General features: G+C 50.1%; 43 protein-coding genes (1 of these 43 running past the window's edge). 23 read left to right on the top strand and 20 right to left on the bottom strand.

Annotated elements, in window-relative coordinates; all coding sequences use genetic code 11:
• Positions 1 to 1,511, top strand: the 3' portion of a protein-coding gene (locus NT073_RS17295) for a GMC family oxidoreductase (protein ID WP_297375843.1). It extends 202 nt beyond the left edge of the window; the window shows 1,511 of its 1,713 coding nt (coding positions 203–1,713); its start codon lies off the left edge, out of view; it ends in the stop codon at positions 1,509 to 1,511.
• Between the two features lie 158 nt (positions 1,512 to 1,669).
• Positions 1,670 to 2,560: a sugar phosphate isomerase/epimerase gene (locus tag NT073_RS17300; RefSeq protein WP_297375845.1), complete on the top strand. Its 891-nt coding sequence runs from the start codon at positions 1,670 to 1,672 to the stop codon at positions 2,558 to 2,560.
• A 100-nt stretch (positions 2,561 to 2,660) separates the two neighbouring features.
• Here NT073_RS17300 and NT073_RS17305 read toward each other — a convergent pair whose 3' ends face one another.
• The 3 genes from NT073_RS17305 to NT073_RS17315 form a co-directional block, all read right to left on the bottom strand.
• The gene (locus NT073_RS17305) at positions 2,661 to 4,595 is read right to left on the bottom strand and encodes an ATP-binding protein (protein ID WP_297375847.1); all 1,935 of its coding nucleotides are present in this window, start codon (positions 4,593 to 4,595) and stop codon (positions 2,661 to 2,663) included.
• 275 nt (positions 4,596 to 4,870) lie between these two features.
• Entirely contained in the window at positions 4,871 to 6,157 is a 1,287-nt protein-coding gene (locus NT073_RS17310; RefSeq protein WP_297375849.1) for an acetyl-CoA hydrolase/transferase C-terminal domain-containing protein, read from the bottom strand.
• 132 nt (positions 6,158 to 6,289) lie between these two features.
• Positions 6,290 to 7,654, bottom strand: a complete 1,365-nt coding sequence (locus NT073_RS17315) for a GH1 family beta-glucosidase (protein ID WP_297375851.1) — start codon at positions 7,652 to 7,654, stop codon at positions 6,290 to 6,292.
• Positions 7,655 to 7,777: 123 nt separating this feature from the next.
• Here NT073_RS17315 and NT073_RS17320 point away from each other — a divergent pair, with 123 nt between their 5' ends.
• Positions 7,778 to 8,800, top strand: a complete 1,023-nt coding sequence (locus tag NT073_RS17320) for a hypothetical protein (RefSeq protein WP_297375853.1) — start codon at positions 7,778 to 7,780, stop codon at positions 8,798 to 8,800.
• A gap of 80 nt (positions 8,801 to 8,880) precedes the next feature.
• On the opposite strand, the gene NT073_RS17325 is transcribed toward NT073_RS17320, so the two are convergent.
• Entirely contained in the window at positions 8,881 to 9,276 is a 396-nt protein-coding gene (locus NT073_RS17325) for a hypothetical protein (RefSeq protein ID WP_297375855.1), read from the bottom strand.
• 121 nt (positions 9,277 to 9,397) lie between these two features.
• Entirely contained in the window at positions 9,398 to 10,414 is a 1,017-nt protein-coding gene (locus NT073_RS17330) for a bile acid:sodium symporter family protein (RefSeq protein WP_297375856.1), read from the bottom strand.
• 125 nt (positions 10,415 to 10,539) lie between these two features.
• On the opposite strand from NT073_RS17330, the gene NT073_RS17335 reads away from it, so the two are divergent.
• Entirely contained in the window at positions 10,540 to 11,133 is a 594-nt protein-coding gene (locus NT073_RS17335) for a sugar O-acetyltransferase (RefSeq protein ID WP_297375858.1), read from the top strand.
• A 69-nt stretch (positions 11,134 to 11,202) separates the two neighbouring features.
• Here the strand turns inward: NT073_RS17335 and NT073_RS17340 are convergent, their stop codons facing one another.
• A complete protein-coding gene (locus NT073_RS17340) occupies positions 11,203 to 11,574 on the bottom strand; it encodes a hypothetical protein (protein WP_297375860.1) in 372 nt (123 codons plus the stop codon).
• 182 nt (positions 11,575 to 11,756) lie between these two features.
• Between NT073_RS17340 and NT073_RS17345 the strand changes: the two genes are divergently transcribed.
• The 3 genes from NT073_RS17345 to NT073_RS17355 all read left to right on the top strand — a co-directional run bounded on the left by NT073_RS17345 (position 11,757) and on the right by NT073_RS17355 (position 18,459).
• A complete protein-coding gene (locus NT073_RS17345) occupies positions 11,757 to 14,150 on the top strand; it encodes a gliding motility-associated C-terminal domain-containing protein (RefSeq protein ID WP_297375862.1) in 2,394 nt (797 codons plus the stop codon).
• A gap of 144 nt (positions 14,151 to 14,294) precedes the next feature.
• Positions 14,295 to 17,051, top strand: coding sequence for a PQQ-dependent sugar dehydrogenase (locus tag NT073_RS17350; protein ID WP_297375864.1), 2,757 nt, complete (start codon positions 14,295 to 14,297; stop codon positions 17,049 to 17,051).
• Positions 17,052 to 17,145: 94 nt separating this feature from the next.
• Positions 17,146 to 18,459 (top strand): PQQ-dependent sugar dehydrogenase, encoded by a 1,314-nt coding sequence (locus NT073_RS17355; protein WP_297375866.1) that lies wholly within the window; start codon positions 17,146 to 17,148, stop codon positions 18,457 to 18,459.
• Between the two features lie 134 nt (positions 18,460 to 18,593).
• Here NT073_RS17355 and NT073_RS17360 read toward each other — a convergent pair whose 3' ends face one another.
• The 6 genes from NT073_RS17360 to NT073_RS17385 all read right to left on the bottom strand — a co-directional run bounded on the left by NT073_RS17360 (position 18,594) and on the right by NT073_RS17385 (position 28,110).
• Complete coding sequence (locus NT073_RS17360) at positions 18,594 to 19,022, bottom strand: response regulator (RefSeq protein ID WP_366107572.1); 429 nt, start codon at positions 19,020 to 19,022, stop codon at positions 18,594 to 18,596.
• A gap of 108 nt (positions 19,023 to 19,130) precedes the next feature.
• A complete protein-coding gene (locus NT073_RS17365) occupies positions 19,131 to 21,323 on the bottom strand; it encodes an alpha-galactosidase (protein WP_297375868.1) in 2,193 nt (730 codons plus the stop codon).
• A gap of 50 nt (positions 21,324 to 21,373) precedes the next feature.
• A complete protein-coding gene (locus NT073_RS17370) occupies positions 21,374 to 21,991 on the bottom strand; it encodes an isochorismatase family cysteine hydrolase (RefSeq protein ID WP_297375870.1) in 618 nt (205 codons plus the stop codon).
• Between the two features lie 88 nt (positions 21,992 to 22,079).
• Positions 22,080 to 22,910, bottom strand: a complete 831-nt coding sequence (locus NT073_RS17375; protein ID WP_297375872.1) for a hypothetical protein — start codon at positions 22,908 to 22,910, stop codon at positions 22,080 to 22,082.
• Between the two features lie 187 nt (positions 22,911 to 23,097).
• Entirely contained in the window at positions 23,098 to 24,882 is a 1,785-nt protein-coding gene (locus NT073_RS17380) for a RagB/SusD family nutrient uptake outer membrane protein (protein WP_297375874.1), read from the bottom strand.
• 33 nt (positions 24,883 to 24,915) lie between these two features.
• Positions 24,916 to 28,110: a TonB-dependent receptor gene (locus NT073_RS17385; protein WP_297375876.1), complete on the bottom strand. Its 3,195-nt coding sequence runs from the start codon at positions 28,108 to 28,110 to the stop codon at positions 24,916 to 24,918.
• Between the two features lie 699 nt (positions 28,111 to 28,809).
• On the opposite strand from NT073_RS17385, the gene NT073_RS17390 reads away from it, so the two are divergent.
• The 3 genes from NT073_RS17390 to NT073_RS17400 all read left to right on the top strand — a co-directional run bounded on the left by NT073_RS17390 (position 28,810) and on the right by NT073_RS17400 (position 32,765).
• The gene (locus NT073_RS17390) at positions 28,810 to 30,348 is read left to right on the top strand and encodes a biopolymer transporter TolR (RefSeq protein WP_297375878.1); all 1,539 of its coding nucleotides are present in this window, start codon (positions 28,810 to 28,812) and stop codon (positions 30,346 to 30,348) included.
• Between the two features lie 120 nt (positions 30,349 to 30,468).
• On the top strand, positions 30,469 to 31,680 hold the full coding sequence (locus NT073_RS17395) for a pyridoxal phosphate-dependent aminotransferase (RefSeq protein ID WP_297377061.1): 1,212 nt from the start codon (positions 30,469 to 30,471) through the stop codon (positions 31,678 to 31,680).
• A 284-nt stretch (positions 31,681 to 31,964) separates the two neighbouring features.
• Positions 31,965 to 32,765 (top strand): TIGR00730 family Rossman fold protein, encoded by an 801-nt coding sequence (locus NT073_RS17400; protein ID WP_297375880.1) that lies wholly within the window; start codon positions 31,965 to 31,967, stop codon positions 32,763 to 32,765.
• Between the two features lie 36 nt (positions 32,766 to 32,801).
• Here the strand turns inward: NT073_RS17400 and dnaB are convergent, their stop codons facing one another.
• On the bottom strand, positions 32,802 to 34,391 hold the full coding sequence (dnaB, locus tag NT073_RS17405; RefSeq protein WP_297375882.1) for a replicative DNA helicase: 1,590 nt from the start codon (positions 34,389 to 34,391) through the stop codon (positions 32,802 to 32,804).
• A gap of 357 nt (positions 34,392 to 34,748) precedes the next feature.
• On the opposite strand from dnaB, the gene NT073_RS17410 reads away from it, so the two are divergent.
• From NT073_RS17410 to NT073_RS17425, 4 genes are read left to right on the top strand one after another with little or no spacing between them, the layout of a single operon-like run.
• Entirely contained in the window at positions 34,749 to 35,714 is a 966-nt protein-coding gene (locus NT073_RS17410; protein WP_012926512.1) for a PhoH family protein, read from the top strand.
• Complete coding sequence (locus NT073_RS17415; RefSeq protein ID WP_297375885.1) at positions 35,695 to 37,062, top strand: M43 family zinc metalloprotease; 1,368 nt, start codon at positions 35,695 to 35,697, stop codon at positions 37,060 to 37,062. Before NT073_RS17410 ends, NT073_RS17415 begins: the two co-directional genes overlap by 20 nt.
• Before the next feature lie 17 nt (positions 37,063 to 37,079).
• The gene (locus NT073_RS17420; protein ID WP_012926514.1) at positions 37,080 to 37,532 is read left to right on the top strand and encodes a GNAT family N-acetyltransferase; all 453 of its coding nucleotides are present in this window, start codon (positions 37,080 to 37,082) and stop codon (positions 37,530 to 37,532) included.
• Complete coding sequence (locus tag NT073_RS17425) at positions 37,529 to 39,655, top strand: ComEC/Rec2 family competence protein (RefSeq protein ID WP_297375889.1); 2,127 nt, start codon at positions 37,529 to 37,531, stop codon at positions 39,653 to 39,655. The genes NT073_RS17420 and NT073_RS17425 overlap by 4 nt, the downstream gene beginning before the upstream one ends.
• A gap of 85 nt (positions 39,656 to 39,740) precedes the next feature.
• Here NT073_RS17425 and NT073_RS17430 read toward each other — a convergent pair whose 3' ends face one another.
• Together NT073_RS17430 and NT073_RS17435 are read right to left on the bottom strand one after the other, a co-directional pair.
• Positions 39,741 to 41,186, bottom strand: coding sequence for a tetratricopeptide repeat protein (locus tag NT073_RS17430; protein WP_297375892.1), 1,446 nt, complete (start codon positions 41,184 to 41,186; stop codon positions 39,741 to 39,743).
• A gap of 135 nt (positions 41,187 to 41,321) precedes the next feature.
• Positions 41,322 to 41,846 carry a hypothetical protein gene (locus tag NT073_RS17435; protein WP_297375894.1) on the bottom strand — a complete coding sequence of 175 codons (525 nt, stop codon included), beginning with the start codon at positions 41,844 to 41,846 and terminating at the stop codon, positions 41,322 to 41,324.
• Between the two features lie 145 nt (positions 41,847 to 41,991).
• Here NT073_RS17435 and NT073_RS17440 point away from each other — a divergent pair, with 145 nt between their 5' ends.
• Positions 41,992 to 42,648, top strand: coding sequence for a TetR family transcriptional regulator C-terminal domain-containing protein (locus NT073_RS17440; RefSeq protein WP_297375896.1), 657 nt, complete (start codon positions 41,992 to 41,994; stop codon positions 42,646 to 42,648).
• A gap of 93 nt (positions 42,649 to 42,741) precedes the next feature.
• Complete coding sequence (locus NT073_RS17445; protein WP_297375898.1) at positions 42,742 to 44,067, top strand: AarF/ABC1/UbiB kinase family protein; 1,326 nt, start codon at positions 42,742 to 42,744, stop codon at positions 44,065 to 44,067.
• 76 nt (positions 44,068 to 44,143) lie between these two features.
• On the opposite strand, the gene NT073_RS17450 is transcribed toward NT073_RS17445, so the two are convergent.
• Positions 44,144 to 45,166: a Gfo/Idh/MocA family oxidoreductase gene (locus tag NT073_RS17450; protein WP_297375900.1), complete on the bottom strand. Its 1,023-nt coding sequence runs from the start codon at positions 45,164 to 45,166 to the stop codon at positions 44,144 to 44,146.
• A 72-nt stretch (positions 45,167 to 45,238) separates the two neighbouring features.
• Here NT073_RS17450 and NT073_RS17455 point away from each other — a divergent pair, with 72 nt between their 5' ends.
• The 5 genes from NT073_RS17455 to NT073_RS17475 all read left to right on the top strand — a co-directional run bounded on the left by NT073_RS17455 (position 45,239) and on the right by NT073_RS17475 (position 49,018).
• Positions 45,239 to 46,354 carry a glycerate kinase gene (locus NT073_RS17455; protein WP_297375902.1) on the top strand — a complete coding sequence of 372 codons (1,116 nt, stop codon included), beginning with the start codon at positions 45,239 to 45,241 and terminating at the stop codon, positions 46,352 to 46,354.
• A gap of 139 nt (positions 46,355 to 46,493) precedes the next feature.
• Positions 46,494 to 46,970, top strand: coding sequence for a dCMP deaminase family protein (locus NT073_RS17460; RefSeq protein ID WP_297377063.1), 477 nt, complete (start codon positions 46,494 to 46,496; stop codon positions 46,968 to 46,970).
• A complete protein-coding gene (locus tag NT073_RS17465) occupies positions 46,967 to 47,587 on the top strand; it encodes an acyl carrier protein phosphodiesterase (protein WP_297375904.1) in 621 nt (206 codons plus the stop codon). The genes NT073_RS17460 and NT073_RS17465 overlap by 4 nt, the downstream gene beginning before the upstream one ends.
• A complete protein-coding gene (locus NT073_RS17470) occupies positions 47,584 to 48,033 on the top strand; it encodes a rhodanese-like domain-containing protein (protein WP_297375906.1) in 450 nt (149 codons plus the stop codon). The genes NT073_RS17465 and NT073_RS17470 overlap by 4 nt, the downstream gene beginning before the upstream one ends.
• A gap of 301 nt (positions 48,034 to 48,334) precedes the next feature.
• Positions 48,335 to 49,018 (top strand): hypothetical protein, encoded by a 684-nt coding sequence (locus NT073_RS17475; protein WP_297375908.1) that lies wholly within the window; start codon positions 48,335 to 48,337, stop codon positions 49,016 to 49,018.
• Between the two features lie 225 nt (positions 49,019 to 49,243).
• Here NT073_RS17475 and NT073_RS17480 read toward each other — a convergent pair whose 3' ends face one another.
• The 4 genes from NT073_RS17480 to NT073_RS17495 all read right to left on the bottom strand — a co-directional run bounded on the left by NT073_RS17480 (position 49,244) and on the right by NT073_RS17495 (position 53,785).
• The gene (locus NT073_RS17480; RefSeq protein WP_297375910.1) at positions 49,244 to 50,629 is read right to left on the bottom strand and encodes an amino acid permease; all 1,386 of its coding nucleotides are present in this window, start codon (positions 50,627 to 50,629) and stop codon (positions 49,244 to 49,246) included.
• Between the two features lie 19 nt (positions 50,630 to 50,648).
• Positions 50,649 to 51,596, bottom strand: a complete 948-nt coding sequence (locus NT073_RS17485; RefSeq protein ID WP_297375912.1) for a DUF3445 domain-containing protein — start codon at positions 51,594 to 51,596, stop codon at positions 50,649 to 50,651.
• A 67-nt stretch (positions 51,597 to 51,663) separates the two neighbouring features.
• Positions 51,664 to 52,731, bottom strand: a complete 1,068-nt coding sequence (locus NT073_RS17490; RefSeq protein ID WP_297375914.1) for a dipeptide epimerase — start codon at positions 52,729 to 52,731, stop codon at positions 51,664 to 51,666.
• Entirely contained in the window at positions 52,721 to 53,785 is a 1,065-nt protein-coding gene (locus NT073_RS17495) for a DUF1611 domain-containing protein (protein ID WP_297375916.1), read from the bottom strand. The genes NT073_RS17490 and NT073_RS17495 overlap by 11 nt, the downstream gene beginning before the upstream one ends.
• Positions 53,786 to 53,969: 184 nt before the next feature.
• On the opposite strand from NT073_RS17495, the gene NT073_RS17500 reads away from it, so the two are divergent.
• Positions 53,970 to 56,468, top strand: coding sequence for a serine hydrolase (locus tag NT073_RS17500; protein ID WP_297375918.1), 2,499 nt, complete (start codon positions 53,970 to 53,972; stop codon positions 56,466 to 56,468).
• 121 nt (positions 56,469 to 56,589) lie between these two features.
• Complete coding sequence (gene holA, locus NT073_RS17505) at positions 56,590 to 57,624, top strand: DNA polymerase III subunit delta (protein WP_297375920.1); 1,035 nt, start codon at positions 56,590 to 56,592, stop codon at positions 57,622 to 57,624.
• The last annotated feature ends 47 nt before the right edge of the window (positions 57,625 to 57,671 follow it).

The raw sequence follows: 57,671 nt of genomic DNA on the forward strand, positions 1-57,671 counted from the left end.
ACCAACTTAAGCGGGAGGTTAAAGAGGCTAACCCAATCATTAGCAAGTGCTATGCGTTTTACGAAGGAACGGAGCAGTTCTTTGTGAAAGATGCCGAGCATCCGTATATACAGGAGAAACCGTTCGACTGGATTCGGGGCTATCAGGTAGGCGGTAAATCGCTGATGTGGGCGCGGCAAACGCAGCGGTGGAGCGACTTCGATTTTGAAGGCCCCGCCCGCGACGGATTTGCGGTCGACTGGCCGATTCGCTATGCCGATATTGCCCCCTGGTACAGTTACGTAGAACGGTTTGCCGGAATTTCGGGCAATAAAGACGGACTGGCGACATTACCCGATGGCGAGTTTCTGCCCCCGCACGAGTGGAACTGTGTAGAAAAGCATTTTCAGAAAAAAGTGGCCGGGAAATACAAAGATCGGCACGTCATCATGGGTCGGGCGGCCCACATCACCAAACCGCAGCAGGTGCATTATGATCAGGGGCGAGCGCAGTGCCAGCACCGTACCATCTGTGAGCGGGGCTGTCCGTTTGGCGGCTATTTCAGCAGTAACTCATCGACCATTCCCTGGGCAGCTAAAACGGGGAAAATGACCCTCCGGCCAAACTCGGTCGTGCATTCGATCATTTATGATGAGAAAAAGGGCCGGGCTACCGGGGTTCGGGTTGTCGACTCCCAAACCAAGAAAATGACCGAGTACTATGCCCGGATTATTTTCCTGAATGCTGCCGCGCTGAACTCCAATCTGGTATTGCTGAACTCGACCTCCAGCCGGTTCCCAAATGGGCTGGGTAACGACAGCGGTGTGCTGGGTAAATACGCGGCCTTCCACAACTACCGGGCGGGGATTTCAGCCGAATACGACGGTGATCTCGATTCAACTACCGACGGGCGCCGGCCTAACAGCCCCTACATTCCCCGTTTCCGCAACGTACTGAAGCAGGAAACAAACTTCCTGCGTGGGTATGCGGCCGGTTTCTCGGCGGGGCGCAGTTCGTATTCGGATCAGAATGCCATTGGTGCCGATTTGAAACATAACCTGCTCAACCCAAAACTCGGCGGCTGGTATGTCGGCTCGCACATGATGGGCGAAACCATCCCGAAAGAAAGCAACTATGTAGCGCTCGATTCATCGCAGAAAGACCCGTTTGGAATTCCGCAACTGAAGATTTCCATCGCTTATGATGATAACGACGATAAGATGGTGAAGGATTATCAGGAGCAGCTTACGGAAATGTTCACCGAAGCCGGTTTCAAGAATATTCGTGTTCGGGACAGCCACGCCAGTCCTGGCCTCGACATTCACGAAATGGGTGGCGTACGCATGGGGAAAGACCCCAAGACGTCGATGCTAAATAAATGGAACCAGCTACATGCCGTCAAAAATGTTTTCGTGACGGACGGCTCCTGCATGACCTCCACATCGACCCAAAATCCTTCGTTGACCTATATGGCGCTGACGGCGCGTGCCGCCGATTATGCCGTGAAGGCAATGAAGAAAGGGTTGGTATAGAACAACTTATTTCTTTAAAGATTTGCAACGCCATTCACTTGTATGTATGGCGTTGTGTTTTTAATGGATTTTTTATCACATAAAACGAGTGCTTACGTACCTTTAGCGATTGAACGCGCGGGTATTTGGCCCGCTGCCCATTAACTGACCTATTTTTTATGAATCAGTCCTCTAACATTACGCGCCAACAGTTTCTTAAGATGGGGGCCCTGGCAGCCTCGGCGGCCCTTATGCCGCAACTGGATGTGTTTGCGGCTACGTCAAAAAAAGTTGGCTTACAACTGTATACGCTGCGTGACCTGATGGCAAAAGATCCCGAAGGAACCCTGCGAAAAGTTGCTCAGCTAGGCTATAAAGAAGTTGAACCTTTTGGCTATTCGGACGGGAAATTCTTCGGTAAAACACCCAAAGAGTTTGCTGCCCTGATAAAAGAATTGGGAATGACGGCGCCCAGCGGCCACTATACGACAGGCAAAACGATGCCCAAGATGAAAGGAACGCTGACGAATGACTGGAAGCGGGCCGTTGACGATGCGGCTGCCATAGGTCAGAAATATATGGTTTGCGCTTATCTGTTTCCCGAAGAACGGACCAAACTGGACGATTATAAAGCCTTTACCGACCTGTTCAACAAATCGGCCGAAGTCGTGAAGGCCGCCGGGATGCAGTTCTGCTACCATAACCACGACTTTGAGTTTATGGCACTTAGTGGTAAAATACCCTATGATGTTTTGACGAGTGGAACCGATAAAAATCTGGTTAAACTCGAACTCGATTTGTACTGGGCTACGAGGGCGGGTCAGGACCCCGTCGCGTTATTTAAAAAGCACCCAGGCCGGTTCCCGCTCTGGCACGTGAAAGACATGGAAAAAACAGCGGAAAAGGCTTTCGCACCGGTTGGTACTGGTTCTATTGACTTCCAGCGTATTTTCGATGCCAAGAAAACGGCGGGAATGACCCACTACTTTGTAGAACAGGACGTTTGCAAACTGCCACCACTTGAATCAATTGCCATCAGCATCAAAAATATTGACAAGCTGAAAGTTTAAGCGTTTGAACTGGACCGCCTGGCCTGTGTTTGGGCTACTTCGTAATGCAGGCCAGATGGTTCTGATTCACAAACATGCAGGTAGATAATTGCCGTTCTGGTCAGATTGGTAATGTTAAGGTCAGCGTTGTGCCCACATTCAGTTTACTCGCCAGATTTATTTGTCCGCCCATAAGCTTTATATATCGATTCACAATGTGAAGACCCAGGCCGGTACCCTGGATGGTTGATACATTTTTAGCCCGGAAAAACCGCTCGAACAAACGTTTCTGATCGTCTTCCGATATGCCGATTCCCTGATCCTGTACGCTCAGTATCAGCAAGCTGTTATCGCAGAAAGCCTGTATTCTTATTTCCGATTCCGGCCCTGAATATTTTACTGCATTGGAGAGCAGATTGATGAGGATTTTTCGAAATAGGGAAGGGTCCAGGTTAATGAAATCCGGACACGAAAGCGTAACCTCAATTGATTGCTTATGCTCAAATGCATCCTGTATATAGTGCACCGTTTCGCTGACTAGCTGCGACAAATCAACCGCAACAGGATTTACGTTGATCTGCCCTTCCTGAAGTTTTTCCAACGATAAAAATTCTTCGAGAATGTCGTTGAGGTGCTTGACCGCGATTTTGATTCGCTCGATGTGCTTTAGTTGCCGGTCCTGCTGATTAGTGATCTCGGCGTATTTTTCGAGGAGCGAGGTGGAGGTCAAAATTGTGGTTAATGGCGTCCGAAACTCATGAGATGCCATGGAAACAAATCGGACTTTCAATTCGCTCAATTCCCGTTCAACATCCAGCGCCCGTTCCAGTTCGTTTCGTGACTGCTCCAGTTCGCTGAGTGTCTGGGAGAGCGCATGCGTCCGGTCGGCTACTTTTTGTTCCAGCTCGGCGCTGTAGCGGGCCTGTTCTTCGGCCTGCCGTTGTTGAGTAACGTCCAGAAATGTGATGATGGTACCAGTGCCCAATCTTGAAACTACCGAAAAGATGATTTTGCCATCGGGGGTTTGGGTTTCACGCCGTAACGTCTCGCCGGTTTCTACCACCTGGGTCAAAAGGGCGATCATCTGGTTGGCATTTCCCGAGAAATCAATGGAACGCACTGTCTGATTTGAAACCTGTTGCCAGTCTGGCGGTAGCGAATTTTTTGCCTGCTCGTTAAAATAGGTATACCGGAAGTCAATGATCCGGCCTGTATCATCCAAGATAGGCTCGGCCGTCAAGATACCGATCTGCACCGACTCGCTGATGCGCAACAGAAGGTCGTTTTGCTGCTGATGAGCTTCTTCTATCTGTTTTCGGGCAGTTATATCCACATAGGTGATCATGATCCCGTCACCGAGCTGTACATATACGATGTTATACCATCTGTTTAACGGTTGGTAATAGTGCTCCCGCTCCAGAGGTATGCCCGTTTCACAAATATGCCTGAATCGGCTAATGGTATCAGGCGTTATTGATTCTGAAAAAACATCTGTAAGCAGTTGCCCGGTTATATCGGCCGCCCCCCCAATTACTGCTTTGGCAACTCGATTAACCTTCACAACACGAAAGTCCGTTATGTCGCCTAAAGGACTTCGAACTGCCTGATAAACTATGATACCCAATAGCGTTGTTGCAAACACCCGCTCAAGTAGGGTTGTTTGCATTTCTCGTTGTATTTCGGCTTCTTTTCGCTGTGTAATATCCGTGTAGGTAACGACAACATAGTTTTCAAAACGCCGAAAAGATGATTTCAGCCAAAGGTATAGTCCATCAGTACGGTGTGTGTACACTTCCCGATCAAGCGGTACACCCGTTTCACTTACTTGTTTAAGGGCATTGAAGCGTTCGCTCTGGAGCCCTTCGGGGGTTAACTCACTAAATAGCCGGCCAATGGCATGCTCCATAGACAATGCCATAACACTGGCCGATACCTGATTAGTCATCACCAACCGAAAGTCTACCACCGTATTCTGATCATCGTAAACCGTTTCAAAAACTGTAATAGCGTCTGGTAAGGCATCCAGAATCCCCTGGAGAAACGATTTTATTTCCATGTATGGTGTTTGAAAGCGGATAAACGACTCGACTAATCTGAAACAATCTTAATTCATTTAAGGAAAGATACGAATAGTTAAATGTAAGAAAATGGGAGAATAATCAAAAAGCATATACTTTTAGTGTATTGAATTTGTGAATGGGTTTATGCTTTCTTGCTTATTGCCAGCAAATCCAGATACAACACAAGACACTCCGCCGGGTAGACGTCATGACATCTACCCGGCGGAGTGTCTTGTGTTGTATCTGGATTTGCCCTTAAAGTCCGAACAATTTATGACAACCTGCCGAACCGCTCGAACGCCTGTCGGTCCAGCTCCTCCCGGTGGTCGGGGTGGGCGATGTTGATAAGCGCCCGGGCCCGCTGACGCAGGTTCTGGCCGTAAAGGTCAGCAATGCCGTACTCCGTAACGATGTAATGAACGTGGGCGCGGGTGGTCGTTACACCGGCGCCTTCCTTTAGGAAAGGGACTATTTTACTAAGGCCTTTACTGGTCGTGGAAGGCAGCGCAATAATAGGCTTACCACCTTCCGAGAGTGATGCACCCCGTACAAAGTCCATCTGGCCGCCTACGCCTGAATACTGATAAGTACCAATGGTATCAGCGCAAACCTGGCCGGTCAGGTCGATCTCGATAGCTGAATTGATGGCCGTGACTTTAGGATTTCGTCGGATGATGGCCGTATCGTTGGTGAAACTGGCCTGTTTCATGGCCACCCCCGGATTGTCGTCGATAAAATCATACACGCGCTGGCTGCCCATTACGAAAGCCGAAACGATTCGGTATGGGAGTACCGTTTTGTGTTCGCCCGTGATAACGCCCCGCTCCACCAGGTCAATGACCCCGTCTGAGAACATTTCGGTATGAATACCCAGTCCTTTGTGGTGAATAAGTTCGGCTAAAGTGGCATTGGGAATGCCGCCGATACCCAACTGGAGCGTAGCCCCATCCTCAACCAGACTGGCCACATACTGCCCGATTTTCCGATCGTCGGCGCTGATCTCTCCGGGCAGTACTTCATACACGGGTTCATCCACCTCCACAGCCGCATGTAACATCGACGTTGGAATCAGGCCGTCGCCGTGGGTTCGGGGCACACGCGGGTTTATTTGGGCAATTACATATTTAGCCGCATGGATGGCCGCCAGCGAAATATCTACCGATGGACCCAGGGAACAATAGCCGTGCACATCCGGCGGTGATACCTGAATAAGCGCCACGTCGATGGGTAAAATATTGCGACGGAACAAAAGGGGAATCTCGCTCAGAAATACGGGCACGTAATCGCCGATTCCCTGATTAAGCTGCTTGCGCATATTAGCCCCGATAAAGAATGAGTTTGGCCGGAATGACGACTGAAGGGTGCTGTCCAGATAGGGCAGGGGGCCTTCAGTATGCATATGGCAGACTTCCACATTGGTCAATTCACTGGCCCGGCCGACCATAGCCTTAATCAGCACGTGGGGCGTTTGAGCAACGCTATGGATGAAAACACGATTGCCGGACTGGATAGCCGAAACGGCCTGTTCGGGGGTGGTAAGGGGAAGGATTGATGGCATACTAATTGGCTGAAACAGGCTTCGGCTGTTCTGTTCTACTGAAAAATAATACTGAAACAGCCGAAGCCTGTTTCAGCCGTAAGCGGCATACCAACACAACGTCTGGATGCAGACAGGAGTTTTGTGAAATGACTATTTATGGGCTTGTAAGATTGGACTGGCCAGCATCTGCTGAAACCATCGTCCTGATGCCTTTACAATCCGTTGCTGCGTCCGGAAGTCGACATACACCAAGCCGAAGCGGGGCCGATAGCCCTCGGCCCATTCGAAGTTGTCGAGGAAAGTCCAGGCAAAATACCCTGCTAAAGGTATACCCTCCTGTTTGGCCCGAAGAACGTTACGCAAATAATTCTGATGGTATTCCATCCGGGCTACATCATTTACCCTGCCCTGCTCCACTGTGTCGTAAAAGGCAGCCCCGCTTTCAGTAATGTATATTTTTTTGACGCCTTCGTACTGCGCGAACTGGCGAATGATCCGGTACATACTTTCGGGGTACACCTCCCAGCCCATTTCGGTAATCGTCTGCACGTTTCGGCGGAGGGGCGAAACGTCCTTTGCCCATAAATACGGCATGAAATACGACTGCTCGACCACCGCCCTGAAGTAGTGCTGTAGTCCAATAAAGTCAAAGTCGAAGGCTAGCCGCTCCATATCGCCCGGTTTGGCTACTTTTTTGGCTATGCCCGACAGAAACGGCAACTCCTTTGCCGGGTAACCAAGGCCGAGGGTTGGTTCCAGAAAAAGCCGGTTGAGCAGAGCATCCACCCGGTTAGCGGCAGCCTGATCGCCGGGAGTAAACGGGTCGATGGGTGAGCAGGAAAAAGTCGTGCCCACCTCCGCATCGGGAATATTCTGCCGCACTACCCGCCCACCTTCGGCCTGAGCCAGGGCTGTATGATGAATGGCCGGTAACAAATTCCGGAAGCTTCGCCGGCCGGGCGCGTGCTGGCCGGTGAAATACCCAAGGATGGACGAAGCCAGTGGTTCATTAAGAATGAGCCAGTGTTTGACTTTGTGCCCAAACGCTTTCGTACAGACATCGGTGTACTCGGCAAACCAGTCGACAATCTGGCGATTGGGCCAGCCCCCTTTGTTTTCAAGCGCCTGTGGTAAGTCCCAGTGGTACAGCGTAATCCAGGGGGTTATGCCAAGCGACAGGCAGTGATCGATAAGCTGGTCGTAAAAGCGCAACCCCGCTTCGTTGATACGACCACCGTGTTTGGGGCCGAGACCATCAGGCAGAATGCGTGACCAGGAGAGCGAAAAGCGAAAAGCATCGAAGCCCATTTCTTTATGCAGCCGAAGATCTGATTCATATCGGTCGTAGAACTCGCAGGCTATATCGCCATGCTCCCCGGTTTTGATTTTACCTTTCTGATGGCTGAATGTATCCCAGATGGATGGTCCCCGCCCGTCGCGGTCAACGGCTCCTTCAATCTGGTAAGCGGCTGTAGCCGTTCCCCAGACAAAACCGGGTCCGAAATCGTGCTTCATAACTCGTCAAAAATCAACAATTCTCCGCCTGCTGACCAACTAACAGCGAGTGGGTTAGCCATTGGTCGGTTGAGAGTGTTGTCGTCTGCGTACATTTAAGGCAAAACTAAGCACTGACAGGTTATGCCCATCATTACCCGGAAAAAGCAAATTTATTCGATAGGTAACCAGTTGAGGGACTACCTGGTTCAGTACAATCGCGAACACCGGTTGCCTATTCAATATGCCGACCTGCTTCGGTACGATAATTCAATCGCGCTTTTCGATAAACGCGAACGTGATACCCTTTGGGAGACCGTTTTTTATCCGGCCTCCGAGGTGGATGATATTCTACTGGCGCTCAAAACGATTTACGCCATCCTGAAAGCCGACGGAGATATGTCGGTAACCGGGCATTTAACCATCGACCGGGTCGATTTGTGCTCCTACGGTAACACAATGCCCTTTCGGGTACGCGTTCGGAATCTGGTAAATGATAATTTCGACTATTTCTACATCAAAAATGCCGATGCTTCCCGGATTTATGGCCTTGAACTGGAACATATTCTCTCCCCCAATCGCATCAGTTACCTGACCAGCGGGCAGACGTTGATCGAAGAACACATAGCGGGTATACCGGGCGACATGTTCTTTGAACAGCAAATGCAGGACCCCGACCGCAACCCGGTTCGGCTATGTAAAGAATTTGTGAAATTTAATGAACGGTGCTTTGTACGGCTGTTAGGCGACATGCATTCCAGCAATTTTGTGGTGGACATCACTCCCGATTTCGATGAAGTATACTACCGAATCCGGGCTATCGACTTCGACCAGCAATCGTACGAAGGGCGGAAATCGGTGTACATGCCACAGTATTACCGGCAAAATCAACCCATCATCGACCTTGGCCGTGCCTGCCTGACACCCGAAAGTGTGCACCAGTATCAGGTTGAAGAGCGGTCGCTGGTGGCCGGGCGGCTGCGGGTCGAGCAAATACGGATTCATGAGTTGATGGTTGCCATGCGACAGGATAGCCTGGCTCCGGTGAGTAATGTAGAGCAGCTTCGCGAGGCACTCAACCGGCACTACCGTACCCGAAAATTCACCAAATGCCGGACAATGGGCGATATCGTCTGGCAAAGCCTGGAAGTAGTAGCGGCTCATTGATCCGTAACGGCCCGCGGCCCCAGTCCTTTGCAGGTGGGGCCGCGGGCTGTTACGGCAGGATAGATAAGAGGCTGGGCTAATTAGCCGCGACGACCGTAGGGCATTGGCCGGTTGGGTCGATTGTTTTGCTGGTAGGCGAACAGCCGATCCCGTTGCGAAGAGGTGAGCACCGCCAGCACATCCTGACGTTTGCGGAGCTGAAGCTGGCGGAAACCATCCGGCGTCATGCGGGCGGTGGCAAACAACTGGTCGTAATTATTTTCGATTTTACGGAGCTGCTTTTCCTGCCTGCGGGTCAGATTAACAATGGCATCTATACGGTCAATTTTTAGTTCGTCCTGCATTTGATCGTTGTTATAACGACCCTGTGCCTGCGGAGCACGGTTGTCGAAGGGTCTTGAGTAAACACCCTGTGCAAAGGTGGTGGCGGTGGTAAGGGCGAATAAAGTAAGGGCGGCTGCGATTGTCTTTTTCATGATCAAGTTGCTTGTTTTTATGGGTTACTTGATCGTTAGAGGTAAATCGGTGGCGCGCGTTTAATGGGGGAGTAGGGCCTACTTGCCGAATGCCCGTTTTTACGGTCCGAATCGCCTTGTTTTACGCCTGAATGGCCTTTTCTTTTTGTTCCTGCCGGTGGGCCATACCCTGAGCGATGATACTGGCCACAATTAGCTGAAGGGCGTGGTATACCATAATGGGCAGCAGCACAACCCCGGCAATGTTGCCCGGGAACAGTACGTTGGCCATGACGCTGCCCTGCACCAGCGATTTTTTAGAACCGCAGAACAACGCCGTAATGCGGTCTTCCCGGTTAAAGTTTAACAAACGACTGAGGAGGTGAATAAAACCGAAAATAAGGAAGAACAAGCTCAGCATCATGCCCGCTAGTTCGAGTAAGTCACCTGCTGAGTAGCTGGCGAATAAGTTGAGCGAAAACGATTCACAGAATGCCGTATAGACGATCAGCAGAATAGTCAGCTGGTCGAAGTAGCGTAGATATGATTTATGTCGTTCGGCAAACCAGCCTAGTCGCCGATTCAGCAGCAGACCCAGTATCACGGGAACAATGACCTGAATTGTCAGCTTCCCAATCACACTATTGAGATCATACTGGCCATTGGTACTGCTCAGCAGATAGCTCATCCAGAGTGGAGTAATAAACACGCCAATCAGGCTGGAGATACTGGCATTGAAGATAGCAGCCGGAATGTTGCCACCAGCAATGGAAACCATCACGATAGATGACGACACCGTAGAGGGTAGGGCTGCTACGTAGAAAATGCCCAGCCAAAGTAATTCGGTATCAGGCGTCATAAGAAACGAACGCGCTGCCAGCACAACGGCGGGGAAGACAATAAAGGTGGACGAATGAATGAGTAGATGCAGCCGGTAGTTACGCAGCCCTTCCTTTAACTGGTCGAAATTCAGGCGAAGTCCATAGAAAAAGAAAATCAGGGTAACGCCATAATTGGCCAGCGCCGACAGCGAAAATGGGCCTTCCTGAATCCCGGGTTCGGGCCAGAGTTTAGCCAGGCCAATCATAGCTAACAGGGCAAGAATGAACCAGTCGAGCCCAACACGGGCCAAAAGAGAGCCTAACGAAGTTTTTGCCATAAAATCCGGGAATGTGTCCGTAAACCTATCAAATAATTGTCCAGCCCTGACTAGTTTGCCCCGAATCTGGTTAAATCCATCCCGTATTTATAAAACAAACCTGCATCAATCATACACAAAACGATATGAAAACTGAAAAAGAAAAAATGCTCGCCGGGGAGTTGTATAACGCGCTCGATCCGGAACTTACGCAGGAGCGAATCCACACTCGGTTACTGCTGAAAGCATTGAACGAAAGTCCGGAAGACCAGCCTGAACGTCGAACCCGAGTATTACAGGAGTTGATTCCAAATTCGGGTAAAGGATTTTGGATGCAACCTCCGTTCTTTTGCGATTACGGATACAACATCATTCTGGGTGATAATGTCTTTTTTAATTTCAACTGTGTGGTGCTGGATGTAATGACCGTTACCATTGGAAGCAGAACCTTGTTTGGCCCTAATGTGCAGATCTACGCAGCAACCCATCCAATAAACTGGAGCGAACGGGCATCCGGACTTGAGTATGCAAAACCCGTTACCATTGGGGAGGATGTCTGGATTGGCGGTAGCGTTGTCATTTGTCCCGGTGTAACTATAGGCGACCGGAGCGTGATTGGCGCGGGGAGTGTGGTTACGCGCGATATACCAGACGATGTATTTGCGGCTGGTAATCCATGCAAGGTCATCCGCAAACTGACAGAGTCGGAAACGAATGAGTCAGCTAGACAAGTCGAATGAAACCTGAATCAGATTCGGGAAACTACTAGCCGAGCGATTATGAACAAACCAAAAGACTGTACAACTTTGTTAGCGTGTCTTTTGGTCGTTCATGTGCAACGTCAGGACATCCAGTAATGCCTTATTGGCTTGCTGAGTTGATAACTCGTGGGCATGCATTAGCCCTTTTAACAGAGCAGAATACAGCAGGGTAATGCCACTGCGGCAGCGGTGTATTTCTGGTGAGTCGGCAGCTGGTAGTATTGGCCTCCCGATCAGATCTTCGTAGCGTATCATTCTGACGACAACTCCACCTAGCCGGGATGGTTCTGGAGAAGTGCTGGCATAAAAGTCTTTCATCGCTGATTCAAGTTTAGCCCGAAGGTTGATAATACACAGTATTTCACTCCGGTAACTTGGGTTGTTATAGATGGCCTCCACCAACTCATCATGGGTTTTCATGGCATTGATCTTGTTTGGGATAGAGAAACGTAGGGCATTATTGTAAGCCGTACGACAAGGGCAGGTGATCGTAAAGAAATGTCAGATCGATTCAGGAAGATACAACTAAGTTATCGGTAATTGGGTCTATGGCGTAATCTTAATTCGTTTATCTATTTTTGATGAAATAGACTCAACGCTTCATGGGCTGCATAGACTACTACTTCCGGGGAGAATGGGTTAATCTATTTATTATAGGGTTACTAACTTCCTGGTTGTTGGAGAGTCCGGCGCAGGCGCAGTTGAGTCAAAGCTATTCGAACTGGTATTTTGGAGAGAGTGCCGGGGTAACGTTCAGCGGAGGAACCAGACGGGCCCTCACGGATGGAAATTTGCATACCCGTGAAGGCTGTGCATCCGTTTCCGATGAAAAAGGACAACTGCTTTTCTATACCGACGGGAGTACGATCTGGAATCGAAATCATACGGTCATGCCTGGTGCTACGGGGCTTGGTGGGAGTAGTGCCAGTACGCAGTCTGCGCTTATTGTACCGTACCAGAACAGCACCGGGCGATTTTATGTGTTCTCCGTATCGCCCGCTACAGGTGTGCAATATGCCATCGTTAACATGACTCTGGCTGGTGGTATGGGTGGTCTTGAAACGAAAAATAAGGTGGTAACCGCTTCGTCTACCGAAAAAATTACCGCCATCAGGCACTGTAACAACCTTAATAACTGGATTATCACCCACGAGAAAGGCAATAATGTTTTCCGGGTTAACCTCCTTAATGATAACGGGCTGATTCCTGACGCAGCCCAATACGCCGTGGGCAGTGTACATCAGCAAAATAAAGGATACATGAAGCCATCTCATGATGGCAAGAAGCTGGCGGTGGCCGTGTCGGATGGTACAGCAGGCGGATTTCTGGAAGTGCTCGATTTTGACAATAAAACGGGGGCTATTTCAAACGCGGTAAAACTGACTGATCCAGCCATTGAGGGCGCTTATGGGGTTGAGTTTTCGGGCGACAATACCCTAATCTATCTTTCGACGTTAGTCAGTAAAAAAATATACCAGATCAGTGCCGATAAGTTGGTAGTCAACGCCACAGTGTCCGTTCAGCTACAGCAGAATAGCTCGAAAGGTGTAGGAGCGTTGCAACTGGCTGTCGACGGCAGGATTTACGGAGCGTTGCCGGGTGAGGAGTACCTGATGGCGATTACCCAGCCCAATCAGGCTGGGCCGGGTTGCGGGCTTGTCTCGCAGGGTATTTACCTGGGAGGTAGAACGAGTGCAGCCGGCCTGCCGTTTGTGCTGGATGAGCAAACGCCTTTACCACCCGCCGTGACAGTTGCAGTACAGAAACTAGCCGACTGTAATAAGTTTCAACTCGATGCCAGAGTGCTGAATCTGGATCTGGCTTACATTATTTACCAATGGTATGTTGATGGAAATGCCGTTGCGGGGGCTACCGGAGCATCCCTGCAACCCATGAAGTCGGGGCGCTATTCAATTAAAATCCGGGAGACAAAATGCCGGGATATTCAGCTTACATCGGCTGAAATACCTGTAACGCTGGTTGATGCAAACCCTAAGGTAACGGCTGTTCCGGATTCCTGCGGCACTTTTTCGCTGGTGGCTCACGCTACAGGGGGTGTTGTGAAGTGGACAGGGCCCGGCATTGAACCGGCCCGCAGTCAGTTGGATTCGATTATTGTTTCATCCGTCAGCGGAAGCCAGACGTATCAGGTGCGGGTCAGTAGTCGGGACGATTCTACCTGCTTCACCCAAAAGAGTGTACCGGTCAGTTTCAGAACTCCACCTCCCTATCAGATTTTGCCATCGGACCGGAGCAAATGTGGGGATACGCTGGTCATCAATGCCCCGCCAACCTCCGACTGGAATACATTTCGGTGGCAGCTTCCCGATGGTAGCTCTCTGCCCGGATCGGCGGTTACCGCCCAACAGAGTGGAATCTATCACCTTATGGCACTAAGTACTGCTACGGGTTGTAAAAGTGAATCGGATGTCTATGTTTCACTTCATCCCAACCCGGTCATAAACCTGCCAGACCGGAAGCTGGATACCTGCTTTACAACGAACCCATCCGCCCTACTCCGGCTGGACGCGGGGGCAGTACCGAATGGCTTCTATACCTGGGTAAAAGAAGGGGCTGTTATTGGAAACAGTCAGCTACAGACGGTAGATGACTATGGCGTTTATCGCGTAACTGTCCGTACACCGGCCGGGTGTATGGCCAGTGATTCAGTACGTATTCTGTCTAGCTGCCCACCGCTGCCGCCCATGTTGAGTATGCCAGACGCTTTTTCGCCCAATGGCGATGGTATGAATGAAGACTTGGTAATCTACGCGTCGGGAATCGATCAGGCGAACCTGTCTATTTATAATCGCTGGGGTGAAGTGGTGTACACGATTTCGGAAGCAACACCAGCCTCTTCCGGATGGCACACTTGGGATGGAACGTACAGAGGGCAACCGGTAGAAGGAGGAACATATACGTATCGACTGGAGCTGACAAGTGGAACCCTGAAAAAATCGCTAATTCGGCAGGGCATGATTCAGGTTGTTCGGTAGCGAATTCGTATTCTCACAGCCCTCGACTAGTTTGTCAAATTTTCTGGCGGGTGGTTAGACCGGCCCCCCATCCTGCTTTAGCTAAGGTGGGCTCAGGCCGATGAATGAGTTATAAAAACGCATCTGAATAATCCTCAAAAATTCATGTTTCCACTTCTAAATTATCTTACGCTCGGTGGTGCAGTCGTTAGCATCTTAGGTTTGCTGGGGAGTGAGTCTGGTAAACTGAGCCAACCTGCCTCAACAGTTAGAATGGCGCAGGTCGACACGACGAAGCGGCCTGAGGAAAATCGCTTTACCAAAACGGTCCTGTCCAACGACCTGAACGAGCCGATGGAACTGGCCGTTGCCCCCGATGGCCGTGTTTTCTTCGTTGAACGGGGCGGGAAGTTTTACATGTACGACCCGGCGCAGAAGAAAACCCGTTTGCTGTATGATTTTCCGGTTAAAGCCGTCGAGAAGTACCTAAACGGGTTGCTGGGCATGACCATCGATCCGAATTTCAGCAAAAACCACTACCTGTACTTCTTTTACACCATACAGGATAAAGACCAGACAAGGCAGCGGATTGCCCGGTTCGTGATGAACAACGACAATACGCTCGATATTGCCAGTGAAAAGTCAATCATCGAATTTCCGATTGATCTCGAAGTGAGCGCGCATACGGGTGGCTCAATGGCCTGGGATTCGCACGGCAATCTCTTTATTTCTACCGGTGATAACACCGTACCCTTCGAATCAAACGGGTTCGCGCCCATCGACGAGCGGGCTGGCAGATTAACGTTCGACGCTCAGCGGTCGGCGGGTAACCCGAACGATCTGCGGGGTAAAATTCTGCGGATTCATGTCGAAGCCGATGGATCTTACACCATCCCGGAGGGTAATCTGTTCCCAAAAGGAACCCCCGGAACACGCCCGGAAATTTATGTGATGGGTTGCCGAAATCCGTACCGTATTTCGGTCGATCCGGCTACGTCCATCGTCTACTGGGGCGAAATTGGGCCGGACTCCGGTACCGACGGGCCACAGGGGCCACGCGGGTACGATGAGTTTAACCAGGCAAAAAATGCCGGTAATTACGGCTGGCCGTATTTTGTGGGCGATAGCAAAGCGTATCACCAGTATGATTTCGCCAGCAAAAACGTTGGATCTCTATTCGATCCGGCGGCACCGGTCAATAACTCACCGAATAATACCGGTGCCAAACAACTCCCGCCAACGACCAAAGCAATGGTTTGGTACCCGTATAACAAATCGGACGAATTTCCTGAACTGGGCCTTGGCGGTCGTTGTGCCATGGGTGGGCCTGTATATCATTACAACGCGGCACTTCAGTCGAAAACGAAAATTCCGGCTTATTACGACAAAGCCCTGTTTATGTACGACTGGATGCGGAACTGGGTCTTTGCCGTGCGGCTTGACGATCAGCAAAATTTTCAGTCGATGGAGCGGTTTATGCCCGCAACGGGCGACTTTCGGCGGCCTGTCGATATGGAAATTGGTCCCGAAGGCTCCTTTTACATGCTGGAATACGGGTCGGTTTACGGCATCGACAACGACGATGCACGGCTGGTTCGTATTGATTTCAACCCCGGTAACCGAACACCCGTAGCGAAAGTGGCTGCCACTGATACCATTGGACTGGCTCCGTTAACGGTCGCGTTTAAGAACAAGAGTTACGATTACGACAAAACGGACAACCTGCGTTACCAATGGCGGTTTGAAGGAAATAAAATAGCTTCGACCGAATCGAATCCGACCTACACCTTCCGCAAAAACGGTATTTATAACGCCCTGCTGACTGTTACGGACCCGTCCGGGAAATCCAGCACCGACACGCTAACCATTAAAGTAGGAAACCGAATGCCGCAGGTCGCCATTGCAACCACCGACAACAGCACATTCTTCTTCCCTGATCAAACCCCACTCCGGTATTCCGTAGCGGTATCCGATCAGGAGGATAAAGTGATTGACCGGAAAAAAGTAAACGTGGCGCTGACCTACATTCCCAAAATAGCCGGTAACGATCAGCCGATGGGTCACCAGCAAATTTCGGCTTCGTATAACCTGGGTAAATCCCTGATTGCTGGCAGTGATTGCAAAGCCTGTCATCAGGTAGCTGCTAAGTCGGTGGGGCCGTCCTTTACTGAAGTCGCCAAAAAATATCAGGGCGATAAGACCGCTACCGCCAAACTGGCGAATAAAATCATCATTGGGGGCGGGGGCGTTTGGGGCGAACACGCCATGAGCGCTCACCCGCAGCTTTCGCGGGAAGAAACAACTGAAATGGTAAAATACATTTTCTCTCTGGCCAACCAACCCACCGACAATCGGCTTCCACAACAGGGCAATCTGGTGCTGAAAAACCATGTCGGCAACGAGGCCCAGAGCCGGTATATCCTGACCGCATCCTATACCGACAAGGGCAGTGTTGGAGCCTCTATGCCCAAACTGGCGCTTACAAAAAATGACGTGCTGGTGTTACGCCCGGCTAAAGTGCTCGGTGCTGAGGCTGATTCGGTTTACAAAATGTCGAAGCAGGGCCGACGCCTGGGGAACGCCAAACATGCTTCGTACTTTGTACTGAAAGGCATCGATCTGAAAGATATTGACCAACTCACGTATCACTATTCGTCGAAGGACGAAACGGCCACGATCAATGTCCATACCGATTCGCCAACGGGGCCGGTGATCAGCACACTGAACTACGCGCCAACGGGAGAATGGAGAAACTACTCGGATGCGAATGCCACCATCCAGAATCCGGGCGGTAAGCACGATCTGTATTTTGTGTTCGAAAAGCCCGGCAGCCCTGATAAGTCACTTATTTCGCTGGAATGGCTCCAGTTTAAACGCAAAGAGATTGCTGCGAGCGCCGTGAATAAAACCTCTGGAAAATAAACAAGAAGTCGTGCAGCATCGCCGGATTTGGTGTGTGCGGTACGGCTCTACTGCTCTTACTCGTAAATAAATAAATACCGATTACCCCCAATCCATGAACAAATCTTTTGTAGTAATTACCTGTCTGGCCACGTCTTTGTTGACGCTGAACGGTGTGTCTGGGTACCCCGCCAAACCGCCTGTAAAAGTTGCCCCTAATGCAAAAAAATCAATTACCGGAGCAGATGTGAAGCTGCCCGCTGGCTTTTCGGCCACTGTCGTAGCGGAAGAAGTAGGAGCAGCCCGGCATATTGTCGTTACGAAAACCGGCGATATATATGTGAAACTGGCTAAGCTAAAGGACGGTAAGGGCATCTACCGCTTGCGCGACACCAACAAAGATGGCGTAGTCGATGAGCGGACGGGCTTTGGCGATTATCCAGGCACGGGTATTTTCATTCGGAACGGGTATTTGTATACCTCGTCCAATAACAGCATTTTTCGGTATAAACTGAATGAAAATCAGGAAGTGGTCAACCCGGATGCGCCCGAGAAGCTGGTATCCGGGCTGCGGGAAAAAGACCGCGATAAGTCGAAATCCATCGCCGTCGACAATCAGGGCAATATTTATGTCAATATCGCTTCCGATAACGACGCCTGCCGCGAGGCTGGAACGGGAAAAGGCTTGATGCCCTGCCCGCTGCTCGACTCGGCGGCTGGTATCTGGCGGTTTAAAGCCGATGTGCCCGATCAGCCATTCTCCAGCGGTGTACGATTTGCTACCGGCCTGAAAAATGTTGTGGGGCTTGACTGGAATAGTAAAACCAACTCCCTGTTCGTACTCCAGCACGGCCGGGGTAAGTTCGATGATTTCTACCCGCAGTACTACACGCCCAAACAGAGTGCCGAGCTACCCGCCGAAACGATGTATGAAGTTCATCAGGGCGACGATGCGGGCTGGCCTTATGTTTACTACGACCACTTCCAGAAAAAGAAAATTCTGGCGCCGGAGTATGGTGGCGATGGTAAGAAAACGGGATCAGCTAAAACCATCAATCCAGTGGCGGCTTTCCCGGCGCACATGGGACCCAATGGTCTGTTATTCTATACAGGAACGGCTTTCCCGGAGAAGTACCGAAATGGGGCGTTTATTGCCTTCCATGCACAGTCGCAGGAGTTGCATAAGGGTTATTTAATTGGCTTCGTTCCCTTCAAAAACGGTAAGCCATCGGGCCCTTGGGAAATCTTTGCCGATAATTTTGCCGGTACGGATCTGGTGAAGCCAACGGGCCCCGTTCAGCACCGGCCCTGCGGTCTGGCGCAAGGCCCCGACGGTTCACTGTACGTGACCGACGATTTGAATGGAACGCTGTTTAGGATCAGTTATCAGGCTGCAAACCATAAAGCAACCGCGTCGTCTAAGAAGTAATGCGTAGCGCCATCATTGTGGCTAAGCATTGGAATAATGAATAGTCCCGCTGGTCGGGACTATTTTTTTTGGTCACGCTTACCCCTGCAATGGCAGTTCAATAATAAATTCAGTACCCTTATCCTCTTCCGAATTCACTTTAATTGAGCCATTATGGCCTTACAAAAAGAGATGGTTGATCGGTCGACATAGTGTTCCCTTAACTTCAGGTGCCTGTCGAGTAAGTTATGCAACTTCAGTTTTAGTTCGTCAACATGAAACGGCTTGGCAATGTAGTCGTCCGTTCCAGTCTGCAGCCCTTCCATGCTGCTTGATTGAGCTGTTTTTGCCGTCAGCATTAGTACGGCTGTATAATCGGTCTCGGCGTTTGCTTTCAGCCGACGGGTCAACTCGAACCCATCCAGACCAGGCATCATAATATCGGTCAGAACAACATCGGGGAGTTCATTAGGGGCAATTTTCCAGCCCTTAATGCCATCGTAGGCCGTCATAATCCGACAGTTTTCGGCAAGTTCCCCGGAAATAAACCTATGATGTATGTAATGAACTTTATTAGGTATCAGTTAATGAACTGGAATTTCAGGTTATAACTGAACTGCCTGATGGCGGTTTCGTAAACGTTAATGCCTATAAAACCGCCAACAATGGAGCTTATGAGTCGCTAAGGTTTCTTACTTCACTTCGTTAACCTCAAGCACCACGCTGGTTCGGCGGGTATCTACCTGTGGATTGAAGCCAATGGCCATCAGGTAGTTCCCCGAGTACGTTGCCGTGCTGGTATTGATTCGGGAGGTAGTTCCCGGATAAACGTTCAGTTCCTGAACTCGGTAGTTTTTGGCAGGATCAAGGCCGTTCAGCTTTATGGGTGCCTGACTCCCCGCTTTGTAGCGGGAGTTGACTAAATAAGTGAACCAAACCGCCCGGTCGCGGGACTCGCTGACGTACATGGAAGAAGCAACATCATTCGTATAGGGCGAAGCGAGTCGATATAAGTCACCTTTCCAGATTACGTTTTTAATGCCCTCATAGGTCTTAAGTGCCTGCTGGCTGAATGTCAATTCTTCTTCGGTCAGTTTACTCACCACAATATCGTACCCCAGTTTGCCCATCATGGCTACGTCCGTACGGAACTTGATGGGCTGTTTTCCCCAATCTGTCACGTGGTTGCAACTGGCAATGGACGGGAAGAAATACGAGTAATTCCACTGGATAAATATCCGTTCCTGGGCGTCGGTGTTGTCGCTCGGCCAGTATTCGGTGAAGTACTTCAGTGCACCGTAGTCTACCCGGCCGCCACCACCCGAGCAAAGCATCATGGGCAGGGTAGGATACTTTGCCCGCAGCCGGTCAAGTACTTTATAAAGGCCCTGTACATAATCGACATAGAGGTTCGACTGGTTCTGAATGGTGGCCGAGAACGCGTTATAGATCACGGCGTTGCAATCCCATTTAATGAAGCCTAGGGTTGGGTTCTTGGTCATTAGGTCATTCACGACTCCATAGACAAAATCCTGAACTTTCGGATTCGATAAATCAAGGACCAATTGATTGCGGAAGTAGTATTCTGACCGATTGGGTAGTTTGATCACCCAGTCGGGGTGTTTTTCATACAGTTCGCTTTTGGGGCTCACCATCTCCGGTTCGAGCCAGATACCAAATTTGATACCCGCGGTTTCGGCCTCCTTAACCAGATAGCCCAGGCCATGTGGTAGTTTTTTGACATTTTCCTGCCAGTCGCCTAGCCCGGCCCGGTCGTTGTTTCGTGGATATTTATTCCCGAACCAGCCGTCATCCAGCAGAAACAGGTCAACACCGAGCTTTTTGCCATCCTTGAACAGGGCACTTAATTTCTCTTCGTTAAAATCAAAATAAGTAGCTTCCCAGTTGTTCAGCAGCGTCAGGCGGTTACCTTCGCCTTGCGGTATGCGGTGTTTGCGCGCCCATCGATGCAGGCTACGACTTGCCCCGCCCTTGCCTTTGTCGGAGTACGTAAACAGGAAAGCGGGTGTCGTAAACTCGGTTCCGGGCGCCAGCGAATACGCCGATGCATAGGGATTGATGCCCGGTATGATCCGGAGGTTATGCAGCGGATCGACCTCAAATGCCAATTGATAATTCCCCGACCAGGAAAGCGTACCAGCAATGACTTCGCCCTGTTCTTCTTCAGCGGGTTTGTTCAGCGATACCAGAAACGAGGGCGGCTGAAACAGGTCGGCGCGGGTTCCAAGTTTAGAATCCAATACCTTAATGCCTTCGGTAAGCGGTATTTCACTGGGGTTCATCTCATTGGCCCAGTCGCCGTGAAAATGCGTCAGGTAATAGTACTGGGCTGGGATATACAGGTTTGCCGAAGCATATTTATGGAGCGTTACCGGTTTCTTTTCGGTATGCCGAATGGTACTCCACTGTTCGATAACATCTTCATTCTGGTAAGCTTTATAATACAGTGTAACCTCAAAGGGATACTGCGGATCTTTCAGGTATACTTTCGTCAGCACCACACCATCGGCCATCGACTGGCTTTCATGCCGAATGTATTTCAGATCGAGAGAAGGGTTTCCATCGGCATGGGTAACCTGGATGGCAGGCTCCAGTAAGTTACGGCTTCCAGCGGGCGTATAGACTGAATTGTATATATCGGTATAATCTTCACCCCGTTTGCCACGAGCCTGAATTGCTGCGTATTCGGCCGCGTTTCGAAGTTTTGACCCCAGATGGACCAAGGTTGGGGTCTGGTCTTTATCGACCCGAATTACCAAAGCCGTTTGCCGGGTTTCAACGGCAATGTGCACATCGCCAGGCGCGGCCTTTGTGATTAAGGTTTTGAAAAAAACAAAAAGTACGAACAGGCAAAGCTGTTTCATGGAGTATCGGGGGAAGTATTTAACCAGTAAATGAAAACGTCTGGACAAAGCTAATCAACACTTGCTAATTCCTGACAGAGAGCAGCCAGATCAACATCGACGGACGGGGTAATGTCGGCACTAAGTACCCGCTTCATATAAGCGAGTGCATCGTCTGTATGGGCGGGGTTGATCGACGCTACGCAATCGGCTGGGATCGAAATTTTCAGATCGCGCATATAGGCATCATTGGCTGAAAAAAGTACGCAGGAGTCGGTGCTTAAGCCAGTCATAATAACATGCTTTACTTGTAGATAGGTGAGCAACATGTCAAGAGTTGTTTCGTAGAAGGCCGAGTTTTTGGGCTTCAGCACAAAATAATCGTCTTTATCAGGCTTGAGAACTTCCACCAGGTGTTTTCCTTTGACTCCATCGGTCAATACGTGCTCAACGACTTCATTGAAATCAGAGCGCCACTTACCAAAGTTATCGTTGGCATAAATGATCGGAATACTCTGTTCTTTGGCGCGTTGTTTGAGTCCGGCAATCCTGTCGGCGATCCGGTTGGCAGGTTCCAGAAGTTCATCTCCGCCCGGAAATTCCAGATCGTTGATCATGTCGATGATAAGCAACGCAACTGGCGACGAGTCGGGAGCATTACCGTGTAAGTCAGCGTTTTTGGTGTCCATGGTGGCAAGTAAAGGGTTTAAGAGTCGTTGCATTAACTGACTATAAACTACATAAACCCTCAACTTTCCCGCATCTATCCACCATTTGTTAGTTGGCGGGCCTAGTGGTGTATTCCATGAATCGGTACACTTCCTGTCGGGTTATATCGAACATCTGAGCGGTTTGACTGCGGAGCTGTTTGTAAGCCTGTGCTGGCATAATGGGTGTTGGGGTGTCGACAAGTATGGGGTTGGCAACGGCGTTCAGACTGGTAACGTACTGGGCAATACTGAATTCGTAGCCTTTCTCGCTGCCATTCGGAATGACCAGCGATGAAAAATCCCATCCCAGCAGATTACCCCGCTTAATGCGCTCTTCACTTAGTTTCTTAAGCTGGCCAACCACATTATCATAGTCAGCGCCCGGATTCCGGCGACGGATACGCTCAATGACCATAAACTGTGATCCGTCCGGCGCAAATTTTGGCGCAAACGTACCATCCGTAATTTCCCAGATTTCCATTTTGACGACGGGGGCCGTTTGGCGGTCGCGTTTCTGCAAATCAGCCATTTTAGCCTGAACACTATCACCATAAATTCGGGCCATTGCTTCCGGCGAAGCTCCTCTGATCGCCATTTCCGGCGACACTATTCGCGTGACATAGTCGTATTCCGTTTGGTTGGGGTTAGACGTAAACTGTTTTACCGTCATGTACCAGCCTTCCAGTTTACCTTCGTCGACGGCTGCCTGATTAATACGTTTCCATTCGCGTTCGACCGGCAACGCATCCTGAATAGTAAGCCCCGGTGATAATTTGTGGTAAATCAGGTACATGTACTTTTTCTGAGAAGTTTTTGACTGAGCACTAGCATTGAGCGAGCACAGAAAAGCAACGCATACAGTTAACGTTAGGCTAAATGGTTGGATGAAAAGGTTCATGAATAGGTTTTGGTTAAGGGCAGAAAACACAGAGTTCTATCCAAACTAAAAAGGTATTTGTTGGGAAAATACTACCGCTCTGATTTGTAAAAGGAGCCGTTTTGACGAAGAAATTTAAGCACAACAAAAAAAGAGGTCCGGCACATTATATGCCAGACCTCTTTCAACTAAACAACGTACCCTCTGCTTACTTGTAGGCAGGGTTCTGGGTTAACGTTGGTTTTCCTGCAATAGATGAGTTATCGATGGCTTCTTGTGGAATTGGGAAGTACTCATTTTTGCCTTTCGCAAAACGCACACCTTTCAGGTATGTCCGTTTATTGCCCTCCGTGGCGGTATAAGCATTTAACACATCGGCTGCAACTCCCCAACGAACCAGGTCGAAGAAACGGTGGCCTTCCATAGCAAATTCAAGGCGGGTTTCGTGCCGAACGGCTTTGCGGGCGGTCACCTTATCTGTCCATGGAGCCGAGTACTCCTTGATGACATAATTAGCTGCAGGGTCACTGGTTTCCGTGTAGGCATCCCGAGTGCCTCCCTGAATGGCTTTTTTAACCCAGTCATTCGGATTGGCTGCGCGGGCGCGTACCTGGTTGACAAGCGCTCTGGCACGTTCGAGGCTACCAATTTCCACTTCGCATTCGGCCAGCCAAAGCAGAACGTGTGCGTAACGAATCAGGCGGAAGTTGTTGCCGGTCAGGTTAGTCCAGCCAACGCCCAACAGCGTGTTTTTCTTGGAGGCAACGTGCTTTTTAGGCGAGTAAGGACCTGCGTAGGTCTGGTCACGGATGAAATCGCTGTTATGGATTTTAAAATCCTTATACAGGATTCCCCGGCGGCCTACTGTCCAGTCAAGGCGTGGGTCAAGCCGACCTGCATCGGGCGTATAAGCCCCTTCCAGTGCGATACCCTGGTCGTTTTTCACGTCTACATCGTTAAATGTATCCAGAAGCGGCAAGCCGTTAGCATCCGTTTTGTAGGCATTTACGAGGTTTTGCGAAGGCTGATAGAATCCGCAGCAACCCCAGGGGGAGGCATAGGGGTGAGCTAAGCCCATACCAGCGGTTGCGGCTCCATCGTCGGAGGCTGACTTCGCGTACTGAACTTCAAAGATAGATTCAGCATTGTTTCGAGTGTCCGAATCGAAGTTCTGCGAGAAATTATCAATCAGCTTGTACTTGCCGCTAGTCACGATCTGTTCCAGTACCGTTTTAGCCTGTTGCAATTTCGCCGTGTTGGCCGCACCTGTAGAGATATCGAATCCCTGGAACATGTACGTTTTAGCAAGATGCGCTAATGCCGCAAATTTGGTTGGACGGCCTGGCTGACTCTGTGTTTCAGGAAGTGCGGCAGCCGCTGCGGTGAAATCGGCTTCTATGTTCGGCCAAATTTCCTTATCGTTCGGTATTTTGGTCGAGTTAGGGTCGCTTATGTCGTAGATTTTCTCGTCGATATATGGCGCGTAACGGAAAATTTTACGGGCTTCGAAGTGAAAATAGCCACGCAGAAACTTGGCTTCGGCCTCAATCTGCTTCCGCCGGGCATCGGTGATGTCCTTTACCTGAGGGAGGATATCGAGTACGTTATTGGTTCGGGCAACGCCTTCGTATAAACCCCGCCACTTGTTACGGATATGCCCGTTGGTTGGCTGGAAGTCATATCGTTCAATAAACGACTGCTCAGGCTGGTCACCCGCGTCAGTGCCTTTGTAGGCGTCATCCGAAGGGATTCCACCAAAGACCCAGTTTTGTACTTCATTTTCCCAGGCGTTCTGGCCACCAATTCCCTGGCCATCGATCATTCCATAGGCACCGATCAGAATGCCTTCAATGCCTTTGAGGTTTGACAGAGAAGCTGGGCTGTACTGGCCCTGTGGGGGGCGAGTCAAAAAAGAGTCGTTACAACCATCGAGCACAATTAGGCCGGTGACAGTGAACGCAGATACTAAAAGTTTTTTACGAAATGTAAGCATAGTTTTTTTACAAGTTGTCAGGTGAAGAGTAGCTTAAAATCCAACACTTAGGCCAAAAAGCAGCGTACGGGAAGCGGGTAGGTAACCGCCGTCGAAGCCGAGGTTACGGTTTCTGTCGCCACTAGAGTTGTTCGAAATGCTAATCTCCGGGTTGAGTCCCTGGTATTTGGTGAATGTGAGCAGGTTTTGGCTCTGCACATAGATTTGGCAGGAAGCTAAGCCAAGTTTGGAAAGCAGGCCGGTTGGCAGGGTATAGCCTAACTGAACGTTCTTGATTCGGAAGTATGAGCCATCCTCAATGAAGTAAGAGGAAGGGCGGCTACTGATCTGGTCGTTGGCATCCGGGATGGGTACTGTACCACCTGGGTTCGTTTTCGACCAGGCATCGTATAAGGCCCGACGTGAACGGTTACCCTGGAAGGTGTTGAAATCCGTAAAATAGCGGGTGTAATTATAGATGTCGTTGCCCTGCGATCCGTTACCGAAGATGGTCAGATCGAAGTTTTTATACCCAAGGTTCAGGTTAATACCATAGGTGAAATCGGGGTGGGGGTTGCCGATGATGGTACGGTCTGAGTCATCGATTTTACCATCGCCATTGATGTCGGCCATTTTAAATTTACCCACAGCATTGTAATCACCATAGGGAGCCCAGGCTTTAGCTTCTTCGGCTGTCTGGAAGATACCAAGTACCTTGTAGCCAAAAAACGATGAAATGGGGAGTCCGGCCTGTGTCAGAGTAACCGCCGGAACGCGCGAGCCATAACCGAAGTAACGGGTGCCATCGCTTTCATCTAGTTTCAGTACTTTGTTGCGGTATGTAGCGAAGTTGATGCTGGCGCCATAACGGAAATCACCTTTACGATCCTTGTAGCCAATAGCGAGGTCGACTCCCCGGTTTTGCATACTGCCCACGTTATACGCCGGAATATCGGCATCGCCCGCGGTAAACGTAAACGGTGAGGTAAAGAGCATATCGGTCGTTTTCCGGCTCCACACATCGAAACTCACATCCAACTTGTTCGACAGCATGGCCAGGTCGAAGCCAAAGTTGGTCGAGGCCGTAGCTTCCCATTTAGCATTCGGGTTACCAAAACGCTGTGGGCTGAAACCAGCCGTCGCTGTCGACATGCTCCCGTCAATAGGATAACCGTTGGTGAAGGTATTGGAACGGTAGGTCGTGTAGGCGTTGTAGTCACCAATTGCCTGGTTGCCGGTTTTACCCCAACCTGCCCGCAGTTTCATATCGCTAACGAACGTCAGGTTGTTCTTAAAGAAATTTTCCTGCGAGATACGCCAGCCCGCTGACACAGCCGGGAACAGAGCACTGTTCGAAGCCGACAGGAAGCGTGACGACTTGTCCTGACGAATAATAGCCTGGAACAGGTATTTGTCGCTGTAGGCGTAGTTCAGTTTACCGAAGACCGAGAATAGGGAGTAATCCTGCTCGATGCGTCCTTCGTTGCTGGCTGATGACTGCGTACCCAGGTCAAGGTAGCTTTGAATGTCTTTCTGCTCAGTGAAGTAACCACTACGAGCGGCTCCAAAGAATTCCTGATACTGACGGATGGCTTCGGTACCAACGAAAGCATCGACTTTATGAACGTTCTTAAACGTCTTTGAGTAGTTCAGTGTATTGGTCCATACCCACTGGTAGAAGTAGCGGTTCTGGTCGGTCAGGCTGTTGTTGAAGCTACCCTCAATATATTCCGGGTTTGCCCGTCCCAAATATTTGGCGCGGTCTCCGTTGGCATCGAGACCCATCGACGTGCGGGCCGTCAAGCCTTCGATGATGTCAACTTCAGCATATGCGTTACCAAATACGCGAAGGCTGTTATACCGGTTGTCGCGTTCACGGAACAGCGTAGCCACCGGATTGGAGTTGTTACCAAGGTTAAGTCCCCGGCTACCGGCAAAGTTTCCGGCGATATCATAAACAGGAAGTAAGGGATGGTGCTTGTAGGCACCGGATACGGCGTTCTGTTCCTCGTTGTTGTTAAAACCTCCTTTACGGCTGCTGTAAGCGGCAGTCAGGTTCTCGCCAATACGAATACGCTTTTTAACATTGAACTCCGTGTTAGCCCGGATAGAGTAACGGTCGTAGCTGATATCCCGAACAGTTCCTTGCTGGTTAAAGTAACCTACCGATAAGGCGTAACGGCCCGTTTCTGAACCTCCAGATGCGCCAAGCTGATAGTTTTGGATAGGAGCTGTCCGAGAAACCTCATCGAACCAGTTCGTATTTGCCGAGCGGGTGATCGCGTAAATATTGTCTGGAGTGAGGGAGTATTTGCTCGGATCTACCGCTGCTGTTCCTTCAGCCCCTTTGCTGGGGAATACATAGGCCGGGATGGTTACCTGCCCGTTGGCACCATACGTATACTGCCCGTGTGAAGGGACCTTGCCCGCGTTAACATCGGCCAGGTATAAGTACTGGCCCAGTTCAGTAGCGTTGAGGACTTCCCCTTTTTTTGCCCACTGCTGCGACCCATAATAGGCATCGAACGTGATCCGAGATACACCGGCTTTCCCTTTCTTGGTCGTTACGATCACAACGCCATTGGCCGCTCTGGAACCATAGATAGACGAAGCTGAAGCGTCTTTAAGTACCTGAATGGTCTCAATATCATTCTGGTTAATGGTGCCCAGGTTTTGGGTTGGCACGCCGTCAATAATGTAGAGTGGGTCGTTGTTACCAATCGTACCAAATCCACGAATCCGTACTGTGGCCGAACCCCCCGGTGTAGCATCGTTCGTTACCGTTACCCCAGCTACACGGCCCTGCAACTGCTGGGCTACATCCGTTGCCGGAATGGACAGCAGTTCTTTGGTGTTTACGGTCGATACAGCTCCGGTGATATCCCGTTTAGACTGGGCACTATAGCCCGTAACAACAACTTCATTGAGTGTAGAGACATCTTCCGACAGGGACACGTTAATTACGGACTGATTACCGACAACCACTTCCTGGGCTTTGAATCCAATGAATGAATAAACAAGCGTAGTCCTGGAAGGAGCTACAATACTGTATCCACCGTTGGCGTCACTAACAACTCCGCGCGAAGTGCCTTTAATCGAAACGTTCACACCGGGAAGTGCACTGCCTTCTCCTTTAGACGTAATGCGGCCGGTAATCGTACGGTCCTGGGCTAAAACTGCTGTGTGGATCAGTAGTAAGGTAATCCACAGCAGATGGGATCCCCAACGTACATAGTAGTTATTCTTCATAAAAATTTAGGTATAAATACTTAACAAGATTGGTTTGATACTTTTACAAAATTAAAGTTTTTCAAGTTAAAATTTTTAATAACATAAAATAATTTGGTGAAATAATTACTATTTTCCAAGTATAAAACTCCTAAAAGGTACGTTATGTATACTAAGCCAAATTGAATATTTCTAAGAATTCTACTTATTTATCTTTTGCCATTTTGTTGGATATAAATGTATAATTACTCATATGGTAATTTTTTATAGTAGTATACGAATGAATATAATAGGCCACATGGTAAATTTTTAGGATGTTGAGCAAACAGGCTCGTAATCCCACTATACCCAGAAACCTAGTTACAGGTGATGACTAGTGGTTATTTAACCTTAGGAAATTGATAGTAAAAAATTGTACGATTTTTATGGGGTCAATTTGACACGTAAAGTGAAGGCAACGGGCGTAATTGACACGTCAGATTTTTTGAAAAAAATAAAATATTTTTTGGCAAGCATCGGAGCTTTTATTCAATCTGCCGTTTGGGGAGGGCATTCTGAACTTAGTAGGGCATGGGGCGAGTGTCGTTGTCTTGACTATAGTCCCGTGTCACAGTGAAAAATGAACAATATTTAATGTGATCGAAAACGGTAGAATGTGTAAAGTGCAGCTTTCAGGAATAGACCTATCCCTGAACAAAGCGCAAACCGGTAAATCCTCGAATGAAAAAGCTACTAGTTAATCTGCTATTCTCTACAATCTGCTTGGCACTAAGTACCGGTAGAACGGTTCTGGCGCAAAAACAAGACTTGGGCGTGTTTGACGGCCATGGCGATATTGGTGCTGTTTTAAAACCAGGCTCGGCTGCCTACAACCCTAAGACCCATACGTATGAGCTCTCCGGCTCCGGGTATAATGTGTGGTTTGACCATGATGAATTTCATTTTATGTGGAAACGCATGAAAGGAGACTTTATCCTTTATACCCGGGCATCTCTGGTAGGAAAAGGCGTTGATCCACATCGGAAAGTAGGCTGGATGGTGCGGTCAAGCTTGGATGGTAAATCGCCCCACATCAACGCAGTTGAACATGGCGACGGCCTTACATCACTCCAATTCAGACGTACTGCCGGGGCCAATACAGAAGAAATTCGGTCTAAAATAACGGGTGCTGACGTCATTCAACTGGAACGAAAGGGGAACACTTACACCATGCGGATGGCTAAATTCGGTGAGCCTTTTGTAACGGAGCAGGTTACTGACCTGCCGCTTGGTGATGAAGTATACGTCGGCTTATTTGTTGGCTCACATAATAAAGATGTACTTGAACGGGGCGTTTTTCGTGATGTTCGCATCAGTGTTCCTGCCCATGATGGACTGGTGCCATACCGCGATTATCTGGCCAGTAATCTGGAAATTCTGGACGTAACAACTGGTAATCGGCAGGTGATCTATAATGTGCCCAAGTCGATTCAGGCCCCCAACTGGACACCCGATGGCAAAACGCTGCTGTATAACGGCGATGGACTGATGTATACCTTCAATCTGGCTAAGCGAAAGCCGACCGTGCTCAACACGGGTGATGTAAAGAACAATAATAACGATCACGTACTCTCGTTTGATGGGAAAATGCTTGGTCTTAGCAGTGGGGTAAAAGAACTGGGGGGCTCAATCATTTACACCGTTCCCGTTACGGGGGGATCGCCGAAACAGATAACGCCTAAAGGACCTTCTTATCTGCACGGCTGGTCACCGGATAAGAAAACGCTGGTCTTTACCGGCTCCCGAAATAATGAATACGATATCTATAGTGTACCATCGGCGGGTGGACCCGAAGTTCGGCTAACCGATGCAAAAGGTCTCGATGACGGCCCCGAATATACACCCGATGGAAAATACATCTATTTTAATTCCAGCCGCACCGGCACCATGCAGATTTACCGTATGAAAGCCGACGGCAGTGAGCAGGAAGCCATTACAAACGGTGAATTCCATGATTGGTTTCCCCACATCTCACCCGATGGTAAATGGATTATCTTTCTGTCGTTTCTTAAAGAGGAGGTCAAGCCGGATGACCATCCATTTTATAAACATGTTTATCTGCGAATGCTGCCGATTTCTGGAAGTGGCCAGCCCAAAGTAATTGCTTATATCTACGGCGGTCAGGGTACAATCAATACACCTTCGTGGTCGCCAGACAGCAAACGGGTAGCATTTATCAGTAATAGCGCCGAAAACAGTGTCAGCCCGATCGAAAAGTAAATGGCATTGGTCAACATGTGCAAATTGTACAGGGTAAGTAGGTTGTAAAGGCAGCTACCGAAACCGGCTTGGTTTCCGTACTTTTGCGGAATGGAATTACTCCACCTGGAAATGCCTGGAATGGAAATACTTAAAAGTGACCGGTTAACACACCTCAAATACGACATTCGGGGTCCGATTTATGAAAAATCTCTCGAACTTGAGAGTCAGGGTTACAAAATTATCAGCCTTAATATTGGCAACCCGGCCACGTTCGGTTTCGACGCACCCGACGAAATTGTTCACGACATTATTCTGAATATCCGTAATGCGCAGGGCTATTCCGACTCAAGGGGGCTTTTTGCAGCCCGTAAAGCCGTTATGCATCATACGCAGAATATTGGCCTGCCCGGCATTGCTATCAATGATATTTACATTGGCAATGGAGTTAGTGAACTCATCATGCTCTCCATGCAGGCGTTGCTCAACGAAGGTGACGAAGTGCTGGTGCCCTCACCCGATTACCCGCTCTGGACAGCTTCGGTAGCTTTCTGTGGTGGGAAACCGGTTCATTACATTTGCGACGAAGCGTACGATTGGAATCCGGATCTGGCTGATCTGGAACGAAAAATCACTCCCCGTACACGCGCCATAGTTGTCATAAACCCGAACAATCCAACGGGTGCCGTGTACGAAAAATCGGTGCTGGAAGGCATTGCCCGGATTGCCGAGAAACATAAACTCATTGTCTTCTCCGATGAGATTTATGATCGGATTCTGTATGATGAAGCCATTCATTACCCAATTTCCAAGATGATACACGAAACGCTCTGTATTACTATGGGCGGTTTGTCGAAAAATTACCGGGCGGCCGGTTTCCGGGGCGGCTGGATGATACTAAGCGGAGCGCGGCACCGGGCCAAATCGTACATCGAGGGGCTGACATTACTGGCTAGTATGCGCTTGTGTGCCAACGTACCAACGCAGTTTGCCATTCAGACGGCCTTGGGTGGGTACCAGAGTATTAATGATTTAGTGATGCCAACGGGCCGTCTGCATAAGCAAATGATGATGGCTTATAGCCGTATGACCGCTATTCCGGGTATCAGTTGCGTAAAGCCCAAAGGAGCCCTGTATATTTTTCCCAAAATAGATTTAACGCAGTTCGACCTAATCGACGATAACGACTTCGTTCTGAACCTGCTTATTGAACAGAAAGTGCTGGTTGTGGCCGGAAATGGGTTTAACTACGGCAAAAATGACCATTTTCGTATTGTCTGCTTACCCACAATCGATGAATTAACTGTGGCTATGGACCGTATTGAAAGCTTCCTCGAAAGTCGGCGAAAATAAAATGACAAATGCAAGCTATGAGCAAAGTGGCCCGGTTTACGGGCCACTTTGCTTGTTTTACAGGTAGTTGAACTGTTCTGATGCGCCCAATTAGTGTGCTAGACGAATTAAATAGGATTAACAAACGGCTGAAACGTTTTTGCTTACACCGTGGTTAATAGAATCCTTCTCCGTGCTAATTTCTGTTGACTGGCTGAAAACAGATTTTCGCTCCTATTGGAGAAGATAGTGTTTACATCATAAGTGAGTACGTTACGCGCCCACTACCTTTTTTTGAATTTGAAATGGAAGAAACTAAAGAAAATCTACATCGCTCTGAAACACAGAGTACTGAACGAATTGCCCACGATTTACCAAAGCGCGACGAGTTACTCCTGACACCCGACGAACAACGCATTAAAGAAGCTTTTCAGGACCATAACTGGAATGAAATAAAAACCGCCGATTCATGGGTCATCTTTAAAGTGATGGCCGAGTTTGTAGAAGGTTTCGATAAGCTGGCCAAAATTGGCCCCTGTGTATCTATTTTTGGTTCTGCCCGTACCAAACCCGATAGTCCCTACTACAAAATGACTGAAGAAATTGCCGCTAAACTGGTGCGGCATGGCTACGGTGTCATTACGGGTGGCGGACCCGGTATCATGGAGGCTGGTAATAAAGGGGCCTTCGAGCAGGGCGGTAAGTCCGTTGGTCTGAACATCAAACTACCGTTTGAACAGCATAGCAACATCTACATTGACCCCGACAAGAGCATCAACTTCGATTTCTTTTTCGTTCGTAAAGTGATGTTCGTGAAATACGCGCAGGGATTTGTCGTGATGCCCGGTGGTATGGGTACACTCGATGAATTGTTTGAAGCGTTAACCCTCATCCAGACCCGAAAAATTGCCCGCTTCCCGATTGTGCTGGTTGGTAGAACCTATTGGCAAGGGCTGATTGACTGGATTACGGATGTGATGCTGGGCGAACAACAAAACATTAATCCGGAAGACATGAAGCTCATCAGCATTGTTGATACACCAACCGAGGCTGTCAAAGTGATTGATGAGTTTTATAACAAATATCTACTGAAACCTAACTTTTGAGTAGTATCGGGCCTCCGGCTGGAGGCCCGGCCTTATTTAGAACGGAGTTTCCTGGGTAGGGTCGGCGTTGCCGAAATTCGACATGGTATTGGCTTTGCTCTTAAAGACACTGCCCGCTGAAGGTTGTGGACTGTCGAAGCTACTTAAACCATTCACTTCGGGTGCGAATCCCTGCGTCTGCACCGGTTCGAAATACGAATCGAGGTCGCAGAATTTCGTGAACTTATTGATAAACCGGAGTTGGATCGTGTCGAGCGAACCACTTCGGTTTTTGGCTATAATAACCTCACCGATACCGGCGGTTGAATTGCCGTTTTCATCGGCCGTGATGTTATAATATTCCGGGCGGTAAAGGAAACACACCATGTCGGCATCCTGCTCAATAGATCCCGATTCACGAAGGTCAGAAAGTTGTGGTTTTTTGTCGCCACCGCGCGTCTCTACTGCCCGGCTCAACTGCGAAAGGGCAATGACCGGTACGTTCAGTTCTTTCGCCAGGTTCTTGAGTGCCCGCGAGATAGACGCAATCTCCTGTTCGCGGTTGCCACCCCGCCCGGCGGAAGTGTCTCCCGACATGAGCTGCAGGTAGTCGATAACCACCATCTGAATATCGTGCTGGGCTTTCAGACGTCGGCATTTGGCCCGCAGTTCCAGAATAGATAGGGCAGGGGTATCGTCAATGAAAATGGGGGCTTCGGTCAGCCGCTGGATCTTGTGGTGCAGCTGCGTCCACTCATGCGGGGCCAGCGTACCTTTTCTAATTTTTTCCGCATCAATTTCCGCTTCGGCTGAGATCAGACGGTTTACCAACTGAACGGCCGACATCTCAAGGGAGAAGATGGCCACTGGTTTTCCATGGTCGACAGCAGCATTCCGGAGGGCACTTACCACAAAAGCAGTTTTACCCATGGCTGGCCGGGCAGCCAGAATGATCAATTCGGTTGGTTGCCAGCCCGATGTAACGCGGTCCAGATTCGTAAAACCGGAGGGTACACCGGTTAACCCTTCCTGATTTTTCTTTGTTTCCAGTTCGTTAAGCGCCATCCGAACGATGGTACTCATATCCGCGTAATTCTTCTTGATGTTCGATTCAGAAATCTTGAAGAGCGACTGTTCCGTCCGGTCGAGGAGTTCAAAAACGTCGGTAGTATCCTCGTAAGCGTCACGCAGAATCGTTGACGACATGGCGATTAATGCCCGTTTCAGGGCCTGTTCCGACACGATACGCGCGTGGTATTCAATGTTAGCCGCCGAGTTGACCCTGAATGTCAGTTCGGATACAAAACCGCCACCACCCACCAGTTCAATCTCGCCCGTTTTGCGTAACTGCTGCGTAACAGTCAGGAGGTCGATAGGGTCAGAGTTGCCGAACAGCGTAAGAATAGCCTGATAAATACGCTGATGTGCTTCTTTATAGAACGTTTCAGGCTTAAGGATATCGACAACAGACGAAAGGGCATCTTTTTCGATCATCAGGGCCCCAAGTACGGCCTCCTCAAGGTCGAGGGCCTGGGGGGGAAGCTTGCCAAGGCCTGTATCGAGCCAATGGTTTCCGGCTTGCTGACGGCCTCCGGCAAAAGCCGAGGGTTTACGAAGGTGTTGATTGGGGCGGGCGTTATTCTCCATCTGTTAATGCAAGTTTACGCAATCTTCTCCCCACAAGGCAAGCCCGGTATAATAAACGTATACCCTTATTATGTACCAAAACGTTCGTAACATTCTGGTAATGTTGATGCTACCGGGCGAAAAAAAAACTAAAGAATTTAAGCAACGAATGCGGGGCTGGCTTGCGTACATGATACTGATAACGGGCAGAGGTCTGTACGTCAGCAAGATAAGTATTATTTGACATAAAAAACCTGATTTGTGCAAAAAGCCAACGAATAAGAAACAGGCTCAGGTGAATAATTTTTCGAAAAATCGTGTTGTAGAAGGGAAGAAATCGCTTACTTTTCGGAATCACACTTTAACGTTATTCATCGTTTGGTCGAAAAAGTCATTACCCTCGACAATGTATCGCTCATCGACTTTCTGGGCGTAGAAAACCACAACATCAAAGAAGTGGCTGCTGCGTTTCCCATGAGCAAAATTATCTCGCGTGGCAACGAGATCCGGATCAAAGGAACAACTCCGGAAATAAGCCGCATTAGCGATATTCTGGACTCGCTGATGGAACACTATCAGAAATACGGTAAAATTACGCACGAAAATATCCAGAGTTATATTAGTCACAGCGGGCAGCCGACAAACGGCTCGGGCAGCATTCCGCCCGTTCCGCCCGATGATGATGAAGTACTGGTATATGGAACACGCGGTGTTGTGGTCCGGGCGAAAACGGATAACCAGAAGCGCCTGGTCGAAGCTGCAGAAAAACACGATCTGGTGTTTGCCGTAGGGCCGGCCGGTACGGGAAAAACCTATACCGCCGTAGCCATTGCCGTACGGGCACTGAAAAACAAGGAAGTTAAAAAAATTATTATCACGCGCCCTGCCGTCGAAGCAGGTGAAAACCTTGGGTTTCTGCCGGGCGATCTGAAAGAAAAAATCGACCCGTACCTGCGCCCGATCTACGACGCGCTCGATGATATGATTCCGGCCGAGAAACTGAAATTCTACACCGAGAACCGAATTATTGAAATTGCTCCGCTGGCGTACATGCGCGGTCGGACGTTGAATAATGCCTTCATTCTGCTCGACGAAGCGCAGAACACGACGTCTATGCAGATGAAAATGTTCTTAACACGTATGGGGCCAACCTCCAAAGCCATTATCACCGGTGACCGCTCTCAGATTGACTTGCCGAATAAGCAAAAATCGGGTTTAGTCGAGTCTGTTGACATATTGAAAAACATCAAAGGCATTGCGTTTGTTGAGCTTGATGGTCGGGATGTAGTTCGTCACCGGCTCGTCCGCGAAATTATTACAGCGTATGATAAAGCAGGTCAGTAATAACCTGATTAAGAATATACGAACTGGCTGGCATTGGCTGGCCGGTTCGTTTTTGTGTTTACTTAGCTCTTTCGCCTGGTCGCAGACTACGGACGAAACGCTGCTTAACCGATGCGGAGTCGTTGAACACGAACGAATACTACAGCAGAGAAACCCTAACCGGCTGCGGCAACTTACTGAGTTGAACCAGCTGATTCAGAAGGCGCAAACGGATGGCAGGTCGCTTCGGCAGGCCGTAGATGAAACGGTGTACCGGATTCCGGTAGTCGTTCACGTGGTGCATAATAATGCATCGCAGACCGTTGGCGGGGCCAATAACGGCAATATCTCCGATGAGCAGATACTGTCACAAATTCAGGTACTCAACGAAGACTATCGTCGGCAAGAGGGTACAAATGGGTTTAATACCAGCGACATCGGGGCTGACGCACGTATTGAGTTCTATCTAGCCACCACCGATCCGAGTGGTAACCCATCTAGTGGAATCACCCGCCATTATTATCCCCAAAAGTCGTCATTTGATGTGTTTAATGACGACGTGTTGTTATCTCAGATCGTCTACTGGCCTAGTAACCAATATCTGAATATCTGGGTCACCAGAGTCGACAACTATATTGGCTATACTCAGTTCCCATCCGCAGCAGACACACTTAAAGGACTTCCCGCTAGTTCCAATGAATTTACGGATGGCACGATCATTGATTACCGCTATTTTGGGAAGCGAATAGGAACCGTTAGTACCTCTTCACTGTATGCGCTGGGACGTACCGCAACGCACGAAATAGGGCACTGGCTGGGTCTAATTCATACTTGGGGTGATGGCAGCGGCTGTGCTGAAGATTATGTAGCTGATACCCCGCCTACAGAAGATAGATCCAATGTGTCTGTTCTGACAAACTGCCGACAAACCTACTCCAGTTGCGTAAATGGAGTACAAACGCGTGACCTGATTGAAAATTACATGAATTACTGGCCCGATGCCTGTATGAATATGTTTACAGCAGGGCAGGTAGCACGCATGCGGCTGGTCATGACGTTGAGTCCCCGCAGGGCACAACTGCTTAAGTCGGTACTATCGCCATTAACCGAAACTGACGCCCTTACGGTAAGCATTTGGCCAAACCCAATCACTACAACAGAGTCTTCCATTGATGTACAGCTAAAAGGATCGCAAACTTTCAACCTTGATTTGTTTGATGCTACCGGTCGGCAGTTGAGAAGCTATACATACACCAATTCGCCTAGCACGCGGATTAGTGTGCCTGTAACTGGATTGGCAACCGGTGTGTATATTGTGCGCGTAAAAACTGGCAGTGAAATGGTTAGCAAGCGCCTGCTGGTTCAGTAATAACAAAATTCCACCTTATGATTAGTGTTTTACCTATTTCAAACCCATCCGATCTCGAATCGGCTTTTGCCATTCGCCGACAGGTTTTTGTTGAAGAGCAGCACGTTTCGGCTCGTGAAGAGTATGATGAGTTTGAAGATACAAGTACCCATTTTCTAGCCCGGTTTGAGGGTACGCCCTGCGGAACTGCCCGCTGGCGACGTACATCTAACGGTGTTAAGTTGGAGCGATTCGCTGTTTTAGCCGCTTTCCGCGGGAAAGGCGTTGGTAACGCACTGGTTAAAGCTGTACTTGAGGATGTGTTTAATCAACAACCCGAACCCATCGAACGCATTTATCTGCACGCACAGGTAACCGCCATGCCACTCTATGCAGGTTTTGGCTTTGTTGCCGTTGGCCCGATGTTCGAGGAAGCGGGTATTCAGCATTATAAAATGGTACTGCCCGGCTCTGCGTTCAACAGAGAATGAAAGGGAATCCTTTTGTTCGCTACGCGGCTGCGCTAATCAATGGAATTGTCCTGTACGTGTACTTGCCAGACTGGACAGTTGTTCCGAAGGTAGCGATGCTGGCAGGACTTGGGCTGCTCCTTTGGGGAATCCGTCGAACAAGTGGCAAACTCGTAAAGCCGATCCAAACGGCATCCGGCCTTGGCGGCCTGCTACTACTGCTTACATTGGGCTGGGGGATTTCCTATCAGCATACAGCCCGGAATCAATCCGATAACCTCATCCATATCACTGATACACTTCGATCCTATGTGGGTGTAATAACAGCTCAGCCGGAAGAAAGGGCCAGAACATTTCGCGTGGAGCTGGCCATTCGCCGGGGAAAATGGATGAGCCTAGGAGGAGAGCAATGGCAACCGCTAAGTGGCCGGGTTATCGTGTATCTGGATAAGGTGGGCCAACCCATGCCAAACTACGGAGAGGTCTGGTTAGTATCGGGTTCGCCAAGGCCCATCGACCCACCCTTGAATCCTGGCGAGTTCGACTATAAACAGTACCTCAGCTACCGGAATATCTACCACCAGCAGTATCTACGGCCCTACGAGCGAACGATACTGTCGGTTGACCCACCTAACCGTATTACTTACCTTGCCACCCGTGTAAACCGCTGGGCCGACAGTGTTTTCACCCATCAGGTTGGCAACCGGGCTGAATACGGGATAGTCAACGCCATGATCTTAGGTGTGAGGGATGATCTGGATACCGAATTATACCGGGCCTATGCTGCAGCAGGAGCTGTGCATGTACTGTCGGTGTCGGGGCTTCATGTGGGGATTCTATTCCTTGTTTTAACGTTTTTGCTCCGTTTCCTGATTAAACGACCTCGGGGTAAACTCCTGATGGCTTTTTTACAATTAACGATTCTGTGGTTCTACGCGTTAATTACCGGGTTTTCGCCCCCGGTGCTGCGCTCAGCGGCCATGTTTTCATTACTTATTGTCGCCAATGCCTCCGGTCGCCAGCAGCAGTTTATCAACTCATTAGCCGCTTCTGCTTTTTTTATTCTGTGTTTTGATCCCTACGCTTTGTTTTCGGCGGGATTTCAGTTGTCGTATCTGGCCGTGGGTGGGATCGGTGCGTGGCAGTCTCCGCTTTATCAGTCAGTCACATTTCGGTATAAACTGGCGGACAAAATCTGGGAATTGACAGCTGTTGCGCTGGTTGCGCAGTTAATTACCTTTCCGTTGGGCGTTTTCTATTTTCATCAGTTTCCCACGTACTTCCTGCTGGCCAATCCGATTGTGATTGTCATGTCAAATATTCTCTTGCCGCTGGCCATGGCAGCATTAGCTTTAAGTGGTGTTCCTTACATAAATGAGTTGTTGGGCTGGCTATTGGAGAAAACGGCCTGGTTTCTTAACAATGCAGTCACGCAAACGAGTGCACTGCCCGGTGCAGCCTGGGATGGACTATGGATAAGCCAACTGGTTATGGTACTAATCTATGTCGTTATATTCAGTGGCGCAGCGTTAATGATTACACGAGACAGGGTCTATTTATGGGCAACAAGTCTGGCTGCTCTTGTCGTTGCCGGTCTAACGCTACGGGACGATTTTGAGCAGACGAGGCAAAAACGGCTGGCGGTTCATTTTCTGCCCCACCGCACGGCAGTAAGCCTTACCGATGGGCATCAGAGTACAATACTAACCGATCTGGATGCGAACGACACCCGTTCATTCGACTTCTATCTGAAAAATACATTTGGGCAATGGGGCGTTTCGGATTTAAACATTATTAAGGTCGGTCAAAGCAGCAGTGTTGAAGATTCGATACCAAAACGCCTTGCCTGTTACCAGAACCGGTCCTATACGTTGTGGGTATGGCACGGTAAAACAATCCTACTGGTCAATCAATTGAGCGGATCATATCACTGGCGGTTACCAGCTGTCGTTGATTATCTCATTATCCGGCGGAATGCCCTGCGTGCCTGGAATCAACTTGATGGGCGGGTGGTTGCTCGGCACATTATCTTCGATGATTCGAACAAGACGCCCTTAACGGATAAGTTGCTTGCCAGCGCAAAAGAATTAGGAGTTTCTTGTTATTCGGTGCGTCAGATGGGAGCTTATGTAGCTGACTTATAAATAAGTAGACTGACTGTGCTATTAGCGTCTAAGATTTCTCAGCTGAGCGGGGAATCGTCTGTGACAATTCCCCGCCTATACTCAATCACCGAGTGTACAGCGACCCTTTGGCAATGGTTGATTCGTACTCGTAATTGATGGTTTCCAGAAATTTACCCGTTACCCAGCCAACGTCGGCATTGCGGACAAAAACGAAACGTCTGGGCGTTGAAGCTGTTGAATAGGCCTTCAGAATAGACTCCAGCCAGAGTGCCCCCACCACGATTTGTTTTTCGTTGAGCAAGTTTTGAACAGTCGAAATATCTTGTTCGGCCTGTGCCCGAATGGTAGGGTTGGCAATGCCGGTTAAATTGGGCTTGATCAATTCACGGTAGTCGGATAAGGCCAGTTTTTTGAATCGCTCCACATCATCCGGGGTAATAGCAACGGCAGTAACACCCGCTTTTTCGGGGTGCAGATAACTAATAAGCGCCCACACCAGATCCCCGCCAATGCCAACGGTTCTTCGTTGCTGCAATCCTTTGCTTTCTGGGTTTACCCGCTTCAAGAGTTCGGCATCGGCAACGGATTTAACCACCCGCTGGGCTTCGCGTTTAAACGCATCCAGATTGAGGGGGCGCTTGCCGTCGATCTGAGCTACCAGCGAATTAAGGCCTACCGGGACGTTGATGCCGTGAAAGGTTTTGGCACCCATTGGTGTCGCCTGATCAAAATAGCCCCCCAGTGTACTATTGCTGCCAATGTCCAGTGCCGAAGTCGTTGGCCACACTTTACGAGGGATAGCCCCAATGGTAAATAGCTCAGCTTCCCGGCTAGCTGTTAGGGATGTGTCAATTTTTAGATTGCTATTCGGTAACACACGCAACAACTGATCGTAGAGTTTACGCTGGCTGGCCGGGTTTTTGGCAAGCTCTTCCCGAACGTCGTTGCTCAGTACGATAAAAATTCGTTCGTTAGGAATGTTATACCGCTGTACTGAATCCAGACAAACCTTCAGCGCGTCCTGTTCCGGCTTATAAGTTGACGAAGCGTCTGCAACGAAGGTGACCCCTGGATTGGCAATATCGACCGTTGTTTTAATGTCTTTCTCGTAAAAATCGGTTTCGTACCGCGTTTTGAGAATGGCGAGTTTAATCGTAGACGTGCCAATCTGGATACCGGCGTATAGGTTTTTGTTCGAAAGGTTGCGGACAATCTCATTAACCCCCCATGCACTGGCTACGTATTTCAGCTTAAGATACTGGCTTCGTGCCCGCTCCAGATATTGTAAGGCCATCGTTGTGTCGCGCAGATCGCTGTACGAAAGGCCCAGCGATTCATTGGTAACCGCTTCCCAGTAAAAATTTGTGGTACGCACCGCAGGCAGTGCGCGTTTCAGCAAACTAATTGACTCATCCGATTTGTCGACGGCCCGGAGCGTGCTGGCCAGCTTGATGTATCGAATCGCCTGGGTAAGATTTTGCGCGGGCTGAGCGAGTCCCATCGTCGAGCAGAAGCCAGAAATCAGGACAAAAGAAGTAAGTCGTTTCATAAGCAGGGCAACTATAAAAAGGTTGTTGCCACACTTACGTAGTAGACCAGGAATTAGACTTATAGGTTAGGTCGAAAATGAGTTTGCGGCCCAAAGGGCGCTGAAAAGGCTACTATTAAAACAATACGATGAATTTTAAGGTTGATTGGGCGCTTTGCTCAGCGAATCTTTTTTGGGCGCTGCTGGTCGCCAGCCGCCAATTTCCTTTTGCATGGCCTCCTTCCTTGACTGATACAGGCTCCATTGTTCAGGCGTAAGGATTGGCTTGAGTTTCTCTTCCTTTTCTTCGTTAAACATCATCATCACATCCCGGACCTGCTTAATAGCCTCGGGCGAAGGTCGCCCACCACCCGTTCCAATGATGTCTTTAATGGCATCCTGCTGCTGGCTGGCGTACTCATTGTTCAGTTGTTTGACCGCTTTTGCCTGGTCTTTGCTCAGATCCAGATTTTCTTTCAGCCATTTCGTTTCTTTCATGGCCATATCGCCGGCAATATTCGGCACTGAGGCACGTGGTGGGCTACTGGGCATATTCTGACTCATGCCGCCCATCCGCCCACCATATCCGCCGTACCCCCCACCATATCCGCCATATTGGCTAAAAGCATGGAGACTGATAAGTAGGAAAAGACTACAAAAAAGCGATGTTAGTTTAATCATGACAGTTACAGTAAATAAATGAGTTGCCGTCTGGTTTTCGATTTGGATATACAGCGTTTAGCACACAAAAATACAGTAAGTTATTGGGCTTTCAGATGCAGTAAATCACTAAACTTTTTTCCTGAACCTGCCGTTGTCAACATGTATGGAAATGCTCGAAAAAATCCGTAAAGCGTACACCGAGTACGTATTGGAAAACGGTAAACAACCCACCTCAGTCTTTCAGTTTGCCAAAAAATTAAAACTTACTGAAGCTGACTTCTACACCCACTACACATCCTTCGACGCCATCGAAGCGGATGTCTGGCTCGCGTTCTTCACCGATGCTAAAGCAACTGTCGATGTTGATGAAACGTACCAGAGCTATTCAGTTCGGGAGAAGCTCCTGGCGTTTTATTATACTTGGATCGAATTGCTGAAAGCCCAGCGCAGTTTCGTCGTGTACAGCTACGGCCGTCTGCGAGCCGAAAGCAAAGGGCAGGGCCTTCGAGGAATGACGCCGAAAGCACCGGTTCTGAACGCATTTAAGGACGAGTTCTTCGATTTCGCCCGCGATTTGCTGGCCGAAGGCCGGGAGAGCAAAGAGGTAGAACCGCGCCCGTTCATCACAGACCGGTACCCGAATGCGCTCTGGGGACAAACGCTGTACCTGCTCGATTTCTGGGTTCGGGATGTGAGTAAGAACTTCGAGAAAACAGACTCGGCCATCGAGAAATCAGTCAACACGACGTTCGACCTGATTGGCCGGTCGCCATTAGATACCCTATTTGACTTCGCCAAGTTTATGTACCAGAATAAATGAGCGATCGTGTAAAAGAGAGAATGAGTGTGCAGTCGAAAAAGCACTCGTTCTCTCGTTCACTCGTTCTCTCTTTAACCCTTTCGTTCATCACAAATGAAAATCCAGACATCCGTTCCAACAGGAAAAGTTGCGCGTGCCAGTCAGTTTATGAAGGCTGGGGTAAAAGTTGGCGGTAACTATATCAAGCATTATAGTAAGAAGCTGATGGACCCCAGTTTGTCGAAAGATGAACTTCACCAAGACAATGCGGCCGATATTTACGACGCCCTCAGTGAGTTGAAAGGATCGGCCCTCAAAATGGCTCAGATGCTGAGCATGGACCGGGGACTGTTGCCGGTAGCGTATTCCGATAAGTTTACCATGGCCCAATACTCGGCCCCGCCCTTATCCGGTCCGCTGGTGGTGAAGACGTTTAAAACGTACTTTGGTAAAACACCCGCTCAACTGTTCGACAAGTTCAGCATCGAGGCCGTGAATGCCGCCAGTATTGGTCAGGTACATCAGGCCTGGAAGGATGGCCGGAAACTGGCCGTAAAAGTACAGTATCCCGGTGTTGCCGATGCGGTAAGCTCCGATTTGAAAATCGCTAAACCGTTAGCCGTCCGGTTATTGAACCTTAACGAACGCGACATTGACCGGTACATGGGCGAAGTAGAGTCTAAACTGCTGGAAGAAACGGATTACGAACTCGAACTGAAGCGGTCCATCGAAATTTCGGAAGCCTGTGCCCATATTCCCGGTCTGGTTTTTCCTAAATACTACCCGGAGTTATCGTCAAAGCGGATTTTGACGATGGACTGGCTCGATGGCCTTCACCTGAAGGAGTTCATGAAAACGAATCCGTCTCAGGATGTTCGCGACCAGATTGGGCAGGCACTGTGGGATTTCTACGATTTTCAGATTCATACCCTGCGGCAGGTTCATGCCGACCCACACCCTGGTAATTTCCTCATGCGCGCGAACGGCACTATGGGCGTGATCGACTTCGGCTGTGTGAAAGTGATTCCCGATTTTTACTACGATAACTACTTCCGTCTCGTTAACCCCGATACCCTGGATGACGCGGCCCTGACGGAAGAGATTTTCGAGAATTTAGAATTTATCACGGATGCTGATTCTCCTAAAGAGCGGCAGTTCTTCTCCGATCTGTTCAAAGACATGACCCGGATGCTGGCTGAGCCGTTTGCCGTTGATAGCTTCGACTTTGGGGACGATGCCTACTTTAACAAAGTTTATGCGTTTGCCGAAGGGCTGGCAAATGTGCAGGAGTTGAAAAACTCGAAAGTAGCCCGTGGCTCGCAGGATGGCCTGTATGTGAACCGGACGTACTACGGGCTCTACGCCATGCTGAACGAGTTAAAAGCCCGCATCGTAACGACGAAACCCGAATGGCTGCGGTCGGCGAAAGAAGTTGCCTGACGAGTTTATGAAAACGGTTTTTCGTTTATAAATATAGCCCACGGGTTAACCCGTGGGCTGTTGTATTTCAGCCCGGCTAGCTCGCGGCCGACTGGTAAATCCGCTCAACGATTTCCTGTAAAATAGCGCCCTGTTCTGCTGTACAGACATTGGACGGTTTACCCCGGCAGGCGTCCAGAAAAGCCGCTGTATTTTTAAGCTGGATGTCCGTCTCTTCAAGATACGGAAACTGAACATCGGCCAGCTCACCCGCTATTTCGGTATGCAGCATGAAGGGGAAAAGCTTTGCCCCGCCTTTGCTGCCGAAGATTTCCAGATTTCGGTCTTTATCGGTCTGCGTATTTAGCGCAAACGAGGCCGAGAGCATGATCGACGCTTTGTCAGGAAATGAGAGGTAAGCTGTAGCGGCATCTTCGACCTCGAACGTTTGAGGGTTCCAACTGCCCATTAAGCCTTTCCCTCCCGCTTTCCCGATGAAATCGTAGGTATTGCCCAACACTTGGTCGGGGGTGGGGTAGCCGAGGGCGCAAAGGGCCAGATCAAGCACGTGTACGCCTAAATCCATGAGTGCCCCTCCACCCTGCATGGCCTTATTGGTAAAATAACCCCAGCCCGGAATGCCCCGGCGACGCAGAAAGTGGGCTTTTATGTGGTAAATATCGCCCAGAAGGCCAACTTCCTGGCAGCGCGTAAGGAGGGTCCATTCGCTCGTTTGCCGGAGCTGAAAATTATAGGCAAGTACCCGCCCCTTCGCAGCCGCCAAATTGGCCATATCGCGGGCATTCTGGGCCGAAATGGCGGGTGGTTTCTCGCAGAAAACGTGGCAGTTGTGTTCCAGCGCTTCCATCGTTTGTGGATAATGCAGGTTGTTGGGCGTACAGATCACCACGACATCAGGCGAGCACTGTTGGTATAGCTCACCCGTGTTATCGAACGCGTGTTCAATACTGTGTTTGTCGGCAAGGGCGCGGGCTTTGGTACGGTCGCGGCTGCAAATGGCCACTAGCTCGACTTGTTCGGATAACTGACTGAGGGCGGGGATGTGGTTTTTATCGGCAATATTGCCTCCGCCAATAATGGCAGCTCGTAGTCGGGTCATAGAAAACGGGTAAGGAGTAAATCAATTCAGCCGCCAACTTACTCACTTAGCGAGGATACACAATAACGACAAATGAAGATTTTACTGGCTCCCGATAAATTCAAAGGCTCATTAACAGCGTCGGCCGTATGCGCTGCCATGGCCGATGGTATCCGGCTGGTCTTGCCAACCGCCGAGCTGATTTCTGTTCCCATGGCCGACGGGGGAGAGGGTACCGCCGAGGTGTTGACCGAAGGCTCTGCCGGAAGCTGGCACACGCGAACCGTTCAGGACCCACTTGGGCGGCCGGTCGAAGCGGGGTATGGTATCTCAGGTGATGGTAAAACGGCCTTTATCGAAATGGCCCAGGCTTCTGGTCTTCGGTTGTTAAAAATGGCCGAATACGATCCTTTTGAGGCCAACACCTACGGGACGGGTGAACTGCTTGCGGAGGCCATTAAACAGGGTGTTGAGCGGATCGTGCTGGGTATTGGCGGAAGTGCCACCAACGATGCCGGTACAGGAATGGCATCGGCACTTGGCTGGCGCTTTCTGGATAAAACGGGACATGAACTCCGGCCCTGTGGCGGTAATCTGGCTCAAATAACGACGATTACTCCGCCGGAATCAGCCTGGACCGGGTCTGTAGACGTGGCCTGTGATGTAACGAACCCACTGGTCGGACCACAGGGTGCTACCTACATCTACGGCCCGCAAAAAGGCGCGAAACCCGATGAATTGCCCATTCTGGATGCGGGTATGAAACACCTGGCCGGGTTAATTCATCAGCAGTTTGGCGTGGATTTGGCTAGGATGCCGGGCGCCGGTGCTGCTGGTGGCCTGGGCGCCGGAGCCGTTTTATTCCTCAGCGGTCAACTGATTGAGGGCGTCAACTTATTGATGCAGCAGACAAAATTAGCCGCAAAAATGGCCGGTGCCGACCTGATTCTTACCGGCGAGGGGCGAATTGATCACCAAACCCTGCAAGGCAAACTCATTGCAGGCATCACCCGACTGGCGAACGAACAGCATATCCCCGTAATCGCCATGTGTGGTTCGCTGCAACTCGCTCCGGAAGAACTGGATCAGTTGGGGCTAACCAGTGCCTTTTCTATTGTTCCTGGTCCGGTTAGTTTAGATGACGCCCTGGTCAATGCAGCCGATTATCTGAAACGAACTACGGCTCAGGTAATGCGGTTGATGACATAGGAGTGGTCAGCTACACGTTTCATTTAGCCAGTATGCTCCGTATCTTTACTAAATGTTACCAACCACCGATACACCTGTTTTGACTACTGACCTCAGTACGGCGGCCCCGTCAGCGAAACCACGCTTCGATGATATTTTCATGGATTTGGCCGTTAACCTCGCCAAACGGTCGCATTGCATCAAGGCACAGGTAGGTGCGGTACTCACCCGCGATACCCGCATTATCTCCATTGGTTACAATGGTCCTCCGGCGGGTACGCATAACTGCGACGAGGAATTTCCCGGCGTTGGGTGCCCGCGCGATTCAAAAGGGTCCTGTTCACTGGCACTTCATGCCGAGCAGAATGCCATTCTTTATGCCGCCAAAAATGGCTCAGAGATCGAAGGGTCTACTATATACGTAACTTTGTCACCCTGCATTGCCTGTGCCCGGATTATCTACAGCATGAAAATCGCCCGGGTCGTTTTCCTGAATTCCTACGCCGAATACAAGGGAATTCCTTCTGATGAAGGCGTCGATTTTCTGCGTCGATTTGGCGTAACGGTCGAGCGGTATGTGTCCAGTTCGGGGGGGCGTGTCGGAGCTGATTTGCCCATTACTCAACCAACGCCATGAATATACTGGCGCATGGGTATTTATCAGGACCTCGCTCTTCTGACCAGTATACGGGGTTGCTAGTCGGTAATTTCATTGGTGATTTTATCAAAGGCGACCCCGCAAGTCCACGGCATAACCTGCTTGCCGACGAGATTACGGGCGTTCGCGTTCACCGCGCCATCGACTCCTTCACCGACGCTCATCCCGAGGTGGCTGCCGTGCGCGATTTACTCCATCCGCGATGTCATAAGTATGCCGGAGCGGCTGTCGACATCTTTTTTGACCACTTTCTGGCCATTAATTTCACACAGCTCACCGGCGAATCACTGCCTGAATTTATCGGTAGGTTTTATCAGACCCTTCAGGAGAATACGGCTCGTCTGCCAACGGGGGCTGCCCGCATGGCCGATTACATGATCCGGCAGGACTGGCTGACCAATTACCAGTATTCGGAAGGGGTTGATCGCTCCCTGAAAGGTGTTTCCCGCCGAACGGCTTTCCCGTCGGGCCTGGATACCGCCATTGAGGATTTAGAGCGCTATTACGAGCAGATTGCAAGACATTTCAGCTATTTTTGGCCTAGCTTAGTCGGTCACATTCAACAGGTACGTACAACATTGACCTTATTCTCATGACTCAGAAACGAATATTCTCATCACTTCTTGGCATCCTTGTTATCCTTGGCCTCGTGATAGCCCAGACAGGCTGGAACAAAGCCGAACCCTGGCGCCCCGACCAGCTACTCGAACCGGCTGATCTGGCCGAAACGATCAATACGCCCGGCGCAGCCAAGCCACTCATTATCAGCGTTGGTCCAGCTGCCACGATTAAGTCATCCATTGGCGTTGGCCCAGGCAGCGAAGCCGACAATCTGGCAAAATTGGAAAAACTGCTCAGTAAAGAGCCGAAAAACCGGGAAATCGTTATTTACTGCGGGTGCTGTCCGTTCAAGAACTGCCCCAACGTGCGTCCGGCCTTTACGAAGCTCAATGAGCTGGGTTTTAAAAACCACAAACTCTTGAATTTGGCTAAAAATCTCAAAACCGATTGGCTGGATAAAGGGTATCCGGCAGTGGAGTAAATCATTGTATGGCCGTTCCGTTTAGTGTCCAACAGTCAGTCACCCCGAATTTAGCTGAAAACTGAAGCTCTGGTGCTGGTGAACTGATCGGCATAGTCTGAGACTATGCCCAATCCATGCCCGTTGCCTATCAGTGTTTATGACAGGCAACGGGCTTTTTACTGCCTGCTCGGCATAGTCTGTAACTATACTCAACGTACTTGACGGGAATGAGTTTTGCCGCGTTTAAGGATGTTAATCCTGATAGATAGAGTAAGTTTAGTAGTACCTTGCTAACTCCTGGATATAATCAAAGAGAGTAATGAAAAACTTCTTGTTACTACTAACTTTTGCCGGAGTTGTCGGTTCGGTCCATGCTCAGGAATTGGTCAAAGATGACGCTGCAAAAACGTCAGTAGGGCATTGGGCCTTAGCTATAGAAACGGATAATCTATTGCTTCTAAAAAAAGTGGACGGGCCTGGAGATGACTACTATTTACGAAAAATAGTACCTAGTATTGGCTACTTTGCTACCAACACTCTTCTGCTTGGCGTTGGAGTTCCCCTTGGCTTATCTTCACGAAACGGGACCTACTACAGCAGTGGAACAATTGGTCAGGCCGGAGTCTATTCTTCTACTAGTTCACCTACACAGATTGGAATAGCCCCGTTTGTACAACTGTTTCTGGGAAAGGGGAAAGTCAAGCCGTATGTAGGGGCTTCTTACCGATACACCCACCAACAACTTAACTTTAGTATTCGCGAACTGTCGGTTTATCTGAAGCAAACCGGAAACGAATCTGAACTGTCTGTCTTTACTGGCTTAACCTATTTACTTACGCCTAAGTTGGGGATTGATGCTAAACTTCGCTACGGTTGGCAGCGGGGAGATCATCCGTACATAACTTTCCCTAACCGACTGGAATCGAGCTATTCCTCGACCTATTCCTATATGGGTCAACTCCTATCAGCTAATGTGGGCTTGCGTTTAATGATCGGTGAATAAGACTAAATTGCCAAGTTAAGTTTCGCTGTATCAGTCTATTAATGTTGAGAAGAAAACTCGCCCGTTTGCCTTATCAGATAGTAGCCAAAGAATTTACTCGTTAGCATCAGTAGGTAATAAGGTAATTCCTATTGACTTTTGGGCTAGCTGGTTCGGACACTGATCGGCACGGTCTGTAACTGACCCAACGTACCTGACGGGAATGAGTTTGCCATGAGAGAATGCTCAATGAGAATCGAATATATCAACAGGTTCCGACTCCGGGATGGGTGGTTTCGACTGCCAGTACCAGTAGAAGGGCAATCCGGTGGCAATCAAGCCAAGGCCGGTCAGGGCTTCGCGGGGTTGATTGAGTAGGGTCATAACGACCAGCAGCGTGCAGCAGACCAGGAAAAACAGTGGCACAACAGGATAACAAATAACTCGATAAGGCCTTTCCAGATGCGGTTGTTTGAACCGGAGCAGAATGACTCCCAGCGCCGTGGCACCGTAGAAAATAAACGAAGAAAAGACCAGCGTGTCGGTCAGCTGGTCGAAACTCCCCGACCAGACCAGGATGATTGACCACGCCCCCTGAAGCAGAATGGCGATGGACGGCGTTTTGAATCGGGGGTGAATGACCGCGACTGATTTGAAAAATAAGCCGTCCCGCGCCATCGCGTAAAAAAGGCGGGCGGGCATTAGGATGGATGCGTTGGTGGCATTCGTGGTCGTGACCAGAATCAGGACCGAGATAAACAGTGCCCCGGCCCAGCCAGCGGCCTGCCGTACCACTTCGACAGCCGCAATTTTATCGGGTGTTCGGGCAAGTTGGGCTAGGGCATCAATGGGTAACACATACAGATAAACCACATTCAGCAACACATAAATACTGACAACGATGGTGGTACCCAGACTCAGGGAGATAGGTAAACTACGCTGTGGATTTTTTATCTCTTCGCCGATATACCCGATCTGATTCCAGCCTTCGTACCCCCAAAAGGCTCCTAGCGAAGCAATAACCAGGGAGCCGAGCAGCGTGCGGTGCTCGTTGGGTACAAAATTCGGTATGGCCTGTGTGATGTGGTCAACCCGGCCGGATGCTGCCTGAAAGCCCAGTACCGCAATGATGAGCACGGCCAGAAATGTCAGATAGATAAGTCCCCGGCTAAGCCCCTCCGCGAAGGACACCCCCCGGTAATTTACAAAACTCAAAAATACGATCAGCGCGCTGGCAATGCATTTGACTACCCCTTCGGGAGAGGCTCCGTCTGCCCCGGTGAACGTAATCAGGGACTGCCCGAAAACGTGCGCCAGAGCGGCTATGGTTGCCGTTCGCATGACGGTAAAGGCACCCCAACCGTAAAGGAAGGCAAACAGACGCCCGTATACCTTTTTAAAATAAACATACTCGCCCCCCGATTGCGGAAACATGCCCGCCATTTCAGCGTAGGTCAGTGCCCCGGCCAAGCTAATCATCCCGGCCATGATCCAGCAGCCAATTACCAGCAATGGGGAGCCTAGCTCAGCGGCCATCGGTGCTACTTTCTTAAAAACGCCAGAGCCGATAATGCTGCTCACCACCAATAAGATAGCGGAGCGGAGGTCCAGAGAGCGGGCAAGTTTTGTCATGGAGTCAGAGAGTTGTCGATCAGGCAGATGGGCAGGTAGTAACGATGGATGCCGTATCCAGGTAAGCCAGTAACGTAGGCATGAATGGGGTCATGCCTTTGTAATCAAGCATGGCCTGGGGCGTTGTTTTGAAGACATTTGTGAGCCGTTCCGCAGCATCGGGGCGTTTACTGACTTCGTCCGAAAGTTGGTTCTGGTAGGTATGAATACCAAACAGGATGGCGCCCGAACGCGGCAAACGGGTAAGGGTTTGCCGCTCAATACGTACATACAGGCTTTCGGCAATGGTTTCGGGGGTTAAGCCGGGAGCTCGTTCGGCCAGGAGCTGGTCTAATACAGGGGTGTGACGACTTGTCATGTCCAACTGATCAGACATTTTTACGCTCCAGTTTAATCGCCAGACCGGGCGGCCAACGGGTAGACGTTCCATCAGTTTCTGAGCCGCCCGGATCATGGGCTCAACGATAGGCGTAATGGGCGCGTGAATTTTCCAGAAGGGTAGTCCCATTTTTTCGTCCAGGCACCAGCCATTACCAAAACAAAGCTGTCCGGCTACCAGCGAAGCCTCCGGTCCATCCAGTAAAATAAGATCTTCCTGTACCTGACGACCCACCCAATCGAGCGGTTCCAGGGGCAGCGAACCGGCATCACCGAACGTAAAGGACGAGTGTTCGTTCAGCCGCTTATTGGACCAATGCCAGCGGTTGTCTTCTATCCGAAGGGTAAACTGACTGGGTTCAAACTGGCTTAGATTTGTTAAAATAAGCGCCAGTACTTCCCATTGTGCTGTATCATAACCTGGCAGCGATTGGTAGTAATACGCCGGTAATTCAGCTAGAAGCTGTCTTTTTAGCGCTGTTTCCGTTGTGTAATGGCCGTCCGTTTCGATAAGTGGCTCGTTTTCAGACAGAGGGAAAGTCCCCATCTTGTCGTTAAATTGCTGTCCAAAAGGAAAATATGAGAGCATGGAGACTCGTTTGAGTATGGGTTAATCGCTATTGGTTACCTGTTTTTGATAGCTGCAATGACCATTTTTACAGTCGGGTGAGGCCCAGACCGGGGCCACCGGTGGGGCGCATGTACCCATCTTCGACGATGAAACCACCCGAAACGACGTCTTCCGCCAAGTCGAAACTACCATCGAGGTCGATGTACCGGGTATTTGGACAGGCAAAGGCCGCGTGCAGTGCAGCCGTTATACTAACGCGGCTTTCGTCGTTGCACCCCCAGAAGAGGGCAATGTCGACCGGGCGAGCAATAGAAGCTATCTGGATGGCTGAGCGTATACCCCCACATTTCATCAGTTTGATGTTGAAAATACCAAACGGCTGCGGTTGCTGAGAGAGTTTAATGGCAGCTTCCGGCCCTTTAAGCGATTCATCGGCCGCCAGCAGACAACGGATATCATCCGGTAAAATAAGTAGTTCATTCTCCTGTCCAACTGGTAGCGGCTGCTCAATCAGTTCGATGTTCAGGGCTTTCGTATGCGCCAGAAACCGATGGAGATCCGTTAAGGTATAGCCCTGATTGGCATCCACTCGAATGGTCAGCGACGGGCCGAAGCGCTCCCGAAGTTTTACGACCCGCTCGATATCTTCGTCGACCTGCACGCCCGTCTTTACTTTAAGTACCCGAAAACCCTGCTGTACATAAGCTGCTGCTTCGGCCAGGGTATCGGCTGTGTTCATGATGCCGATCGTGACAGATGTAGGCAGGGTTCGGATGTTCCGGCCGTAAAACTGCACGACCGGAATGCCGAGGTATTGAGCAAAGGCGTCGTGAATGGCAATGTCCAGCGCAGCTAAAGTGCCGGGGGCCTGAGGAAACTGACTCCGGGCGTCGTCGATCAGTTCGTGCAGCGAGCGGATATCCCGGCCAATCAGGCTCGTTGTCCAGTCACTTTGTAGATTGAGATGCGTTTGTTCCGGCGTTTCACCTACCACATCGGGGTCAGGGTTAGCCGCGCCCAGACCAACCAGCCCGTTTTTCAGTTCCAGTTCAACAAAAACGTTTTCTACCGCCGATGTTGTCTGATACGCAATGGTATAGGGTTTTGTCAGGGCCAGATCCCGGCGGTAGGTTCGGATGGCGTTAATGCGCATGGGCCATGGACGTTAGGGCGTAAATAGTGGGTAAAATGGGGTAGACACCCTCTTCCAGCGGCAGTAGCACCGGAATCCCCAGCCGCTCGGTGTACTCCCTCTGAAAGGCGAAGGCTTCCTCCCGCGAGCAACCTTCGGTGTTTAAGGCGAGGGCAATTACGGTTGCCCCGTAACATCCGATCAGGGCAATTTCCGATTCGACGGACGGAATGGCTCCCCAGGCTGGTAAATGGTCGTAATAGTTACGTTTGGGCGCATGGACCAATACCACATGTCGCGCATTGCCGGAAACAAGAAACTCCGAGCCGCAGGGGCCGCTGGGATTACGCAGCGAAGCCTGCCCTTCAATGAGCAGTACGTCGGCACCCGTTTCACGCCAGCACGATACCAGCGCGTGCTCCAGCTCGCCCGACACGAAATCGTTGAGGGTCGAATCGAAGATAAACCCGTACCGGACGCCCTGTAGCCAGCCGGTTTGCCCGGTGTAGATCATCTGTGCATTGATCGCTTGCCGTTCGCAGGCTTCCCGGATCAACCGGGTCGTCGTGCGTTTGCCCAGCGCACAGTCTGTTCCCATAATAGCAATAATGGGGGCCGTTACCTGATTGATCTCGCCCGTCCAGAAATGCAGTTCCTGCCGGGATTTTGGCCGCCGAACGTCGATTAGTTGAGCGCCTGACTGCTGCGCCAGAGCCACCAGATCTGGCTTATCGTTGAGGAATTCGTGGAGTCCGTTAACCACCGAAAGTCCCTGCTGAAGGCAGAGTTTGATGTCGGCCATCATGTTTTCCGGCAAAACACCCCCGTTGGTTGCCACCGCCACGATGGCGTAGGAAACGGCTGGCAGATGGACGAGTGCTTCAGTGACCGAAGCATAAATGGGTATGTTGCGGGTTGTGCCGTCGAGTACAGCACCCGCATCCTGTCCGGCCGTAGGCGCATCGACCACACCAGCAATCGAGTATCGCTCCGTGCCCCGGATGAGTCCGTGGGCTGTTTTGGCATCGGTTGTCGTGAGAAGGCCGTCTGTAAGCAGTATAGCTTGATTCGTCATTTGGGTTTTTAGGATCATTTGCTGGTTAAAAGTAGATTTTTATTCTTAAATGTGATTTGTTTGCCAAACGATAGATGACAAATTCCTGAATAATGAAATATTATTCTTATTCTGTGTATAGTTAACCTCACCCGACATGCCTTTTTATACCCGCTGCTTGCTACAAATAAGCTGTCTTATACAGTTGTCTTCTTTCGCTCTCCAGGCACAACCCACCGACCGGCTGCTGCCCGGTCGTCTGAAAACGCTCGACTCGACCCTAACCTACCTGCATGAGCGGTCGTTGTTCAATGGGGTGGTTCTGGTTGCCGAAAAAGGGACCGTTCGCTACAGGAAAGCCTTCGGAACGGCCAACATAGCCACCAATGAACCGCTGACAATGAGTTCAGCTTTCAATCTGGCGTCGATCTCGAAGCAGTTCGTTGCCCTTATGATCATGCAGTTGCAGGAACAGGGGAAGCTCCGGTACGACGAACGTGTTCGTAACTACCTCCCCGATTTTCCGTATGACACGATCACAGTTCGGCATTTATTGACGCATACATCCGGCCTACCCGAGTACGATGCCCTCATGCAACGGTATGCCGGGCCGCTGGATACCCTGACAAATGCGGGAATGCTGCAACTACTGCGCCAGTACAAGCCAGCCCTGAGGTTTAGGCCCGGATCGCAGTGGGCGTATTCCAATACTGGCTATGTCCTCCTTGGGTCAATCATTACAGCACTGTCGGGTATGCCGGTGGAGCAATTCCTTGATCGGCAAATCGTTAAACCACTCAAACTGAAAAATACGTACGCCTATTATCTCAACAGTCAGACCATACCGCATAATCGGGTGTATGGGTTTGGGCGGGAGAGCGGCAGAAACGTATCCAATGACCTTGTTCGGCTGGACGGTGTCATTGGCGACGGGAATATCTACTCGTCGGTTGAGGATTTACTAGTCTGGGAACAGGTGCTGGCGACAGAGAAACTGGTCAGGCGACGGACAATGCAGGAGGCCTTCACACCGGTCGAACTGACCGGCAAACGTTCGTATCCGTACGGTTTCGGCTGGTTTATTGAAGATGGCGGGAAGATACTGGCGCATACCGGCAGTTGGGTCGGCTTCCTGAATGTGCTTGTGCGGTATGTCGATAAACAGCAAACGCTGATTGTGCTCAGCAACAGTAGCGAGGGAACGGCCCGGCGGGTGGCCCGCGACATTCTGGAAGGAAAAACGTTTACATTGCCCCAAACGAAACTCATCACGAACGTACGTCTTGTTGATGGAACAGGCACCCCGGCCCGGCAATCGGCCGTTCGCCTTCGAAATGACCGAATCTGGGAAACCGGCAACCTGACGGCTTTCCCGAACGAGCCCGTCACCGACGGACATGGCCTGGTGCTGGCACCGGGATTTATCGACAGCCACAGCCACCATGTGTCGGGGTTGAGTCGCCAACCCGATGCGCCTGCCGTTGTGAATCAGGGGATAACGACAATCGTGTCGGGGCAGGACGGCGGAAGCTGGGCGATGGATACCTTACAAGCCCAACTCAAGCGGCAACCCGTGGCGGTAAATATTGCGAGCTATACTGGGCAGGCTACCTTACGGCAGCAGGTGATGGGAGCCAATGGGTTGTACCGAACGGCAAAACCCGACGAGGTAACCCGCATGAAAGAGCTGTTGCGAATCGAGCTGGGCAAAGGATCGCTTGGGTTATCGACCGGGCTGGAGTATGAATCCGCCTTTTTTTCCAGCCGCGACGAGGTCATACAACTGGCACAGGTAGCCGCCGATTCGGGCGGGCGGTACATGAGCCATATTCGCAGTGAGGATATTTCGCTGGACGATGCCCTTGAGGAAATCATTCAGATTGGGCGAATCACAAAGATGCCTGTTTTGATCTCCCACCTTAAAATTGCCCTGCGAGACAAATGGGGGCAGTCGACCCGCATTCTGGCCCAACTGGAACGCGCCCGCGCCGAGGGCATAAACATCACCGCCGATTGTTATCCGTACGATTACTGGAATTCGACACTGCGGGTACTTTTTCCAAAACGGGATTACACAAACGCAACCAGCGCCGAATTTGCCGTCAGCCAGCTCTTTGACCCCATGCAGTCGGTGCTGGTTCGATTTGCGCCAAACCCGGGCTATGCCGGAAAAACGGTTGGCGAGGTAGCCACGTTGCGTCACGAAAACCCTGCTCAAACGCTGATGGCGTTGATTGGCGATGCGTCGGCCTACGCGAAAAACAACCCCGGAGCCGACGGTATAGAAGCCATAATGGGGAAGTCGATGAATGAACCGGATGTAGCTAATTTTCTGGCCTGGTCCCATACAAATATTTGTTCCGATGGGGCCAACGACGGGCATCCACGCGGGTATGGCGCATTTACCCGCGTATTGGGGCGGTATGTGCGCGACCAGAAACTCATGCCGCTCGAAACCGCCATCCAGAAAATGACCAGCCTGACGGCCGAACACCTTGGCCTGACCGACAGAGGACTGATTGCCCCCGGCTATTTTGCTGATTTGGTACTATTGAACCCCAATACCGTGCAGGATAACGCCCGTATCGGCAACAACAAAGCGTTGTCCGACGGCATTGAAGCCGTTTGGGTGGCCGGGCAGCTTGTGTACCAGGGGCAAAAAACCACCGGTGCACATCCGGGCGTTTTAATTCGGCGGAAGTGACCGCAGATCGTTAATTTTGTCGGATAAAGTCCGGGTAAGGCAGTCGGTTTATGGAGAATAGTCTCATAGCACCCCGTAAACCGATTGCCTTGAGCCAAGCACTGTAAACCGAATACGCATTTTGATCCCTGCTGTTGACGCCCTGTTAAAAGACATCCGTAATAAGCGGATTGCACCTGTTTATCTGATTCATGGGGATGAACCCTATTACCTCGACCGAATTGCTGAAGAACTGGAAAAAGTGGCGGTGCCCGTTGCCGAACGTGGATTCAACCAGTTTGTCCTCTTCGGGAAAGAGACCGATGCCGGAGCCGTTCTGAACTATGCCCGGCGTTATCCATTCATGGCAGAGCGCCAGCTAGTGCTCGTTAAAGAAGCTCAGCAACTGAATGGCATCAACGATAAGTCGACCCAGACCCTGTTTGAAGACTACGCCCTGAATCCGCTGCCAAGTACGATCCTGATGCTGTGTTACGTAAAGGAAGACGGTAAGCCGGGACTCGACGAGCGAAAAGCTTGGGTAAAGGCGTTCGGAGCGAAAGGAAAGCTGCTGGGAGTTAAGAAGCTGTACGATAACAAAATTCCGGATTGGGTAGGGGAGTACTGCCGGGAACAGGGCGCCAAAGTTAGCCCGAAAGCCTGCCAGCTCCTGGCCGACCACATTGGCAATGACCTCAAGCGGCTGGCGGGAGAAATTGATAAAATACTGATCAATCTCCACGTTGGGGAAGAAATTTCTGCTTCTACTGTAGAGCGACTGGTGGGCATCAGTAAGGAATACAACGTATTCGAGCTCCAGAAAGCCCTCGTGCAACGCGATGTGGTGAAGGCCAATCAAATCGTCGATTATTTCGGTCGTAATCCAAAAGACAACCCATTGGTTGTTATTCTGGCGCAATTGTTTGGCTATTTCAGCAAAGTAATTCTGGTGCAGGCCTCAAAAGACCAGACGGATAAAGGGCTGGCCCCACTGCTGGGCGTCAACCCATTCTTCGTTAAAGATTACCTCTCGGCCGCCCGCACATTTCCGCTTCCAAAAGTAGCCGCCATCATCAGCGCTATTCGTCGGGCCGACGCCCGTAGCAAAGGCATTGACTCGCCAACCATGAACGAAAGCGATATTCTTCGCGAGCTGGTGTTCGAGGTGCTGCATTGACCTGGTTGTGTACAGGACCGTATCTTGCCGTCCAGCCGTTAGGCTAA

Source organism: Spirosoma sp. (assembly GCF_026391055.1).
GTDB lineage: Bacteria > Bacteroidota > Bacteroidia > Cytophagales > Spirosomataceae > Spirosoma.

Excerpts from the sequence above, each read along its gene's own strand:
- NT073_RS17300 (WP_297375845.1), top strand. The coding sequence starts at position 1,670 with ATGAATCAGTCCTCTAACATTACGCGCCAACAGTTTCTTAAGATGGGG.
- NT073_RS17305 (WP_297375847.1), bottom strand. The coding sequence starts at position 4,595 with ATGGAAATAAAATCGTTTCTCCAGGGGATTCTGGATGCCTTACCAGAC.
- NT073_RS17310 (WP_297375849.1), bottom strand. The coding sequence starts at position 6,157 with ATGCCATCAATCCTTCCCCTTACCACCCCCGAACAGGCCGTTTCGGCT.
- NT073_RS17315 (WP_297375851.1), bottom strand. The coding sequence starts at position 7,654 with ATGAAGCACGATTTCGGACCCGGTTTTGTCTGGGGAACGGCTACAGCC.
- NT073_RS17320 (WP_297375853.1), top strand. The coding sequence starts at position 7,778 with ATGCCCATCATTACCCGGAAAAAGCAAATTTATTCGATAGGTAACCAG.
- NT073_RS17325 (WP_297375855.1), bottom strand. The coding sequence starts at position 9,276 with ATGAAAAAGACAATCGCAGCCGCCCTTACTTTATTCGCCCTTACCACC.
- NT073_RS17330 (WP_297375856.1), bottom strand. The coding sequence starts at position 10,414 with ATGGCAAAAACTTCGTTAGGCTCTCTTTTGGCCCGTGTTGGGCTCGAC.
- NT073_RS17335 (WP_297375858.1), top strand. The coding sequence starts at position 10,540 with ATGAAAACTGAAAAAGAAAAAATGCTCGCCGGGGAGTTGTATAACGCG.
- NT073_RS17340 (WP_297375860.1), bottom strand. The coding sequence starts at position 11,574 with ATGAAAACCCATGATGAGTTGGTGGAGGCCATCTATAACAACCCAAGT.
- NT073_RS17345 (WP_297375862.1), top strand. The coding sequence starts at position 11,757 with ATGGGCTGCATAGACTACTACTTCCGGGGAGAATGGGTTAATCTATTT.
- NT073_RS17350 (WP_297375864.1), top strand. The coding sequence starts at position 14,295 with ATGTTTCCACTTCTAAATTATCTTACGCTCGGTGGTGCAGTCGTTAGC.
- NT073_RS17355 (WP_297375866.1), top strand. The coding sequence starts at position 17,146 with ATGAACAAATCTTTTGTAGTAATTACCTGTCTGGCCACGTCTTTGTTG.
- NT073_RS17365 (WP_297375868.1), bottom strand. The coding sequence starts at position 21,323 with ATGAAACAGCTTTGCCTGTTCGTACTTTTTGTTTTTTTCAAAACCTTA.
- NT073_RS17370 (WP_297375870.1), bottom strand. The coding sequence starts at position 21,991 with ATGGACACCAAAAACGCTGACTTACACGGTAATGCTCCCGACTCGTCG.
- NT073_RS17375 (WP_297375872.1), bottom strand. The coding sequence starts at position 22,910 with ATGAACCTTTTCATCCAACCATTTAGCCTAACGTTAACTGTATGCGTT.
- NT073_RS17380 (WP_297375874.1), bottom strand. The coding sequence starts at position 24,882 with ATGCTTACATTTCGTAAAAAACTTTTAGTATCTGCGTTCACTGTCACC.
- NT073_RS17385 (WP_297375876.1), bottom strand. The coding sequence starts at position 28,110 with ATGAAGAATAACTACTATGTACGTTGGGGATCCCATCTGCTGTGGATT.
- NT073_RS17390 (WP_297375878.1), top strand. The coding sequence starts at position 28,810 with ATGAAAAAGCTACTAGTTAATCTGCTATTCTCTACAATCTGCTTGGCA.
- NT073_RS17395 (WP_297377061.1), top strand. The coding sequence starts at position 30,469 with ATGGAAATACTTAAAAGTGACCGGTTAACACACCTCAAATACGACATT.
- NT073_RS17400 (WP_297375880.1), top strand. The coding sequence starts at position 31,965 with ATGGAAGAAACTAAAGAAAATCTACATCGCTCTGAAACACAGAGTACT.
- dnaB (WP_297375882.1), bottom strand. The coding sequence starts at position 34,391 with ATGGAGAATAACGCCCGCCCCAATCAACACCTTCGTAAACCCTCGGCT.
- NT073_RS17415 (WP_297375885.1), top strand. The coding sequence starts at position 35,695 with ATGATAAAGCAGGTCAGTAATAACCTGATTAAGAATATACGAACTGGC.
- NT073_RS17420 (WP_012926514.1), top strand. The coding sequence starts at position 37,080 with ATGATTAGTGTTTTACCTATTTCAAACCCATCCGATCTCGAATCGGCT.
- NT073_RS17425 (WP_297375889.1), top strand. The coding sequence starts at position 37,529 with ATGAAAGGGAATCCTTTTGTTCGCTACGCGGCTGCGCTAATCAATGGA.
- NT073_RS17430 (WP_297375892.1), bottom strand. The coding sequence starts at position 41,186 with ATGAAACGACTTACTTCTTTTGTCCTGATTTCTGGCTTCTGCTCGACG.
- NT073_RS17435 (WP_297375894.1), bottom strand. The coding sequence starts at position 41,846 with ATGATTAAACTAACATCGCTTTTTTGTAGTCTTTTCCTACTTATCAGT.
- NT073_RS17440 (WP_297375896.1), top strand. The coding sequence starts at position 41,992 with ATGGAAATGCTCGAAAAAATCCGTAAAGCGTACACCGAGTACGTATTG.
- NT073_RS17445 (WP_297375898.1), top strand. The coding sequence starts at position 42,742 with ATGAAAATCCAGACATCCGTTCCAACAGGAAAAGTTGCGCGTGCCAGT.
- NT073_RS17450 (WP_297375900.1), bottom strand. The coding sequence starts at position 45,166 with ATGACCCGACTACGAGCTGCCATTATTGGCGGAGGCAATATTGCCGAT.
- NT073_RS17455 (WP_297375902.1), top strand. The coding sequence starts at position 45,239 with ATGAAGATTTTACTGGCTCCCGATAAATTCAAAGGCTCATTAACAGCG.
- NT073_RS17460 (WP_297377063.1), top strand. The coding sequence starts at position 46,494 with ATGGATTTGGCCGTTAACCTCGCCAAACGGTCGCATTGCATCAAGGCA.
- NT073_RS17465 (WP_297375904.1), top strand. The coding sequence starts at position 46,967 with ATGAATATACTGGCGCATGGGTATTTATCAGGACCTCGCTCTTCTGAC.
- NT073_RS17470 (WP_297375906.1), top strand. The coding sequence starts at position 47,584 with ATGACTCAGAAACGAATATTCTCATCACTTCTTGGCATCCTTGTTATC.
- NT073_RS17475 (WP_297375908.1), top strand. The coding sequence starts at position 48,335 with ATGAAAAACTTCTTGTTACTACTAACTTTTGCCGGAGTTGTCGGTTCG.
- NT073_RS17480 (WP_297375910.1), bottom strand. The coding sequence starts at position 50,629 with ATGACAAAACTTGCCCGCTCTCTGGACCTCCGCTCCGCTATCTTATTG.
- NT073_RS17485 (WP_297375912.1), bottom strand. The coding sequence starts at position 51,596 with ATGCTCTCATATTTTCCTTTTGGACAGCAATTTAACGACAAGATGGGG.
- NT073_RS17490 (WP_297375914.1), bottom strand. The coding sequence starts at position 52,731 with ATGCGCATTAACGCCATCCGAACCTACCGCCGGGATCTGGCCCTGACA.
- NT073_RS17495 (WP_297375916.1), bottom strand. The coding sequence starts at position 53,785 with ATGACGAATCAAGCTATACTGCTTACAGACGGCCTTCTCACGACAACC.